Consider the following 56444-nt stretch of genomic DNA (forward strand, 5'->3'; position numbering starts at 1 on the left):
GATCGCGGTGGCGCCCAGCTCCTTGGCGATCAGGCCCTCCTGGAGACCGACCAGAGCGGTGGCATGCGTCAGGTTCGGGAAGTACCCGATACGCACCTCCGAGGCCGAGAGCTTCTTGGCGCCGTCCGCGGGGGCGGCGGACGTCTTCGCGTCGTCCTTCTCGGCCTCGGAACCGTAGCCGCAGGCGGTGAGCAGCAGGGGAAGCGCCGCTGTGACGGCGATGGCGCGCAGGGTGGTGAGCGGTCTTGCGGCAGACACGGAGGTGTCCTTTCACGGGATGGCGTTCAGGGAGATGCGGAGATGGGCGACGCGAAGCATCGGCACACACGGCACCCGCTCCCGGCCGTCGCCGGCGGGATCGCGGTCGCAGACCGAGGAGCGGAGAGGTGTGGTCGGACGGCCGCGCTGGAAGGCGGGCGGTCAGTGAGGTCGGCCGAGGGGCCTGCCCGGCCGACGGAGAACGAAGTGGGACAGCGTCCAGTGGTGCAGTACGCGCGGCGCCGGCCCGGCGAAGGGTCTCAGCAGGGCTGACAGATGGCGCTGGACGTACGGACCAGGTCGATGTGCCGGCGGGACGTCAGAGGCAGCATCCGGCTTGCGTGGTGCTCTGTTCGCACGGCCACCCCCCGATCCCTAGTTTTCCCACCTGGTTGGTAGGCATCTTGGCAGAGGCGGACACCCGCCCCAAGAGGCTGACCGCATGGTGGACGTCAAGATCTCGCGATGTGAGAAAGTGCAGGTGGGGGGAGGTCAGGGGTTGGTCCAGGCCCCGGGGGTATCGGTCAGCGCCGATACGTCAGAGGGCAGATCGGACGACGCGACGTCGGCGAGCGTCACGCCGTCGAGGATCTCGCGCACGTTGGCCCGCAGTGCGATCCACAGGGGGAGCAGCGACTCGGCGGGGCCGGTGTAGGACAGGTCCGGCGGGCGGACTCCGCGCACCGAGACGAGCGGTCCGTCCACGACGCGGATCACATCCGCGATGCTGATGGACTGGGCGGGCTTCGCCAGCCGGTAGCCACCGTTGCCGCCGCGCTGGCTGAGCACGAGTCCGCCTCGGCGCATGTCGTTCAGGATGCCCTCGAGGAACTTGTGCGGGATGTCCTGGGCATCGGCGATGGCTTCGGCTTTCACCGGCCCGTCATCCTGTGCCGCGGCAAGCTGCAGTGCGGCACGTACCGCGTAGTCCGCCCTGGCTGAGATCCGCATAGGGCCATTATCCGGCATGGATTCGGCCGCCGTCGGTCGCGGGTGGTCGCAGGCTGCCGGCCGGGCGGCCGCACCCGGCAGCCGGGGGAACAGGTCGCGGATCCGCGTCCTGGAACGGTGCCCTGCGGGTCAGTGGAAGGCCGCCGCCACCGCGCGGTGGGAGCCGTTGAGGTAGTGCTCGCCGATGGAGCGCAGGCGGTGAGCGACCGGGCGGTGGGCCGTCAGGACGCGGGCGTTGCGCCAGAACCGGTCCAGACCGGGGGCATCGGCGAGTTCCAGCACCCGGGCGGTGATGTGCAGGGTGGCCTTCGACATCACGGCCTCGGCCGTGGCGACCAGGGCGGCGACGCCCGCGGGTACCTCGGCATCGAGCTGCGCACCGGCGGCCAGGGCCTGCGCCATCACCTCCGTCGCCCGGTCGGCCACGGCGGTGGCCGTCTGGGCGGCAGAGGCGAGTTCCCCGTACGTCAGGAAGAGGTCCGGGTCCTCACCGGGCAGCCGGTGCGCGCGGCCGCCCCTGCTGAGGTCTCGTGCTTCCGTGAGGGCGCCCTCGGCGATGCCGAGGCCTACGTGGCACAGGGCGAGCCGGAGCGCCGGCTCCGCGAGCGCGGTGAAGGGCGCTGTCGACTCCTCGTCGTGCGGCCGGCGGCCCAGCACCTGCTCCGGTGTGATGGTGACCCTGTCCAGGACGACCTCGCCGGCGCCGGCGACCCGCTGTCCGAGGCGATCGTGGGCGGATTCGACGGTCACGCCCGGTGTGCCGGGTGGGATCCGTAGGACCAGGACGTCACCGGTCGTGGCGCAGACGGCGTCCACCACGATCTGGTCGGCTGCGGCCACCGCCGTGTCCACGGACCGGCGCCCGTTCAGCAGGTAGCCGGCGGCGCGCGGTCTCAGCGTGAGGTCCGGTCCCTCGGTGTCGCCGCCCGGTGCGGGAGTGCGGACCGCCCCGGTCCACAGCCACCGCTCGCGCACCGACTCCTCTTCGAGGGCGGTCGCGTGCGCGTGACTCGCGTAGAAGCGTCCGCTCCAGGTGTGTACGTAGTGGCGCGCGAGTACGTCGCCGACAGAGCTGTCCGCTGCGGCGACCTCCCGTATGACGGCGCATCCGGTACGCCAGTCCGCCCCGCGGCCGGGTCCGGGCGGGGTGAGGGCCGCCGGCAGGCCGGCCTCGCGCAGCCGGGCGGTCTCGTCGGTCGGCGGCTTGCCGGCCTGATCGCGGGCGATGGCGTCCGCGGCGAGGTCGTCCGCCACATCGCGGGCGGTACGCAGGAGCGCGTGGCGCCGCTCGTCGGTGGATCGGTGGCCGGTGGGGCTGGGTGTCCTCCGCATGGGCGTCACCGGCAGGCCCCGGTGCCGCTGTGTGGCGCGGGGGCTGGGCGGACAGTGGTGCCGCAGGGGCTGGCGGTGGTCATGTCGGCTGCTCCGGAACGTTGTTGGGTGGCATCGGCCGGTCGCCGAATCCCCACCTTTCCCATCGGATTGATAGGGATACTTGCCCGAAGCGGCCTTCCGGGCAAGGGTGTGACCGCATCGTGGACAATTCGATCTCGGGATGAAAGATGCTGCAGGTCAGGAGCCGGCTTGTGGGGTTGGGTGCAGCCGGATCCTCTGTCAGGGGGTGCGTGCACCCTGGGGGTTCGCCCGAGGCGATGCCTGTCGGCGAGCCTTCGCCGAGGCGGAGATCCGCTGTGCCGGCGGGGGTGGGCAGGCCCTTCACCGGAGGTTTCCTATGTAACCAGTAGGGAAGTATTGACGTGTGCCCGTCGCGCACTTCACGATGTGGCCATGTCCCCGTCGCAGCCGTTGCTCGTACGCCGCAGGCACGTTGACTTCCGTCTCGTCGCCAGCGCCATCTGCCGCCCCGTTTAGGGCTTTACGACAGGGCATTTCCTCGACGCGCGCCGGTGTGCCGGCTGCCGCTGCTCTCTGTGCTCCGCGCTTTTCGTGACCCCGGCCCTTGAGCCGTACGGGTCCGCCCGGCGCGCGACGCGCCGACCCTCCCGGTTGGCTCCGGCGCGGACCCCATGCCCTGACGTGCCCGAACATCCGGCATCCGTACCTCGATCCGCGCAGCCGAAGGGGCTCACCGTGACCACCGCAATTCCCGCATCCGCCCTCCGCCGTTCCCCGGCCCCGCGCCTCCAGCTGGTCGGCGACCGTCCGCTCGGTGTCCTCGCCGACGGGAGCCATGGCGGCCGCGTCGGATACCTCGTGTTCCTGCCGGCGGACGTCGACCCGGTGGCGCTGATGAAGGCGCACGGCATACGCCCGGAGATCCGTTCCCTCGAGCCCGGGACGCTTCCGGCTCCCGAGCCGGAACCGGCCCCGGACCCCGACGCCGTTCAGCTCGACGATGCCATCCGGGTCGACCGGGCGCGTCGGCTGGTCGAGGTCGACGGCCGCGAAGTGGAGCTCACCTACCTGGAGTTCGACCTCCTGGCCCACCTTGTGTCCCATCCGTACACGGTCCACACGCGTGACGCCCTCATCTCGGGCATCTGGGGTTATGGGCACATCGGCGACGGCCGTACGGTCGACGTCCACGTGGCCCGACTGCGCCGCAAGCTCGGCCCCGCCTACCGGGACCGCATCTCCACCGTGCGCCGCGTCGGCTACAAGTACGTTCCCGAGCACCCGTAGCCCCCGGGGCCGGCCAGGGGTGGAACCCCTGCCGCCACCGGCGGTGGGTTCCTCAGGCGTTCGCGATGACCAGCAGGGTGCGGGCGGCGGCCGGGCCCGCCAGGCGGCAGCGGTGGGGGACTTCACCCCGGTGGTGGGCGCTCTGGCCGGCGCGCAGGGCCAGCGGTTCCTCGCCCTCGACCTCGAGGACGATCTCGCCCTCCAGTACGTAGAGGAAGTCCTCGCCGGGGTGCTCGAACCAGCCGCGCTCGCCCTGGCCGGGCTCGAAATGGTGCTCGTAGGCCTCCATCAGCGCGCTGCGCCCGCCGGGGATGAGGACCCGGGCGATCTGCCCGGCGGCCTCGCTGACGCGGATCACCTGCGGGTCGCTCTCGTGGCTGACCGCACCCGGCCGGGCGGGCGGTCGCAGGAAGGTCCCCGGGGTGACGTCCAGCGCCTCCGCGATCCGGTAGATCGAGCTGAGACTGGGGGTGGCGAGGCCGCGTTCGAGCTGGCTGAGGAACGGCTGGGAGAGGCCGGAGAGCGTGGCGAGGACGGCCATGGAGACGCCGCGCTGTTTGCGGCAGCTCCGGATCACCCGTCCGACCTCGATCGCCTCGGGCGTGGGTTCAGGTCGAGACACGCACGTGAACGTACCTCATCACCGATCAAGTACCGGGGGCCCCGGCGAGGTTTCGTGCTGCCGCAACACTCCCGTCATAAGCGTGGTCAATTATTGACCTCACTTATCGACGAGGAACCGAACGAGGAGCCGCCCCGTGCACGCCACCCCCTCACCGCCCGGCCGCAGCATCGGCCGGCTCGGCCCGGCCCTGGGCGCGGCAGGCGCCGTACTCGCGCTGTGGAGCCTGATCGCCGGGTCCGGTTCGGTGGCCCCGGGGCTGATGCCCACGCCCGGTGAGACCGCGGCCGCGCTCGCGGACAGCGCCCGCAGCGGCATCCTGGCCGCTGATCTCGGCGCCAGCCTGGCCCGCGCAGGGCAGGGTTTCGTGCTCGGCGCCCTCGTGGGCAGCGCGCTGGGCTTCGCCACCGGCTATCTGCCGAGGCTGTCCGCCGCCGTCACCCCGGTGATCTCCTTCCTGCGCCCGATCCCGGCCATCGCGCTGGTGCCGCTCGCGACCGCCTGGTTCGGTATCGGGGAGACCGCCAAGCGCCTGCTCATCGCGTACGCCGTGCTGCTCGCCGTCTGGCTGTACGTACACGACGGGGTGTCCCGGGTCCCGGCGTCCCATCTGCGGGCGGCCCGGTCGCTGGGGGCGCCGCTGCACCGGCGGTTCACCGAGGTGCTGCTGCCCGCCGCCGCGCCCGCACTGCTCGCCGCGTTGCGGTACGGGGCCTCGGTGGCGCTGCTCGCCCTGGTGGCGGCGGAACTGGGCGGCGCGGACAGCGGGTTGGCATACCGGCTCCAGGTGGACGGCCAGTTCCTGCGCGTGGACCGGATGTTCGCGGGGCTGCTCGTGCTCGGGCTGCTCGGCGTGGCCGTCGATATCGTACTGGCCGCGGTCGGTCGCCGGTTCGTGCACTGGAGCGACTCATGAGCCTGGGGGTACGACTGGAGGGCCTGTCGGTCCACTACGGGGCTGCCCCGGTGCTGGAGCGCACGGATCTGGAGCTCCCGGCGGGCTCGTTCACGGCGCTGCTGGGGGCCAGCGGGTGCGGCAAGTCCACGGTTCTCAACCTGGTGGCCGGGTTCGTGCGGCCCACCCAAGGGCGAGTGACGGCGGGTTCCGCTCAGGTGGGCGGGCCGGGCCCGGAGCGGGGCGTGGTCTTCCAGCACTACGCGCTGTTCCCGTGGCGCACCGCCCGCGGCAACGTCGAATTCGCGCTCAAGCGGCTCGGCCTGCCGCGTCCGGAGCGCCGCCGGCGCGCCCTCGCGGCACTGGCCGAGGTAGGGCTGGCGGACGGTGCCGAGAAGTACCCGGCTCAGCTGTCCGGTGGCATGCAGCAGCGCGTGGCACTGGCCCGCGCCTTGGCCGCCGAGCCCGAAGTGCTGGTGATGGACGAGCCGTTCGGAGCCCTGGACGCGCTGACCCGGACCCGGATGCAGACCCTGCTGCGGGAGCTGTGGCAGCGCCGCGGAACCACCGTGCTGTTCGTCACGCACGACATCGACGAGGCACTGGCCCTCGCCGAACGGGTCGTCGTCCTCGGCGGGACACCCGGGCGTGTGCTGGCCGACCACACCGTGCCCGCCGGGCCACCCGACCCGGTCCTGCGCGCGCTGATCTCACGTCACCTCGGCTCCGACTGAAGCCTTCCCGATTCCCTCGCCCATCCCCACCCCACCCCCCCACCCCCACTGTCGTCCCCGGAAGGACTCCCACCCATGCTCAGAACCCGTGCAGTGGCCGCCCTGTTGACGGCGGCCCTGCTCTGCGCGCTCACCTCCGCATGCGCCGGCGCCTCCGGCCCTGCGGGCGGCGGACGCCCCGCCGTTTCCCTCGCCGGGAGCGATCACCTCGGCGGCGCGCCCGTCTACGTGGCCCAGGAGCGCGGGCTGTGGTCCGCCGAGGGCATCGACGCCACCGTGACCACCCGGCCCAGCGGGCGCGACGCGCTGAACGCCGTGCTCGGCGGTCAGGCTCAGCTCGGCGTCGTGGGCGACCTGCCCTCGGTGACGGCCGCGCTGAGCGGGCGCGAGCTGCGGATCGTCGCAGACCTGTCCCGGTTCTCCGACTGGCGCCTGCTGACCCGGACCGACCGCCAGATCACCGGCTTCGCCGCGCTGAAGGGCCGCAGGGTCGGAGTCCCGCAGGGTACGAACGTCGAGTACGCACTGTCACGGATGCTCGCCTCCGTGCAGCTGACGTCCGCTGATGTGACCGTGGTGAACCTCGCCCCGAACCAGGTCACGTCGGCGCTGGCCCGCGGCGACGTCGACGCCGGGGTCACCTTTCCCAGCTTCTACGCCGCCGCCCGCGTCACCCTCGGTGACCGCTACGCCGAGCTCCCCTTCACCGGCTACACGGCACGGACCCTGCTTGTCGCGGGTCCGGCGGCGACCGAGGAGACCACCACGGCCGTGCTCCGGGCGCTTCTGAAGGCCCAGCGCGAGATCGCCGCCGACCCGGCCGCTGCGCGAGAGGCCGTACTCGTCCAGTCGAAGGGCGCGCTCCAGGCCGATTACGTGGACGCCTTCCAGCCCCGCTACGGCTACGGCGCGACCCTCTCGCCCGAGCTGCTGGCCGAGTTGGAGCAGGAGGCCGGCTGGGCGAAGACGGCCCAGGGCCTGCCGGGCTCCGCCGACCGCGCCGTGCTGCTCCGGCACCTGCACACGGCGCCCCTGACGGCCGTCGACCCGGCCGCCGTCACCGTCCACTGACCACACCCACATCCTCACGGGAGATCCTCATGACCATCGACCAGAACACCCTGCGCCGCCGCGGCGTCGGCCTCATCGCCCATGACCCCGCGCGCAGTTACGGCGGCCTCACCCTCTACACGCCCATCACCAGCGCCGGCGAGATCCACCTCGTCGACATCGAGGGCCGTCCCGTCCACACCTGGAACTCCCCGCACCCGCCCGGCCGCCAGGCACAGCTCCTCCCGGGCGGCAACCTCTTCTACGCGGCCAAGGACACCGGCAGCCCCACCCTCTTCCCCATCTGGGACGTCTACCACGGCGGCATCTTCCAGGAACTCGCCCCCGACTCCACGGTCCTGCGCGAGGTCCGGCACCCCTTCCACCACCATGACGCCTCGATCCTGCGCAACGGCAACCTCATCGTCACCGTCGTCGAACCCCTGGACCCGGCCGACGCGGCCCGCATCCGGGGCGGCATCCCCGGCTCCGAAGCCCCGGGCGGGGTGATCTACGGGGACGTGGTGTACGAGCTGACCTGGGAGGGGGAGGAGGTGTGGCGCTGGGCTGCCATCGAGCACCTCGACCCCGAGGAGTTCCCGCTCAACCCCCACTTCGCCCGTGAGCACTGGCCCATGGCCAACACCGTCAACGAACGCGCCGACGGCTCGATCGTCCTGGGCTTCCGCAGCGCCTCCTCCACCGTGGCCGTCGACCGCGCCGACGGGTCCGTGCTGTGGCACATCGGCCCCGACGTCCTGGCGCAGCAGCACCACCCGCACGAGCTCGCGGGCGGGAACATCCTGGTCTTCGACAACGGCACCTATCGCGACACCACTTCCGTGCCGTACTCGCGGGTGCTGGAGCTGGACCCGAGCACGGGCGAGGAGGTGTGGTCGTACGAGGACAACCCGCCGCAGAACTTCTACAGCCCGTACATGTCCAGCGCGCAGCGGCTTCCCAACGGCAACACCTTCATCGCCGAGGGCTCCTTCGGACGGCTCTTCGAGGTGACCCCCGGCGGAGAGGTGGTCTGGGAGTTCGTGGTACCGCAGTTCCGGTCCTTCGGCGAGGGCGTGGGCCTGGAGTCCTCGGCCGGCGCCCAGAACTCCGTCTTCCGCGCCTACCGGTACTCCGCCGACGAGCTCCCCTGGCTGTGAACGACGGGCCGGTTCATTTCGCCGGAAGGCGCGCGCTGTGTGTACGGTGGATGAAATCGCCGCACGCTTTCGCGGATTCCGATATCAGGGCCGTTGACAGCCCTTCTCCGGGCTGCCTGGCTTACGCCGCAGATAACGACATCGGCGGCCTCTTCACTTCGGCATGACGGCTGCTTTCCGATTCTTCGATCCATCGAATGCTGCTGGAGTGTCCTTGACCGAACCACTCGTCCTCGCCGCGCCCCCGGGACCGCCGGCGGCGGAGAGGGTCCTCCCGTTCCGCCGGCCCGGGCGGTGGATCGCCACCGCCGTCGTGCTGGTCCTGGTCTCCCAGGCCGCCCACGGGCTGCTGACCAATCCCTTCTACCAGTGGTACCGGTTCGCCTACTGGCACGCCCGGCCGGTCATCCTGGAGGGCCTGCTCATCACCCTCCAGGCGGCTTTGTACAGTGCGGTCCTGGGCCTCGCGGGCGGCATCCTGCTCGCCCTCGACAGGCTCTCCGCGAACCCCGTGCTCCGGTCGGTGAGCTGGACGGAGGTCAACCCGCCGGGCCTGCCGGTGACCAACTCCTGAAACCCCGGGCCGCGCCACGGACGGAGAGAGCCCGCCCCATGAGCACGAACGCCGGCCCCAGCACGAGTACGAGTACGAGCCGGGGTGCCGTGGTGTTCCCACACCTCCTCGACAACCCCGCCTGGGCCTCGTTGTTTCGGTGCGCACGCCGCCTTCGCCGAGCGGGCGGCCCGGCCCGGGGCCGACCTCTCCCCCTCCCGCGCCGCCCGCTATCCGTCGGAGGTCTCTCCGTTCGCCGCCCTCGCGGACCCGGCGGACCCGGAGTCGTGGGCCGACCTGCGCAGGCTGGTCGGCGAGGGCGGGATCGCCGCGCTCGGCGGCGTACTGACCCCGCCCGACGGCTGGGAGACCGTCGGCTCGGTCCCCGGCGTCCAGCTGGTCGACACCTCGCCGCGCGCCGAACCCGCCCCCGCGGCGGTCCGGCTCGGCCCCCGTGACGTACCCGAGATCCTCGCTCTGATCGAACTCACGGAGCCCGGTCCGTTCCTGCCCCGCACCGTCGAGCTGGGCACGGACCTCGGCATCCGGCACCGGGGCAGGCTGATCGCGATGGCCGGAGAGCGGCTGCGGCCACCCGGCTGGACCGAGATCAGCGCGGTGTGCACGCATCCCGACCACCGGGGCGGGGGACTGGCGACGCCGCTGGTCCGTGCCGTCGCCGCGGGCATCCGGGAGCGCGGCGACGTCCCGTTCGGTCCGTGCGCCCGGCAACACCGCTGCCAACTTCTCTTAATATTCAGGTCATTGTACGCCACCGCTACCGGGCGTAGCGTCTCGAAGAGATATCGGTGACGGGCTTACTCATCGCCCTCTCATACGTCCCCATATTCGGCGAAGCGTATCGGCCGTCTTTTTCGCGCGGCCGATCAGGAAGGCGTTATTCGACGTGGCCTCATCCCCGCCCGCATCCGGTTTCACATCGGCATCCTCCGAATCGCTGCACCTCGCTGTCGCGCTCGACGGCGCGGGCTGGCACCCTGCCGCCTGGCGCGAGCCGGATGCACGGCCCGGTGAACTCTTCACGGCCCGCTACTGGGCCGAGGCCGTGGCCGAGGCCGAAGCCGGACTGCTCGACTTCGTCACCTTCGAAGACTCCCTCGCCCTCCAGTCGTCCTCGGCGGACGGGCCCGACGGGCGCACGGACCAGGTCCGCGGGCGCCTGGACGCGGTACTCACCGCCGCCCGCGTCGCACCGCTGACCCGGCACATCGGACTGGTCCCGGCCGTGACCGCCACCCACACCGAGCCCTTCCACATATCCAAGGCGATCGCCACCCTGGACCACGTCAGCCGCGGACGGGCGGGCCTGCGCATCCAGGTGTCACAAACCGCCTACGAAGCCCGGCACTTCGGACGCCGTGCGGTCCCGCTCCCCGAGGCGGAGTCCTACCAGGAGGCAGCCGACCACATCGAGGTGATCCGGCGGCTGTGGGACAGCTGGGACGACGACGCCGAGATCCGGGACGTGGCCACCGGCCGGTTCATCGACCGCGACAAGCTGCACTACATCGACTTCGAGGGCCGTCACTTCAGAGTCCGGGGGCCCTCGATCACCCCCCGCCCGCCCCAGGGGCAGCCTGTCGTCACCGCCACCACCGCGGCCGACGGCGGGGGAGCCGCGTACGGCCTCATCGCCCGCTCCACGGACGTCGGGTACATCGCCGTGCACGACGCCGACGGGGCCCGCGCCGCGGTCACCGAGATCCGGCAGGCCCGGGAATCCGCCGGACTCTCGGCGCAGCCGCTGCACCTCTTCGCAGACCTCACCGTGTTCCTGGACGGGGACGCCCCGGCGGCCGACGCGCGCCGCAGCCGCCTGGACGCGCTCGCGGGCGCCCCTTATAGCAGTGACACGGCGGTCTTCACCGGGACCGCGGCGCAACTCGCGGACCTGCTCCAGGACTGGCGGACCGCCGGCCTGTCGGGCTTCCGGCTGCGGCCGGGCGCACTCGCCCACGACCTGCCCGCGATCACCCGCGGGCTGGTGCCGGAGCTCCAGCGGCGCGGAGCCTTCCGCCGCGCGTACGAGGCGGTCACCCTGCGCGGACTGCTGGGCCTGGAGCGCCCGGCCAGCCGCTATGCCGCCCACCCCGCCGCCTGATCCCGACCCGTAAGGACCCGTCATGAGGAGCAAACCGCTCAAGCAGATCCATCTCGCGGCCCACTTCCCCGGCGTCAACAACACCACCGTGTGGAGCGACCCGGCGGCCGGCAGCCACATCGACTTCGACTCGTTCGTCCACTTCGCGCAGACCGCCGAACGCGCCAAGTTCGACTTCCTCTTCCTCGCCGAGGGGCTGCGCCTGCGCGAACAGGGCGGAAAAATATACGACTTGGATGTCGTAGGCCGTCCCGACACCTTCACGGTGCTCGCCGCCCTGGCAGCCGTCACCGAGCGCCTCGGGCTGACCGGAACGATCAACTCGACCTTCAACGAGCCCTACGAGGTGGCCCGCCAGTTCGCCTCGCTGGACCACCTGTCCGAGGGCCGGGCCGCCTGGAACGTGGTCACCTCCTGGGACGCCTTCACCGGCGAGAACTTCCGGCGCGGCGGATTCCTGCCGCGAGGGGAGCGCTACGCGCGGGCCAAGGAGTTCCTGGCCACCGCGACGGAGCTGTTCGATTCCTGGGACGGCGCCGAGATCCTCGCCGACCCCGGTTCGGGCGCCTTCCTGCGGGACGCGCGGGCCGGGGCCTTCGCCCACCAGGGGCAGCATTTCGACATCGAGGGCCACTTCAACGTGCCGCGCAGCCCGCAAGGACGGCCGGTGATCTTCCAGGCGGGCGACTCCGACGAGGGCCGCGAGTTCGCCGCCTCCTCCGCCGACGCGATTTTCGGCCGGTACGGGACGCTCGACGAGGGCCGGGCGTTCTACGCCGACGTCAAGGGCCGGCTGGCCGCGTACGGGCGCAGCCACGACGAGTTGAAGATCCTGCCCGCCGCCACCTTCGTCCTCGGCGGCACCGATGCCGAGGCACACGAGCTCGCTCACGAGGTGCGCCGCCTCCAGGTCAGCGGGCAGACCGCGATCAAGTACCTGGAGCACGTCTGGAACCGGGACCTGTCCGGTTACGACCCGGACGGCCCGCTGCCCGACCTCGATCCCCAGACCGGCGAGAACACCGTCGCCCTCGGGCGGGCCAGCGTCCGGCAGTTCCGCGACCCGCTCGAAACCGCCCGGCAGTGGCGCGCGCTCGCCGAGGCCAAGAACCTCTCGATCCGGGAGCTGGTCATCGCCACCACCTCCGGCCAGACCTTCGTGGGCTCCGCAGCCACCGTCGCCGAGCAGATCGACACGCTGGTGCAGGCGGACGCGGCCGACGGCTTCATCCTGGTCCCCCACCTCACCCCGGGCGGCCTGGACGTCTTCGCCGACACCGTTGTCCCGCTGCTGCAGGAGCGGGGGGTCTTCCGCACGGAGTACGCCGGCACCACCCTGCGCGACCACCTCGGGCTCGGGGTGCCGGAGGCCGCGGGCTCATGAAGTTCCTGGCCATCACCCTGATCACGGACTCCGCGGACCCGGTGACGAGCGCCCCCACACCCACCCGTGAGCGATTTCGCGAGGTGGTCGACGCCGCGCTGGTCGCGGAGGAGCTCGGCTTCGACGGCGTCGGGGTCGGCGAGCGCCACGAGCGGCCGTTCCTTTCGTCCTCGCCGCCCGTGGTGCTCAGCCACATCGCCGCGCTGACCGCCGGATCCGGCTGTTCACCGCCGTGACCACGCTGAGCCTGCTGGACCCGGTGCGGGCGTACGAGGACCACGCGACGCTCGACCGCCTCTCCGACGGCCGCCTGGAGCTGATGATCGGCAAGGGCAACGGCACGGCCCTCGCCTTCCACAAACAGCAGGGTGTGGATCCGGTCTTTGCGACGCTGGAGGACTTCGTCGAGCGGAGCTCGGCACTGGTCGGCAGTCCCCAGTCCCGGATCGCCCCGGTATTGCGCCGTGAGATCCCCGACCCTTCCTTCCCCGCCCCTTCCCTGCCCGACCTTTAAGGAGCCCGGCCATGTCCGGCATCCCCCTCGGTGTCCTCGACCTCGTCCCGGTCCCGTCCGGCTCCACAGCCGCCGAGGCCCTGCACCACAGCATCGATCTCGCCCGGCAGACGGAGGCGTTCGGCTACGCCCGCTACTGGTTCGCCGAGCACCACCTCAATCCGGGGGTCGCCGGGACCTCCCCGGCGGTCGTGCTCGCGCTGACCGCCTCCGCGACCTCGACCATCCGGCTGGGCTCCGGCGCCGTCCAGCTCGGGCACCGCACCGCGCTGTCCACGGTCGAGGAGTTCGGCCTGATCGACGCGCTGCACCCCGGTCGCCTGGACCTGGGTCTGGGCCGCTCGCCCGGCCGTCCGCCGCAACGGACGTCACAGGAACCCCCGTTCGAGGGGTACACCCCGAACGGGCTCCGCATCCCGGCCCGGTTCTCCTTCGCACACCTGCTGGGTCATCCGCGGGTCGCGCTCCAGCAGAGGCTGCTGAACCTGCCCGGTGCCCGGCCGCAGGACTACGCCGAGCAGGTGGACGACCTGCTCGCCCTGCTGCGGGGCGACTACCGCTCCCCGGAGGGAGTGGAGGCACATGCCGTCCCGGGCGAGGGGGCCGACGTACAGGTGTGGATCCTGGGCAGCAGCGGCGGGGTCAGTGCGGAGACCGCGGGCCGCAACGGGCTGCGGTTCGCGGCCAATTACCACGTCAGTCCCGCTTCCGTGCTGGAGGCTGCCGACGGCTACCGGGCCGCCTTCAAGCCGTCGGCCGACCTGGGCCGGCCGTACCTGACGGTGTCCGCCGATGTCGTCGTCGCCGAGGACGACGCGACCGCACGCGAACTGGCCACCGGGTACGCGCCCTGGGTGCGCAGCATCCGTACCGCCGAGGGCGCCATCCCCTTCCCCACGCCTGCCCAGGCGCGTGCCCTGCCCTGGACCGAGGCGGATCGCACGCTCGTCGCCGACCGGGTGGAGACCCAGTTCGTCGGCTCGGCACGGACCGTCGCCGACCACCTTGAGCGGCTCCAAGAGGCCACCGGCGCCGATGAGTTGCTGATCACCACCATCACGCACGACCACGCGGACCGGGTGCGCTCCTACCGTCTGCTGGCCGAGGAGTGGCAGCGTCGCTCCGGCGCCGACGGAGCCGTCACGCGTTTCTAATGCCCTGTGCATGGCCATCGGGCGGGTGCTCTCCGCGTGATCGAATCCCGTCCCGCGAGAGCCAAGGAGCCCCCGATGCCCACCCGCCGCCACTCCCTCGCCGGGTCCGCAGCCACTCTGCGGAACGGGTTTCCACGGTGCCGCCGGCGCCGGTCGCCGACACCTACCTGAGCGATCTCGAGTGGGCGTCGGCCGCCAACGGCTGGGGTCCGGTGGAACGAGACCGGTCCAACGGGCGACAGGCTGCCGTGGACGGCACGCCGATCTCGTTCGGCGGAGTGACCTACGCCAAGGGCCTCGGCGTCCATGCACCCTCCGAGATCGTCTACCACCTCGGCGGAACGGCGGACCGCTTCACGGCGCTCGTCGGCATCGACGACTTCTCGACGAACCCCCCACCGGCGCGACGAAGGCCTCGGTGCAGGGCGACGGGAAGGTGCTGTTCACCAGCGGCAAGCTGACCGCGCGGGCGGTCCCGTGCCGGTGGATCTCGACCAGCGCGGGGAAAGCTGCTGCACTTGGTCGTCGGGGACGCCAACGCCAACTCGGCGTTCGACACACCTCTTGGGCCCTCGCCCGGGTGACCGTGCGCTGAGCGGGAGGCCAGCTTCGGGGCTGCCTGCCATGATGCGTTCGACGATCTCCGCCGGGCCGTCACCGGAGGCCGATGCGGGCAATCGAAGGCGGCCATCAGGGGCGCAGGCCGGCTTGCCTGAGCGCCACCCGGGACAGGTCGCCGATGACCTGCTCGTCCGCCCGGCGCCAGGCAGCGGCGAGACCCTCCGGCGGAACGGCGACCGATGCGAGGTCCCGCACCGGCCCCGTCAGGGCACGCAGGGCAAGCAGATCAGCACCGCCGGGAGTGTCGAGAAGGCCTCGGATCCGAGCGCTACGCCGGATCCACCGCACGCGCGGGGGAAGCCAGAGTGCCAGCACGATCGCCACCGAGGTGGCGATCAGGACCAATGCGGTCAGGTCGGCCACCCGGCCCACCATGTCCTGCATCGACTGTCCGGCATCGGAGAGCCCGTTGCCGGCCTCGGCGGCAGACTGCAGCGGCTTCTTCAGGATGCCCCCGACCAGCGGCACGTTCGAGGCCGCATTCCCCGCATCGCCGAGACCGGAAGCAAGACTGCCGCCCGCGTCCTCCACCGTCCGCCCCGGCTCGGCCAGCAGCATGATCCCATCGTGGACAGCCAGCGCGAACCACACCGCGGCCGCCACCAGGACCGCGGCGATGAGGTCGGCGAGCACCTGCCGGCAGCGACGTGCTCGAGTCTGGGCGTAAAGACGCATCGGCGTGCTCCTGTTCCGGGCGCCATCAGCGGACGAGACCGGTCCCCAACCGGATGAAGGGCGACAGCCGTGACAGCGAGCCACGGCCCACCTCCGACCGTACGCGCCACCCGCCCCGTCCAGTCCTCTTCACATGCCGATTTCGCCGCCACGTTCACTACGCAGGGGCCGGCTCGCCCCAGGAATTCCGGCTGGGTATGCCCAGGGCGTCCTGTGCCACCGAACCTTGATCATTGCCATCGAGCTTTGATGATCATTAGGTTTATGCCGTCGAAGGCCCCGTCCGGCCGGCGACGCACGTGCCGCCGATGCCGCAGGACCTCAGAAAGTGAGTAGACAGATGCAACCGACACTCGTACTGGTTCACGGAGCCTTCTCCAACTCGTTCTCCTTCGCTCCGCTCCAGGCCGAACTCGGCCTTCTGGGACACCGTTCGGTCGCCGTCGACCTGCCCGGCCATGGTTTCGAGGCGACCTACACGCGCGCCTACCAGACGCCGCAAGACCCCGAAGGGCTCGCCACGGCGCCCGGCTCGATCAAGGGCGTCACGCTCGCCGACAACGCCGCGCACCTGATCGGGATCCTCGAACGGGCCAAGCAGAACGGGCCGGTGGTCCTCGTCTCCCACAGCCGCGGCGGCATGACGGCCACGGCTGCGGCCAACGCGCGGCCAGATCTGATCGACCGCATCGTCTACGTCTCGGCCTGGTGCCCCGTCGACCTCGACGTCAGTGACTACTACGCCGAGCCGGAGATGGCCACGGTCGACGCCGCTTCCCTGGGCCTGGCGCTGGCCGGGAACCCTGCCGAACTCGGCCTGCTCCGCGTCAACTTCCGCACCGCGAATCCGGACGCCCTCGCGGCCTTCAAGGCGTCATTCCTCGCCGACGGAACCGACGAGCAGTTCCTGACCTTCCTGAACACCTTCCAGCCGGACGAGAACCTGGACGTCGGTACCTCCGCCGACCGGGCGCAGGCCGAGACCTGGGGCCGCATCCCGAAGACCTACGTCCGCCTGGCCGACGACGCCAGCCTGCCGCTCGCCCTACAGGACCGGCTGATCCGCGAGGGCAACGCACTGACGCCGGACAACCCGTACGACGTCCGCACCCTTGGGGGCAGCCACCTGAAGTGGCTGATCGACCCGGCACCAGCGGCCCGAGTCCTGAGCGAAGTTGCAGCCCTGACGGCCTAGCCGGGGCAGGGAAGGGCGCGGCCCGAGGGCGGAGCCAAGGCCATGGTGAGCTGCTCCACGCCGCCGTGGCTGCAGGGCAACTCGACGCTCCCTGCAGAGCGGACGAACCGTTGACGGTGCACACCACGGCCATCCTGCCGGCCTTCGGCGCCGGTCGATGACGCACCCGCCCCGGAGGACCGCTGCTCCCTCAGCCATGCCGAAGGCAACGGCCCTGCGTCGAGCGGCCCATGTCCTCGCGGACGTGATCTACGAGGAAACAGTGGGACGACTGAGGGCCCGCCGACTGAGGTCGATGCTGATCGGACCCATCCGAGCAACGGTCGTCCGACCCGGCGGAGCGCGGTCGGTGTGATCAGACGGAGTCGGGCTTGGCCTGCCGTACGGCGTCGTGGGCGGCCAGTGCAGCGCGCAGCGTCAGCGCATCGGCACCGCGGGCAGCGTCCAGTCCGGTGAACTCGGTCGCCTTGCGCAGGCGGTAGTCGACCGTGTTCGGGTGGACCTGGAGCCGGGCGGCGGCCCGGCGCCGGTCGAGGCTGCACGCGAGGAAGACGCGTAACGTGACGAGGAGCTCCGGGCGCGCATCGAGCGGGTCGAGCAGCGCGGCGAGCCCGTCCCTGGCCGGGCTCGGGCGGCTCAGCTGGTACTCGAGCAGCACATCGTCGAGCAGGTACAGTCCGGGCGCTCGGCCGGACGCCTCCGCCACCTCCCGCACCTCGCCGGCCAGCCGCGCGGCTTCTGCAACGCCTTCCGGTGCTGCGGCCGCCGCCGCAGCCCACAGCTCGGCGCCGCACATCCGGCCGAGCTGGTCGACCAGCCGGCAGAGCCGGTCCCGGTCCGTACGGCCGAAATCGGCGGCCGGCGTCTCGTACGGGATCAGCACCAGCCCCCCGTCGCCGGACAGCACGGACAGCGGGACACCCCTCGTCTGGCGCTGCAGTTCGTTGCGCAGCCGCCGGAGTTTGCGGCGCGCGGCGACCGAATGGTTCATGCCGGGCACCAGCTCGTCCGGGTGCGGTCCCACGGTGAGGCTCAACACCAGGTAGCAGGGCGGCAGACGGATGCCCGCACGGTCGGCCGCGACCTGCGGGCTGCCGCCCTCCAGCAGCCGGGACAGCAGCGACTGCAGGGCGACCTGTTCGTCACTGAGCGCCGTCTGCCGCTCCTGTACGTACCCGGCTGCGACCTCGCAGCTCACCAGCCGCAGATACGCGAGCAGCTGGCGCTGGACCGACAGCACGTCGCCCAGGTCACCCGGTTCGGCGGCCGAGAAGACCTGGGAGGCGCACTCCTCCGCACCCAGGTGATAGGCACCGACCACGGCCTCCAGCGGCACGCCCTCATCCGCACGCCGGGCCGAGGACTCACGGATCACCGCCGCTTCGGCCAGCCCCGGCATTTCGCCGGTGCGCAGGACCGCGGCGAAGCTCCGGATGCCGCGGGTCACCTGCTTGGCGATGTCACCGCCGAGGTGTTCCGCTGACAGCGTTCCATAGACGGGCAGCCGCTCCACGAGCCGGACCATCACCGCACGTTCCAGCGCCCCGGCGGCGTCCTGAAGCCGCTTGTGGACCGGCACACCGCCGAACTGCGGCACCGAGTCCGGTCCCCCTGCGTTGGATCCGGTCACAATCCACCTCGCACATCTCTGTTCCCCACCCCGGAGACGCGGCCGCCTACCGGCCCCATGATGTTTCCGGGACATCACCTACTGGTTGGTAACACGACTGGCCGGTGGATGGCCAGATGTGGCGGACCCCGGCCGCATCCTTCACCGCAATCCCCCTGCCGGGGGCCGCCCGCCCCGGCCTGACGCGCCGATGCCAGCGACCTCGTGCCGGTGCGTCAGCCCCCACCCAGGAATCGAGGAACGCATGTCCAAGGCAGCCGTTCGCCTGATCTCCGTCGCTGTCGCCACCGCCGCGGTCATGGCCGCCGCGCCGGCGGCCACTGCCGCCCCGTTCACGCCTGCAGCAGCGACGGCGACGACGAGCGACCCGTTTTACGCCTATGGCGGCAGCGAGGCCCTGTCCGCGTTCGCGCCGGGCACCGTGCTGAAGACCCGGACGCTGCAGTACCACCTCGTCGGCATCTCCACGCCCCTGAAGGCAGTCCAACTGCTCTACCGCACCACCGACGCCCAGGGCCGCCCGGCAGCCAACGTGACCACGGTGGTGCGCAGCCCGACCGGTGACCGCAGCAAGGCGGTGTCCTACCAGTCGTTCTACGATTCCCTCAGCCCGGAGGACGGGCCGTCCCGTGCGATCGCCGGTGACGTCTCCCTGGGCGGACTCATCCCGAACGTCGAAGCCGTCTTCCTGGCGCCCTTGCTGGCGCAGGGCTACGACGTCGTCATCCCGGACACCGAAGGACAGCAGGCACACTTCGCTGCGGGACCGGAGTACGGGACGAACACATTGGATTCGATCCGTGCCGCAACCAAGTCGGCGCAGACCGGACTGAATTCCGCCACCGCGTTCGGCCTCATGGGTTACTCCGGCGGTTCCATCGCAACCAACTGGGCCGCTGCGCTCGCGCCGAGCTACGCACCGGACGTCCAGCGCAAGCTGGTCGGCTACGCCGAGGGCGGCCTGCTCGTGGACCCGGCACACAACCTGAAGTACGTGGACGGCTCACTGGCGTGGTCGGGCGTCATCCCCATGGCGGTCATCGGGGTCTCCCGCTCCTACGGCATCGACCTCAAGTCCTATCTCAACGGCTACGGCCTGGAGGTGTTCAAGGAGCTGGAGCACGGCTCCATCATCGACGCCCTCGGTCGCTACCCCGGACTGACCTGGAAGAAGATGGCGAAGTCACAGTACGCCGACCCCAACTCGATCCCCGCGTTCGTGGAGGCGATGAACAAGCTCAACCTCGGCTCGGCCGCCACCCCCACCATCCCCGGGTTCATCGCCCAGGGCAACGCGGGCGTCCTGGAGGGTACCTTCGGCAACCACCCGGGAATCGGTACGGGCGACGGCGTCATGGTCGCGGGGGACGTGCGGGCGCTCGCCCGGCAGTACTGCGCCACCGGCAACTCTGCCGTCAAGTACAGCCAGTACGAGCTGCTCAGTCACACGGGCGCGTCCGTGGTCTGGGCGTCTGCCGCGCTGGGCTGGCTGGGTGACCGCTTCGCGGGCAGGCCGGCCCCGTCCGACTGCGGTCGCATCCCCACGGGCAACTCACTGGCACCGGAGGAGCCGGCGCCACTGTCCTGACGTCCGTGAGGGGTCCAGCCGCGTCGAACCCGCGCGGCTGGACCCCTCACGCGCCACGCGTGCTGAACGCGCCGGACCGTCAGGTCATGAGCAGCAGCCGCGTGTTCGACACCAGCTTCCGGTTGACGCTGGTGCTCTGCACGAAGATCGTGAAGTCGTCATTGTGGTCCGGCTTGACGCGCACTTCCGCGTCGGGCAGGCCGAGCAGAGCTCGGGCCTCTGGTCCCGTGTACACGCGATCCGTCTTCTTCTCCAGCACCGCGATCTGCTTTCGCGCCTGGATCTTCTCCGACTTGCTCAGCTGGTAGAAGGCGCAACCCGTACGGTAAGTGTGCCCGCACTCGATGACCCAGTCCCGGATCGCCGCTTCGCGGGCCACGGGAATCAGCTGGTACTGCGACAGATCCACCGGGGTCAGACCGGCTTGCTTGATGCTGTCCTTGTTGACCGCTTCTGCGCCCGTGGAGAACACCGCCCGCGATCCCCGGATGCCTTTGGCGCGGCCCACCATGAATTTCTCGGTGGCCTCCCGGATGACCTGCCCGGCCTCTTCCAGACCCTGTGTGCTCGTGGCGTCCCAGATGGCGATGTTGTCCTTCGGGAAGCCGCACTGCATGGCCTCACGCTTGCCCATCTGGTCCGGTACAAGGACGGCCAGAGTCCAGTTGTCCTCCTGGGTCTCGATCATCGTGGCCACTGCTCGCACCAGTTCACGCGGGTCCCGAGCAGGGGCATCGGGGCAGCGGTGACTCGCGTTCTCCTGTCCGTCGGTCAGTACGAACGTCAGGAAGCTGTGGTCGCCGTAGAGCTGAGCCGTCTGGGCCAGCTCCCGCTGTGACTTCAGCGTGGCCGCCAGCAGAGCCGTCATTCCGCCGACGCGGTACAGCTGCTTCAGGGACGGCATTCGCAGCACGTCCTTGTCGTAGATGACGCACTCCGCCTTGTCCGAGAAGACGTACACCGTGACGCGGGTTTCCTGGTCCAGTTCCTGCGATCGGCGGGCCAGGTAGGCAATCTGCTGGTCGGCGACTTCGACGACCTTGCCACTCAGCTGCGACATGGACGAACTGGCATCCAGCACGAGAGCAACGTGATTGATGTAGTTCTGGATTCCGGACATGAGCGCTCCCCCTGTTTCCGACTTGATGCTCCGATCTTCCCACCCACCACTGACAATCGATCTTGCGCGCCGGGGGGCAGGCTCCGGTGTGGGCCCCCTGACCGGGGTGGCAGGCTCGGTCCGAGTCCCCGTGGCCGGATCGGCGCTCCGGCCATGGGCCCGAGGCAGTATGACCTCCTCGGGCCCGGCGCCCTCGCATCAGCCGTACGCGACCGTCACGTCGCGGAAGCCCAGGGAACGCAGCAGCCCCTCGGGGCATGGATGTTGGTGTTGGTGTTCTCCTCGGTGCGCCCGGCGAGGCCGCTGTCGCGGGCCGCTTCGTCGATGTGCTGCGCGGCGAGCTTCTGCACGGCCTGCTCACCGGCCGGGGTGTCGGGGAACAGGTCGCCGATCCGGTCCAGCAGGCCGCACTGCTTCGACACCGCGTACGAACGGTTCGGGTCGAGCGGGTTCCACGGACGGCATCCGGTAGGAACGCCGCATCTTTCTGCAAGTCGACGCCCCTTGGAAGTTGCCGACAGCCGCCTCGTAACGAGCCACGTCCTCGCGGGGCCGCCGCGTCCTGTTGGGCCTGCCTGCCGCAAGCCGCTGAGCGTACGCGGACGGTGGCTCCAGAACATCCGGCCTACGGCATCGATAAGGACGGCGTTCCAGGGTAGACGCCCGTTGAGGCACTGCGGCGGATTCAACTGCTCCGCCGAATTCCCAACACGAGAATGGGGCCACCATGGTTTTCGCCGGGCTTATCCTCCTGCTCATCGGCTTTCTGACCGGAATCTCCGTCCTGTGGACCATCGGGGTCATCCTGCTCGTGGTGGGTGCGGTGCTGTGGGTCCTGGGCTCGGTCGGGCACGCGGTTGGCGGCCGACGCCACTACTGGTAGCCGCCGGGCCGGTGGCGGTCGGCCGGACGGCGGGGCGCCGCCCGCTCTGCGGTGTGTCAGGAATGAGCTGTCGTGTCCGTCGTCCCCGTGGGGCCGGCCCCTCGATGGAGGGCCCGGCCCCACGGGGCTGGGCCGTAGGGAGGCTCTCCGGCTCCTGCACCGCGGAGGGTTTCGCGGGACGTGATCCCGCCAAAGTGCCAGGTATGGTGCGAATCCGGTACGCGGCTGCGCCAAGCCGGGCACCAGGTCCCCATGCACGCCAGCCACCGCGCGACCGGCCTGCCCGGCCAAGACCTCCTCCGCCACATCCTGGCGAGGACCGCGACCGTAGCGGCGACGACCTGCTGAGCGCCGCCCATGGCACCCTCCGTGGCACGTACTTCGACCGGCTCCCCGCCCTGCACGCCGCCGCCGACCTCCTTCGTACGCGGTCGTGGAGGGCAAGCTCGCGCCCGATCCGGTGCTCCGGGCCCTCGAGACGGCGCAGGTGCCGCCCAGGCGCGCGGTGTTCGTCGGTGACACCGTCTGGGACATGAGGGCCGCGGCCCGGGCCGGTGTGAGCGGTATCGGCCCGCTGTGCGGGGGGAATCCCGCGCGACGACCTGCAGGGGGCGGGAGCCGCCTCCGTCCACGGCGATCCGGCCGAGCTTCTGGCCTGCCTCGGCGGCAGCCGGTTCTCACGGGTTCTGCCGGCGTGAAGCTGCCCCGGGAAGCGTCGGGTGATGGTGCGTCGGGCCACCGGCCCACGGGGCCGGGAATCGGGATTCCAGCCCGGGGAATGAAGTCGCAGGGGTGGGGCACGCGGAGTGCAGGCGGAGAGCGAAAACCGCCCGGCACGACGAATGGAAAAGGGCAGGGCGGCACGGAATTTCCCTGCAGTCCGCTGTCCACCTGTTTACCGGAGGAGTTGTTTTCGGGTGACTGAGCATGTGTGGAGTTACAAGTCGACCTCGGGCCACCTGGCCGGTACCGACCTGACCGGCTACAAGGTCGAGGCGACCGACGGCAGCATCGGCAAGGTGGACAAGCACTCCGACGAGGTCGGTGACGCCTACCTGGTCGTGGACACCGGGGTCTGGATCTTCGGCAAGGAGGTCCTGATGCCGGCGAGCACCGTCGTCAGTATCGACCCGGAGGAGCGGAAGGTATTCGTCGACCGGACGAAGGGCCAGATCAAGGACGCCCCCGAGTTCCACCGGGACGAGCACCTCGGTGACGCCCGGTACCGAGAGGAACTGGGCACCTACTACGGCACCTGAGGCCCCTTCGGCACCCCGCCCGCCCACCGCCTGACCGCCTGGGGCCGGTGGGCCCGAACTCGAGGAGTTCGGGCCCACCGGCTCGTCCCGAGCCGGTCGTCTCCGATCACCGCCGCCCGGGCATGTTCCATCCTGCCGAGCCGAGAAGGCCGATCGGGGCCGGGCGGGCGCAGCGCGGCCGGTATCTCGCCCCGCACGCGTGGGGGGACGATGAAGCACTGGCCATCCGGGCCGACGTCCCCGCGCGGGCGAAGGACGCGACCGCTGCCGTCAGGGGGCAGCTCGCGCAGGTCACGGGCCGGCTGCGGGAAACGGCCGCGCGTCGGGCGCCTGGTGGCGGGCCGGACGCCCGATCCCGTGTTGATCGCCGCGGCCGGAGTACTGGCCGCCGTCTGCTCGTCCGGCGAACCCGGCGGGCGGGGTGAACACGGCGCCAGCGCTGAACGCCTCCGAGGCGGTGGTCCGGCCGAAGCCGGGCGTGACGCGCACGACGGCCCCGCGCCCGCCGGAGCATGAGGCGCCGGCCCCGGGGTAGGCGCGGGCGGAAAGGACGTTTCAGGGAGGCAGCAATGCCGGATGCTCGCGGGGCCGGACGGGACGAGACCGCGGAGGAACGCGCGGACCGGCAGTGGCAGGAGCTCATCCAGGAGATCCGCGTCGCTCAGACCGGCGTCCAGATCCTCTTCGGATTCCTGCTCACGGTCGTCTTCACCCCCACCTTCCACGGGCTTGCGCAGACCGACAAGATGATCTACGTCATGACCGTGGTGCTGGGCGCACTCGCGACAGGTGCACTCATAGGGCCGGTCGCCTTCCACCGCGTCGTCTCGGGCCGACGGATCAAGCCCGAGGCGGTCGCGTGGGCCGCGCGCCTCACTTTCACGGGCCTCGTCCTGTTGCTGGCCACCTGTACCGCAGCCCTCTTGCTGGTCTTGCGGGTCGCGACCCACAACGCGCTCGTGCCGTGGCTCGTGGGAGGCGTGCTGGCCTGGTACCTACTGTGCTGGTTCGCGCTGCCCCTGTGGGCGCGGATCCGCTACACCGCCGAGAACTGACCGCCGGGCGCGGAGCTCAGTGGGAGTCGACCCCCACCCACACGGACCTTTTCCGATCGCAGCCCGGCCCGGGCCGTCCCTCCGTCCGGGCCGTCCCTGCGTCCGGACCGTCCCCTTCGGCACGTGCGGCTCAGGTGTCGAGCAACCGGTTGACGAGCGAACGGTAGGCCCGCAGGGCCTGCCTCAAGTCCTCGGTCGCCACCTGTTCCCCGCGGTCCCAGCCGCTCGGCGGAGCGCATGTCGGCCCGCTCCTCGACGGTGCGGCCGTCCTACGGCCCGGTACGGGCGGGGCCGACCGCGGCAGCCGGGGTTTGAACTCACGGGCGCCGAGCAGGCGCCGAAGCGAAGACCGAGAGCAGGAGGTACGTGGCATGGCCGCGGACAAGAAGGAGAACCAGGACGTCGTCGCCCTGATCCTCAAGGACCACCGCACGATGGAGGACCTCTTTCGCCGGATGCGAAGTGTGGAGGAGGACCGGGCAGACGCCCTCGCGAAGTTCTCCGCCCTCCTCATCGCGCACGGAGAGGCCGAGGAGTCGGAGGTCTACGGCGCGCTGAAGAGGTTCAAGGACGTCGACAACGAGGAGGTCGAGCACGGTACCGAGGAACACGCCGAGGGCAACGAGGCGCTCCTGGCGCTGCTCGAGGTGTCCGAGGTGGGTTCCGACGAGTGGGACGCCCGCCTGGAGGACCTCGTCAAGGCGGTCTCCCACCACCTCGACGAGGAGGAGCGGACGATCCTCAACGGCGCCCGGGAGAACGTGCCCGACGAGCGGAGGGCCGAGCTCGGGGCGGCGTTCCTACGGGAGAGGCAGCGGCAGCTCGAGGCAGACTGCGGCAGCATCGCGAACGTGCGCGCCGTCGTAAGGGGATGACGATGACGGCAGCGTCGGGGCCCGGACAGGGCAAGGGCGAAGGCGTATTGCCCTATTCGAGGCCGGCCGCGGGGCCTGGTCACCGCGTTGCCGGCCACACGGGTCCCTGGCCCGGCTCGGTCATGGCGGCCGCGCGCATCGACCTGAGGCAGGGCTGCGACAGCCAGACGGCGGACGACGCGATGTCCGGATCCGGCGCGAGGTGGGCGGCCGTTGGCCCGAGCCGGACCAGCAGGGGACAGCACCACCCAAGGAGGACGAGATGACGGCTCACGACAAGTCCCGGGGCCACCCGCGCACCACCCCGTCGGAGGCAGTGGGGGAGAGCGGCGATCGCGAGGCCCGGAAACAGGCGGATGACGCCGTCGCCCGGAGTTCGGGCAGGGAGGACGCGGACGCCGGTGGTCATGTGGCCAAGCGGCAGCGCCCCGGCATCGGCCGCGAGGAGCAGGCGCGCCCGGACGGCCCGCGGCCGTCGGGCGGCGAGGAGAACTGAGAACGGCGCATCGTCCCACGTGATCTGCGGGGTCAGTCCGGCGGTGCGTACACGGTGAACAGGGCGCCCTCCAGATCGCTGAGGGCGACCCACCGGCCGGCGCCGGAGGTCTCGACCGAGGACATGATCCTCCCGCCGGCGCCGGTCGCCGCCTCCACGGCGGCTTCCAGGTCGGAGACCCGGAAGTGGACGTGCCAGCGCGGTCGGACCTGCGGGTCGGGATCCTCGTCCACCGCACCGCTGCTGATCTGCGCGACGACGTCGTTGCCGTGGCGCAGGACGACGTTGTCCTGCTCGTAGGCCACCACACAGCATCCGGGGGGTTGGCCGGCCCAGTCCAGGACTTCCCCGTAGAAGATGGCGGCTGCGAAGGCGTCGCGCGTACGGAGTTCCAGCCAGGCGGGGGCGGTGCCGCGGCCCACTCTCCAGTCCCGGATGACTTCGCCCTGCCAGAGTCCGAAGACCGCCCCGGCGGGGTCCGCGGCCAGGGCGGCCCGGCCCGTACCGAAGGACAGCGGGCCCACCGCCACGGTGGCTCCGCGTTCACGGATGCGTGCGGCGGTCACATCGGCGTCGTCGACGGCGAAGTACGGCGTCCAGGCGGCGGCCAAGGGCGGGCCCCCGGCGAGAGCCCCGATCCCGGCGACCGGAGCGCCGTCGCGGAACGCGAGGGAGAGCCCCTCGCCGAGCCGGCTCCGGTGGAAGGTCCAGCCCAGCACGGCACCGTAGAACCGTTGCGCGGAGTCGCGGTCCCGGGTCAGCAGGCTCACCCAGCAGGGTGCCCCAACGATCTCATGGCTTGACGTGGACACAGCTTCCAGCCTGCCTCATTCGCTACGTGCCTGGTGTGGGACACCATCACCGTAGTGCCGTCGGGAGGCTACGGCCCGCCAGGCGAGGCGCCCGCGCGCCGACCAACCGGATCCTTGCCCCGTCCGGGCAGGCTGCCCCGTAAACCTGCCGATCACGGGTGGGCGCCCGTCATGATCGCTACCGAGATCCTCGCGGTCGAAGGCCAGGCGCGCTCCTTCTCATCCTGGCCGGAGTCGGCGTGCTGACGCGGGCGGGCAGGGGGGCGCCGCGTCGTTGAGGCCCAGCGTGGAGCGGGGTGCGGCCCCGCCCCGGCCCTGGGGCCCGATACGAGCGGTGCCCATCGCTTCGTGGCGTAGGGGCGCCAGGGCCTGGCGACCGGGGCCGAGGAGAGCGAGGAGCTGGTGACGTCCGTGCCCAGTACCTCTGACAGCACCCCGTGCGGGCTTTCACGCGGCCGCCCGCACGCAGGGTGTCCGGGGACCCACAGAAGCCGGTCCTCGTCGAGGGGCCCCGGCGGGCGCACGACGCCGGCTACGCCGCCTCGCCGCGTTGTCGGAACGCCCGAATACGCCCAGTATGCGGACGCTCCTCCGCCTTGCGATGCACCGTATCCGACGCCGCGCGCTGATCCACCGGGGATTACGGGACAGCCCTTAGGCTGCCGGATGTGCTCCGACGGCCTGCCGATAGGCCACGTGCCCGCCCAGCGCACCGGAGACGGCGACTGCCGTCAGCCCGCCCCATGACCACAGCCTGCCCTTCGTCGAGCGACCGCGGAGCCGCGCCGTCAGGGACGCGGTGTAGCAGGCCACCGCAGCCACGTTGGAGACCGCGTGCGCCAGCCCGACCCGGGCCTGCTCGGGCGGCAGGTCCGCCCAGTCCACCCAGCCGGCGACCGCCGCCGGGGCGACCCCGGCCAGCCCGACGGCGGTGAGGGTCGTTGCCGCACGTTGTGCGCCCGGTACGACGTCCAGTACCGCGGCTGACAGCCAGCAGCCGATCGGTACCTGCACCAGCACGGGATGCACAGGATGGCCCAGCGGCCTGCCGCGCAACAGGTCACGCATCCCGCCCAGGGGGAGCGAGCGGATTCCGCGCTGGAGAACCCCGATCACAGGATCGGCCACCGTCGTGCGTTCGAGCCGGTCCAGGGCCGTCAGCCACCATGCGGATGCGGTATCGAGTGCCGCGGGGTGTCCGGCCGTCGTCGGGGTATCGAGGGTGTGTGCGTCCATACACGACGCCTACCCGGCATTCGGCCGCCATCCCGGCATGGCCTCGACTGCACCCGAACGGCCTGCCTGCCAACGGGGGAGTCGCCCGTGGGCCGACCCACTGCGACGGCACCCCTGGGCGCCGAGGACGCGGTACGGGTCGCGCCACCGCCCGAAGCGCGAGCGTCGGCGACGTCCCGGCCGCGCCGCCTGAAGACACCGCCCCGGGGACCGGCGATGTCAGCGGTGCGCGGCACGGTGCCCGAACCAGTGGCGGCGGCCGGACGGGGCATCGGCCACCCGCACACCGTCCTCGGAGGGGGCGCTGTCGCGTTGCTCGACCAGATCGTCGCGCTCGTGGTCGACGGCGGCGGCCTCACGGCGCGACGTGCCGAGTTCCTGTCGGGCCCGCGGCGAGCGGCGGGCCGAACGGCGGGCGCCGATCATGACCAGGGTCAGGCCCAGGAGGGCTATGGCTCCCACGATGATCCCGCTCAGGAAGAGAGACCCGGTCGACCCGGTGGCGTGGTAGCCGAAGATCGAGAAGTCACCGCCGGCGCCGAGATCGTGCCCTGCACCGCTGTTGCCGAACATTCCGGCCATACCGACGACGATGGCGGCGATCAGAATGACGAGTCCGAGGATGAGAATCATGACCGCTCCCTGGCTCCGAGCCCGGACATGCCGCCGGACGCGGCTGGCGCCTACCCGGGTTACGCACTGTCAAGCGAAACGGGGGACAGGATCCTGCGGGACCCGGGGGTCACTCTGCTCGTCGTCGGGGCCGTGCTCCGGATCCTGGGAGCGGCCGATGATTCAGTTGGCGGCCGCCGGCACCACTGGCTGCGCCGTTACGGAACGCGCAGTGCCAGCACGACCACGTCGTCTCCAGGACCCGGGTCCGCCGGCCGGCTGCTGATCAGGCGGAGGAGTTCGGCCGGCGGACTGTCACCGTGGCGGGTGAGCAGGGCGACGAGTTGTGCGATGGAGGCGTCGATGTCGTGACCGCGGCGCTCGACGAGCCCGTCGGTGTAGAGCAACAGCGTGGAGCCCGGGGGTAGGTTCCGCCGGTGCTCGGTGCGGGGGAACGGCCCCAGGGCCGAGTGGAGGAGGATGTCGTGCTCCACCAGGGGCGTCACGCGGCCGTCGGGAGTGCGGAGCAGTGGCGGCGGGTGGCCGGCGTTGGACCAGGTCAGCGTCCATCCGGCGCCGGCGCCTGCGAGTTCGAGGCGGGCGTGGACCAGGGTGCCGCCGGCGTCGATGGGCAGGACCGAGCACGCTGCATCGAGGGCGGCCAGAGCAGTGGCGGGGCTGTACGGGGGGTGGTCGAGGGTGGCCTGCCGCAGCATGCTGCGGATCTGGCCCATCACGGTTGCGGCCTGCACGTCGTGGCCGGTGATGTCGCCCACCGTGACCATGAGTGCTCCCGGCGCACCGCCGGGTGAGGCGGGCGGCAGGTGGTAGGCGTCGTACCAGTCCCCACCGATCATGTCGCCGTCCGCGGACGGCTGGTACATGGCGCTGATCTCTACGTCGTCGGCGACGGGAAGGTCGGTGAGCAGCGCCTCCTGGAGCTGGCGGGCGACGGAAATCCGCTCGTCGAGGTACAGGGCGCGTTCCACCGCCTGCGCGATGTAGCCGGAGGCGGCGGTGAGCGTGGCGCGCTCGGTGATGCCCACCTCGTGCTGCTTGGCCCAGCAGATCGCGAGGACGCCCAGCAGGGTGCGACTGCCCCAGAGCGGCAGGCAGAGCACCGTGGTGAAACCCATGCGTTCGGAGAAGCGGACCGCTTCGGGGCTGTAGTCGGCGACGAGCGCCTCGCGGTCGGGTACGAAGACCGCCCGCTCTTCCCGCATGGCCCGGGTGCTCGGGAACCCCGCGCTCATCGGCAGGGAGAGGACCTCGCGTTCCACCGAGTGCACGACGTCCGGGTCGGGAACCCGGTGGAGCTCGTCTTCGTCGGCGACGAGCAGGCCGACGTACGAGGGCTTCCCTGCGCCGACGAACAGGTCCCGCAGCCGTCGTCGGACGTCGTCCAGCCCGGAAGTCTGGGCCAGCTCCTCCGACACCCTCAGCAGCAGCTCGGCATGGTCCAGTCCGGCCTGGGCTTCTTGCCCCAGGCGCTGCGCGTCGCTCCGGGCGCGCTCGGCAGCGGCCCGTGCGGTCTCCAGCACGTTCTGTGCGGATCTGCCGTGCGCGGACAGGATGCGCAGGCGCAGCTCGGCGGAGCAGGCCGCGGCCAGATCCTCCAGGTCGGACAGCTCGCCGTCACCCCAGGCACGGGGCGCGTGGTCGATGGCACACAGGGAGCCCAGGACGAGCCCGTCGGCGTCGGTCAGCGGCGTTCCCGCAAACGCGATGAGCCCGAGATCCGCGATGGACGGGGTGGTACGGAACCGGTCGTCGGCGCGGGTGTCGGGCACGGCCAGCGGCTGCCCGGAGGCCATCACGTGGCGGCATAGCGAATGCGACGGCGGCAGCGTGCGGCTCTGCGCCCAGGGCTCCGGCAGACCGATCAGTCCGGGCAGGATCTGCCGGTCCTCCTCGACCAGGGAAACGAATGCGACCGGCACGCGGAGCAGCCGTGACACCAGCCGGGCGAACCGGTCCATCCCGGTATCCGCAGCTGCTGAGAGACCGGCCTGCCTCAAAGCCCGCCGCTGTGCACTGCCCGGGTCCGCTCCGGGCTCCCGGCCCTGCTTCGGCATCTGCCCTCCGGTCCCACCGTCCCGAAGTCCTCAACGGAATCGTAGAACAGGGGCATCGTACCGCCGGTCATCTGCCGCAAGGGCCGACCGGCACGGAGACGCTCCACACCGGCTGACGCAGCTCCGCCTCCGGACGGTCACCGGTTGACGGTGGGGGTGGGCCGCCGAAATCGCCCCGGCGGTCGATCGGCGGGGCAGCCCCTGCGGAAGGCGTCCCGCGCGCAGGGAGACCGTGTGCTCGCGGACCTGTTCGGGCGTCAGGTACGTATCGGTGTGTTCGAAGTCCCGCAGCGTCGGTGGCCTCCGGGCCTGGAAGCCCGTCCGTACGAAGTCGTCGCCCGCGACCGCGTTGAGGAGCCAGTTCGTCAGCACCCTCGTCCTGGCCACATGGGTGCGCAGCGCCGCATATGCCGGTAGAGCCGCAGTGGCCGGTGGCGCAGGGTCGCGATGAGGTTGTCGGCCGCCCTGCGTCCCTGCCGCTGGGCGTGCTGGGCGGTGGGCGGGCAGACCGCCCCGTCCCGGCCCGCGGCGAGATCGGGCACCGCGGCCGCGTCGCCGAGCCCTGGTCCTGTCACGCGCTCCTTCGACATCCCGGGCTCACCGAGCACGCGCGAACTTCTGTACGACGCACACCTTCGCCCGGGTGCCCACGCCGACGGCGCCGCCGGGAACGATGCGGGTACGGTGCCGGCGGCTCCGGCGCAGGGACACGGCGATCGACTGCGGGATGGACACCGGCGGCCACCGTGGCGGTAGCGGTGGATAGAGCTGGAAGGACGACGGGGCGATGAGGGCGATCTCCGCCTCGGTGGGGGAGAGCCGCCGTTCCGGGCACGGCCGGGCGCAGGGGCCGGGGCCAGGGAGTTGAGCGGGTTCGATGTCATACCGCGCGACTGCCGCGCCTGCCGCGCTCACGCGCCCGTACGGGGACGCAGGTGCGGGGCGGCCGGTCCGGACGACCGCCTTGAGGTACAGGACGGACCCGGCCGGGTCACCGACCGGTGGACCTGCCCGAGGTCAGCCGGGACGCCTCGATCTCCGCCCAGACGGCCTTGCCGTTCTCGTGGGTGACGGTGCCCCACCGATCGGAGAGACGCTCCACTATGTACAGGCCGTGGCCGCCCGGGAGGCCCCGTTGTGGGGACGGGTGACGGCGGGGGAGCGTCGTCGTGCCGTCGAAGACCTCGATCCGCAGGACCTCACCGGCCGTGAGCGCGAGTTCGATGCAACCACCCGCGTGCAGTGACGCGTTGGTCAGCAGTTCGGACACGAGGAGCAGGGCGTCCTCGGCGGTCGCGTTGCCGTCCCAGCCCCAGTCCTGCAAGGCCCGGCGTGTGAAATCGCGCCCCTTGGCGACATGGCCGCGGACGCCGGACAGGGCGAGCCGGCGGCGCTGCCCCGGACCGGAGAGCCCGGTACGCAGTGGATCGCCGGTTTCCGGTCCGATGGTTTCCACTGTGGACTCTCACCCCCGCGTTGACGCTGGTCTCTGTTTCGCGGGCACCCTTGTGGTCCCGCCGGCCTCTCCACGGTCGGTGTCCTGAACCTTCCGTACACCCCCGGAACCCGGGACAACGAGCGTGCCGGCGACAGTCTAGGGGAGCTCCGGCCTCAGGAGGTTGCCATGTGCAGTCTCAGAGCCAGGCCGCTGTCCGAGGCACGGATCTCGACCAGGTCGCACAGCTGATGGATCATCCACAGACCGCGGCCGCCGTTGACCGACGCCAGGGAGGGACGGCGGCGCCCCGCCAGCGGGTCGGCCAGGTGGCCGCCGTCGCGGATGTCGGCCACGATCCCGGCACTGGTGCTCCACAGCCGGAGCGAGCCCCGCCCGCCCCCGTGGGAGAGGGAATTGGCGGAGGCCTCGCTGATCGCGAGGATCAGATCGCCGCGCCGCGCCGCGCTCAGGGCCGTGCCGCGGGCCCAGGCCTCGACGTGGTCGCGCACAGTGCCCAGCTCCCCGTGGGCGTACTCGAGCCAGGGCGCACCGCCGTCCGGTTCGGGCAGGGGGTGATCGCAGTCGGCGCAGACCGAGGGGGCGTCGGCGTACTCGGGGCTGAGCAGGTCCTTGCCCTTCTCGATCAACGTGGGATGGGTGCGCCGGGCATCGGACACCACCGCGGCAGGCAGGCCCAGCACGTCGTACGGGCACAGGATGGTGGCCTGTCGTCCCGCGAAGGCGGTGTTGATGAGGGCCTCGTGGCGTGTGGCCTCGAGCACCTCGGCCTGCGAGCGGCCGGGCCAGATCGGTTCGCCCACGATCCGGGCCGGCCGGCCGGCGTGCCGGTCGGCGAATTCCTGCAGCGCGGCCAGGATGCGGCCGGGGTTGCGGCCCAGCTGCGTCATGTCCGTCCAGGTGACCTCGTCCGTGCCCGCGTCGAGGCTCTCGCGCAGAGCGTTCAGCTGCGGGCCGGGCACGGCGACGAGCACCGGCTCGTCGGCCGCGAGGGCGGCACGTACGAACCCTCCCACCCCTGCCAGGTACTCCTCCTGCCCCTGGTAGAAGAGGGCGGGGTGGACGAAGGCCCCGGGGGCGGCGGGCGCAGGAAGGTTGATCATGCTGCGACCTCCAGCGCGGCACATTCGTCCGGGAACAATTCCACTACCTTGCGGAGGGAGTACGGCGGGTGGTGGAGCAGTAGGCGGCGCCCCTGCCCGGTCACGGTGGCGGCGGCCTGCAACAGCGCGGCGACCGCTGCCGTGTCGAGGAAGCCCACGGCGGAGAGATCGAGATGGACGACCGGGCCGGGGATCCGTGTGACGACGCCGAGCGCCGCGCAGAGGATCGGCCGCGTGTCGAGGTCGCAGCTGCCGCTCAGGAGGGCACCGGGACGGTCACGCAACGGCCGGGCGGTCAGTGTCGCCGCCGTACCGGTCCCCGCGGTCGCACACCGCACGACCGCGTCCGCCCACACCACGTCGTCGTAGAGCGCCTGGGCACCGTCGGGCGGGACGGACGGGTCGTGTCGGCCGGGGGATGGCATGTCCGCTGCCTACACCGAGAGCATTCCGGCGCGCAGCCGGGTCAGCGTCCGGGACAGCAGGCGCGAGACCTGCATCTGCGAGATGCCCAGCTCGGCGCCGATCTCGGCCTGGGTCTTGTCCTGGCCGAAGCGCATCTGCAGGATCAGCCGGTCGCGTTCGTCCAGCTGCTCCAGCAGGGGGGCGAGGGTGTGGAACTCCTCGAAGAGTTCCATGGCGGGGTCGACGTCACCGAGCTGGTCCGCCAGCGGCCGGGTCGTCCGGCTCGACGTCGACGGCTCGTCGCCTTCGGCGCCGGCGGTGTCCAGAGAGCCGCTCGTGTAGCCGTTCGCGGCGACCAGGCCGTCGATGACCTGTTCCTCGGTCAGTTCGAGGTGCTGGGCGACCTCCTTGACCGTCGGGGCCCGGCCCAGGACGTCGGTGAGCGCCTCCTGGGCTTTGGCGAGCTCCGTACGCAGTTCCTGCAGGCGGCGCGGGACGTGCACGGCCCAGGTGGTGTCGCGGAAGTAGCGTTTGATCTCACCGGTGATGTAGGGGAGGGCGAGTGTCGAGAACTCGACCCCGCGCTCGGGGTCGTAGCGGTCGATGGCCTTGATGAGGCCGATGGTTCCCACCTGGATGATGTCGTCCATGTCCAGACTGCCGCCCAGCGCGCGGGCGCGGAAGCGCCGCGCGGCGAACTGCACCAGGGAGAGGTTCATCTCGATCAGGGTGTTGCGGGCGTACTGGTACTCGCGAGTGCCCTCTTCCAGGGAGCGGAGCCTCCCGAAGAAGATCTTCGAAAGTTCGCGTGCGTCGGCGGGCGCCATCTCACGTGCGTTCTCCACCTGGAACAGGTCCACGTCCTGCGTGGGGGCTCCCACGGTGCCGGTCGGAGCGGGCGTGATCTGCGCGTCTGTTGCAGGCATGGGGCTTACGGCGGTGGCCGAGCGAGACATGGTGGCCGTTCCCTCCCGATTGACTGACGGCTGCCTGGGCGCTCTTGCCCGGACTTCGCGGTCTTACACGGACCTCGCCGCATTCTTTGCGTCAGCTTCCCCCCGCCGGGGAGGCGGTCTCGGCCACCGGTGCGTGTGCCGCGGTCTCGCCGTCCCTCGTCCGGTCTGTGAGCAGGCATACTCCCTTGCGGAGGCCGTACAGGTGACGATCCGGGGAGGCGGACATGACCGGAGCACGGGACGCGTACCACGGAGGCGTGGTCGGGGAGAGCTACTTGGCCGGGCCGGGGTGGGTGGTGGCCGCACACGGGGAACTCGACCAGGACACACTGGGCCCGCTCGAGGAGGCGCTCGTCTCTGCAGCGGATCAGCAACACCGGATGGTGGTGCTGGACGCGGGCTCCATCACCTTCGGCGACTCCTCGTTCCTGAACCTGCTGCTGCGGCTGCACCATCTCACCGCCCTGCGGATCGCCGCACCCTGCGAGCAGCTTCGCCGTTTGTTCGCCCTGACCGGTGCCGATACGGTCCTCTCCCTGTACCCGACCGTCGAGGACGCCCTCGGCGAGTGAGGACCGGCGCGGCACGGCCCGGGTGGTCGGGCAGCGGGTTTGGGGGACGGGGTCGGTGCATTCGGTGCTGCTCAGCGTCTCGGGTGTCCGCAGCCCGGTCGTTCCACGGCGGTGACGCCAGGTGCACGGCGGGCCACTGCCGTGCTGCCCGCACCCCCCTCGAAACCGGGAACGAGCGTGCCCAGCCCAGTGCCTTGACCGCCCATGCCTTCCCCCACTTCGTCCGCTGTGTTGCTTGTCACGGATTCGTCTACCCGCCGCTTTCGCAAACACCCCCCCGGCTTGCGCACCACTGTGCGGAAGCGATGCTTCAGAGTGATCGCCGTGCCTTATGGTCGCTTCGGCGGCGTTAGCCTTTTATCGTCCGGCGGTGCGGCGAATGCAGAACCGCCGGCCGGGCCAGGGGACCCGCTGCGCTCTCGTGCCGGGTCCCTGTCCCGTGTGGCGGCACGGTCGTTTCCTAGAGTGAGGTTGGCGGATGGCTGAGCGGACGGTCACGGAGTCACTGAGCGGGTCGTCGGCGGTCAGGGGCGAGGGCGGGATCGGCGAATCGGAGCTGCGCCTGCTGCTGGCCGGACTGACAGCCGTGCGGGACGGGGATTTCCGTACCCGGCTGCCGGATACGGCCGACGGGTTGCTCGGGGAGATCGCCACCGTCTTCAACGGAATGGCCGATCAGCTGTCGCTGTTCACCTCCGAGGTGACGCGGGTGGCCCGTGAGGTGGGCACCGAGGGGACCCTGGGCGGCCAGGCCGACGTACCCGGAGTCGGGGGCGCCTGGCTGGACCTCACGGATTCGGTCAATTTCATGGCCGGAAATCTTACGGCCCAGGTGCGTTCCATCGCGCAGGTCGCCACTGCCGTGGCCAAGGGCGATCTCTCGCAGAAGATCACCGTCACCGCGCGGGGGGAGATCCTGGAGCTGAAGGAGACCATCAATACGATGGTCGACCAGCTTTCAGGGTTCGCCGGGGAGGTCACACGGGTGGCCCGCGAGGTCGGCACCGAGGGCAGGCTCGGCGGTCAGGCGGACGTCAAGGGCGTCTCCGGTACGTGGAAGGACCTGACGGAATCGGTCAACGTCATGGCCGACAACCTGACCGCGCAGGTGCGTTCGATCGCAGAGGTCACCACCGCCGTGGCCCAGGGCGATCTGACGCAGAAGATCCGGGTGGACGCGCGGGGGGAGATCCTGGAGCTGAAGGAGACCATCAACACGATGGTCGACCAGCTCTCCGCGTTCGCCGACGAGGTCACACGGGTGGCCCGCGAGGTGGGGACCGAGGGCAACCTGGGCGGACAGGCCACCGTACGGGGGGTCTCCGGCACGTGGAAGGACCTCACCGACAACGTCAACGTCATGGCCTCCAACCTGACCGGGCAGGTGCGGTCCATCGCCCAGGTGGCCACCGCCGTCGCCCGCGGGGACCTCTCGCAGAAGATCGTGGTGGAGGCGAAGGGCGAGGTCGCCGCGCTGGCCGGCGTCATCAACACGATGGTCGACACGCTGTCCGCGTTCGCCGACGAGGTGACGCGGGTGGCCCGTGAGGTCGGCACCGAAGGCCGGCTCGGCGGCCAGGCACAGGTGCCCAATGTCGCGGGCACCTGGAAGGACCTCACCGACAACGTCAACTCCATGGCGAACAACCTCACGGGCCAGGTCCGCAACATCGCCCTCGTCACGACGGCCGTCGCCAACGGCGACCTGTCGAAGAAGATCGACGTGGACGCCCGCGGGGAGATCCTGGAGCTGAAGACCACGATCAACACGATGGTCGACCAGCTCTCCGCCTTCGCCGCCGAGGTCACCCGGGTCGCCCGCGAGGTCGGCAGCGAGGGCCGGCTCGGCGGTCAGGCCGAGGTCGAGGGCGTCTCCGGCACCTGGAAGCGCCTGACGGAGAACGTCAACGAGCTGGCCGGCAACCTGACCCGCCAGGTCCGGGCCATCGCCGAGGTCGCCAGCGCGGTCGCCGAGGGCGACCTGACCCGCTCGATCACGGTCGATGCCTCGGGCGAGGTCGCCGAACTCAAGGACAACATCAACTCCATGGTCGGTTCGCTGCGGGAGAGCACCCGGGCCAACCAGGAGCAGGACTGGCTCAAGTCGAACCTGGCCCGCATCTCGGGCCTGATGCAGGGCCACCGGGATCTCGCCGCCGTCGCCGAACTCGTCATGGACGAACTGACGCCGCTCGTCGCCGCCCAGTACGGTGCGTTCTACCTCGCCGAGGACCGCCCCGGCGGCACCGTGCTCACCCTCGTCGGTTCCTACGGCCGTCCCGCGGATGCCGAGGTGGGCACCCGGTTCACCCTCGGCGAGTCCCTCGTCGGGCAGGCGGCCCGCAGCCATCGGATCATCGCAACCGACCAGGTCCCCGGCGACTACGTCATCTCCTCCGGGCTGGGCCACACCACCCCGGGCAGCCTGATCATCCTGCCGATCGTGGTGGACGACCAGGTCCTGGGGGTGATCGAACTCGCCTCCTTCAGCGCCTTCACCCCCGTACACCGGGACTTCCTCACCCAGTTGATGGAGACCATCGGCGCCAACGTCAACACGATCGTCGCCAACGCCCGCACCGACGAGCTCCTCGGCGAGTCCCAGCGGCTGACCGGCGAACTCCAGGCGCGTTCGGAGGAACTCCAGGTCCAGCAGGAGGAACTCCAGCGCTCCAACGCGGAGCTGGAGGAGAAGGCTGCCCTCCTGGCCAGCCAGAACAGCGACATCGAAGCCAAGAACCTGGAGATCGAGCAGGCCCGGCAGGAACTGGAGACCCGTGCGCAACAGCTGTCACTGGCTTCCACCTACAAGTCCGAGTTCCTGGCCAACATGAGCCATGAGCTGCGCACCCCGCTCAACAGCCTTCTCATCCTGGCCCAGTTGCTCGCGCAGAACCCGTCTCGCAACCTCACCCCCAAGCAGGTCGAGTACGCGGGCATCATCCACTCGGCCGGCTCGGACCTGCTCCAGCTGATCAACGACATCCTCGACCTGTCGAAGGTCGAGGCCGGAAAGATGGACATCAATCCCGAGCGGGTGGACCTGCCCCAGCTGCTCGAGTACGTCGATGCCACCTTCCGGCCGATGACCACGCAGAAGAGCCTCGGCTTCACCGTCACCACCGCCCCCGACGCCCCCGACGACTTGCTCACCGACGACGCGCGGCTGCGTCAGATCCTGCGCAACCTGCTGTCCAATGCCGTCAAATTCACCGAGCGCGGCGGCGTCGAGCTGCGCATCGAACCGGCGACGGCCCCCGAGATCCCCGCCGGGCTGTCCCGGCGCGGGCCCATGCTCGCCTTCCGAGTACGGGACACGGGCATCGGCATCCCCGAGCAGCAGTTGGAGTCCGTCTTCGGGGCCTTCCAGCAGGCCGACGGAACCACCAGCCGCAAGTACGGCGGGACCGGCCTCGGCCTTTCCATCAGCCGCGAGATCGCCCAGCTCCTCGGCGGGGCCGTGGTTGCGGAAAGCACACCCGGCCAGGGCAGTACCTTCACCCTCTACCTGCCGGTCAGCCGCTCGGACTACGAGGGCGCCCCCGCCACGGACGCTCCCGTGCCGTTCCCGCCCGGCGGCACGTCCGGGGCGGCCGGTCCGGGCCGTCCGGACGCGCCCGCGCTCCCGGCGCAGCGACGGCCCCGCCGCCTGCTGGTGATCGAGGAACGGCCGAACGGCCTGCTCTCCCTCGTCGCCGAGAGCGCCGCCCGGGACTTCGCCCCCCGCCATGAGGTGACGGGGGAGCGCGGCGGGATCCAGGTGGTCAACGCAACGAGCTCGCGCGAGGCCGCCGCAGCCCTGGCATCCGATCCCTTCCACTGCGTCGTCCTGGAACTGGACATGCCCGACGGCGAAGCGCTGGACTTCCTCGACGCGCTCGACGGGGACCCGGCCCTCTCCTCGCTCCCCGTCCTCGCCCACAACAACCCACGGGTCAGAACAGGCCAGGAGGAGGCCCTGCGGGAGCGGTCCGCATCACGCCACGTGGAACTGCTGTCGAGTCTGGACGAGTTGCGGGAACGCATCGCGCTCCACCTGTCCGCCGAGCAGCCGGGGGACGTGCTGCCCCCCGGACACGGCGTCGCGGAGCGGCAGCAGGCCGTCCACGTGCTCGACGGCGACCTGGCCGGACGCACGGTCCTGGTCGTCGACGACGACGCACGCAACCTCTTCGCCCTCAGCGGGATCCTGGAATTGCACGGCATGCACGTGCTCCACGCCGAGGACGGCCGCAAGGGCATCGACGCCCTCACCCACCACACGGGTGTCGACCTCATCCTGATGGACGTGATGATGCCCGAACTCGACGGCTACGCCGCCACCGCCGAGATCCGGCGGATGCCGGCGTACAAGGGCCTGCCCATCATCGCGGTCACCGCCAAGGCGATGCCCGGGGACCGGGAGAAGAGCCTCGCCGCGGGAGCCAGCGACTACGTGACCAAGCCGGTGGATGCCGACGACCTCATCGCCCGCGTCCGGCACTGGCTCACCCGATGACCGGGGACACGCAGCGGCACGATGATGCGCGCCCGCAGCGGGCGCCGGTCGGTGACCAGCCCGCCCGCGCCATCCCGCACCAGGCCCCGACGCCGTTGGGGCGGCTCGTCGCCACGGTCGAACGGCTGCGCCGGGAGGTGCTGGAGGCGCAGGCGGCCGCCGACGGCCGAGCCTTGGTCGAACTGGCCAAGGGCATCCTGATCGGGCAACTGCACTGCACCCCGGCAGCGGCGGCACGCCAGCTCGACGTGCTGTGCCGCGACAGCGGGATGTCCCCCCTCGAACTCGCCGCCGACATCGTCAACCAGGCGTCCCGTGACCACGTCAGCGAGATCGCCGCCGAGTTCGTCGAGCGCGCCGGTGCGGTCGGCGACCCGACCGAGCAGCACTCCGCGGTGTCGGTCCGGCTGCGCACCGCCGAGAGCGGCGTGCTGGCCGCCGCTGCCGACACCCAGGCGGTGGCCGAATCCCTCCTGACCAACGCCCTGGGCCCGCTGGGAGCGGTTGCCGTCGCCGTGTGGACCGCGGTGCCCGACGGCTCGCTTGCCCTCGCCGGCCACGCCGGGTTCCGCCCCGGGGAGGCCGCCCGCTGGCGCCACGTACCCCCAGGGGTCTCCACCGTCGCCCGCCTGGCCCTGCGGGAGCGCCGACTGGTCACGCTCGCCAGCCTCAAACGCGAAGGGCTGCCCTCGATCGGCCACCTCCAGTGGTCCGACGGCGGACGGATGGCCGTCCCCACGGGGACGGGCGGACGGATCCACGGCGTCCTCGAAATCTGCTGGCCGCAGCCCCTGGCGCCCCAGCCGCCGCAGATCGAGCGCCAAGTCGAGGCACTCGCCGAGCTGTGTGCCCGCACCATGGACGCCTCGCCCCCGCGCGACCTCTCGACCACCGAGACGGTGCTCCCGGACGTCGCGGAGCTGATCGACCTCGCCGAGGGTCTCCAGGACCCCGCCGTGGTGCTCACCCCGGTCCTCGATCCCGATGGCCGACTCAGCGACTTCCGGATCCGGCACGCCGGCAGCCGGTTCGTCGACCCGGTCGGGCGGCCGCGCGGTGACGTCAACGGTGCGCTGCTGCTGGAGGCCTATCCGACGGCCGCCGGCGAGAGCGGGCTGTTCGACATCATCGAGCGCGTGCACGCGACGGGCGAGCCCTTCAGGGCTGAACGCATGAGCCTGACCGCGCTCGTCGACCAGATCCCGCTCACCTCGGTCGCGGACATCAGCGTCAGCCGTCACGGCGCCGCCGTCCTGCTCATCTGGCGGATCGAGGACGAGACGGCCCGGCTGGCCAACCTCCTCCAGCACGCCCAGCGGCTGGGCCGGATCGGCGGTTTCGAGGAGAACCTCGCCACCGGCGAGACCACGTGGAACGCGCAGCTCTACGCGCTTCACGGGCTCCCTGCCACCGCGCCCCCGGTAAGGCTGCAGGAACTGCCCGGCTACACCCATCCGGACGACTCCGCCGCCCTCGGCCGCTTCCTGCGGGCGGTGCTCCGCCACCGCCGTCCCGCCTCGGTCGATCTCCGCCTCCAGCGGCCCGACGGAATCACCCGCCACATCCGGGTCGTTGCCGAGCCCGTCCTCGACGCCCACCGGCGCCTGTACGCCGTGCGCGGCGCCTACCAGGACATCTCCGCCCAGCACTGGACCGAGGTCGCGCTGGCCGCGACCAGGGACCAGCTCGCCCACACCGAGGCCGAGTCCGCCGAACGCAACCGGCTGGCCCTCCAGCTCCAGCACGCCATCATGCCCCCCACCCCGCCGGCCGTCGAAGCCCCGGGCCTGAGGGTCGCCGTCCGCTACCGGCCGGCGGAGACCGAGTCACTCGTCGGTGGTGACTGGTACGACACGGTGGTGCTGCCGTCCGGTCTGATCATGCTGTCCGTGGGCGACGTCGCCGGGCACGGCATCGAGGCGGCCACCGGCATGGTCGTGCTGCGCAATGCCCTGCGCGGCCTCGCCGTGACGGGTGCGGGCCCCGCCCAGCTGCTGTCCTGGCTGAACACGGTCACCCATCACCTGGCCAAGCACGTGACGGCCACCGCCGTCTGCGGCCTCTTCGACCCTCGTACCCGGGTGATGCGGTGGGCGCGCGCCGGGCATCTGCCGCCCGTACTCGTCCGCGGGGGCGAGGCCGACGCCTTCCCCCTGATCGAGGGCCTGCTCCTAGGAGCCCTGCCCGATGTCACGTACGTGGAGCGGGAGGTGCAGCTCGAACCGGACGACACCCTGCTGATGTTCACGGACGGGCTGGTGGAACGGCGGGACTCCTCGGTGCAGGACTCGCTCCGTCATCTCGTGAACGCGGCGGGCGCCGGAGCCGGGGGTCTGGACGGCCAGCTGGACCGCCTCCTCGCCGAGAGCCGGTCCGATACGGACGACGACACGTGTCTGATCGGCATCCAGGTCGGCTGATACCCCACCGCGGCACGGCCCTCGTCCTCACGTCCACTGGCGGCGTCCACGGCGGATACGACGATAGGCAGCGGTACCAGCGTCAGGAACAACGCGGGATGCGGGAGCGAGGTGAACGATCCGGTGTTTCCGGGCCGGCGCTCAGATGAGGGAGCCGCCGGTCGTGATGCGCGCGCAGTGGGTGACCACGGCGGCGAGGCTTCCCTGCGTGCGCAAGAGCTCGCGCTGGATGCGCGCCCCGTTGCCCCGTTCCAGCAGACCGGCGATCCCTGCCTGAACCCGTTCGTCGTCTCCGTGCTCACGCAGGGCTTCCCGGACATGGGCGTGCAGGAGCCGCACGGCTTCCGCCGCCGGTGTCTCCTTCATGGTTTCGGGATGGAGAAGGGGTCCGTCCAGACCTGACCGGCCGGCCCGCCATGCCGCCAACCTGAGCAGGTTCGTGCCGATGCGGGCGGGCGGCTCGCCGTCGCGCCAGGCCCGGGCAGCGGTCTCGACGAGGGCGCGGACCAGGGCGGCGAGGAGCACGGGCGTAGATGCTTCGAGGCATACGTCCGCCACCCTGACCTCCACGGTGGGGTAGGAGGCCGAAAGCCGGGCGTCGAAGTAGATCATTCCCTCGTCCTGCAGCACACCGGTGTCGAGCATGGCGCGGACCTGCTCGTGGTAGCGGTCGGCGGACCCGAAGACGTCCACGGGGCCGGCCGAGGGCAGGCGGTTCCACACCCGGCTGCGGTAACTCGCGTACTTGCTGTCCTCTCCCTGCCAGAAAGGGGAGTTCGCGCTCATCGCGGTCAGCACGGGAAGCCACGGACGGATCCTGTCCAGCACCGCGACGCCTTCCTCGTCCGACTCGACCGATACGTGGACGTGGCAGCCGCAGGTCAGCTGTTCCTGCGCGGTCAGGCCGAGCTGCCGGCCCAGCCACTCGTACCGCGTGCCCGCATTCAACGAGGGCCGGGCGGGCAGGGGCGAGGTGGCCATGGCCGCCACGAGCGCACCGGCGGATGCGGCGTGCCGGCGGGCCTCGTCGCGGCAGCGGCTGATCTCACTCTGGAGCTCACCCATTTCCGTCACCGGCTTGGTGGCGAACTCCACCTGCTCCTTTTGCAGTTCTTTCTCGAAGGAGTGCCCCGGCGCGCCACCACCCTGTGGTTGCTGCCCGGCTGACCGGTCCGCGGCGGCCAGAACCGCCCCGGACACGGCCAGGGGCTCACCACTACGGGCGTCCACCAGCAACAGCTCTTCTTCCACACCCACGCTTCGCATACCGCCGCCCATCGTTCCCACGCTCAGGTGTCCCCGCGCCTGCCCACGACGCCGCGCAGGGGGTGCGGAACGCGTGAGGCCCGACGGGGGTTGGCCTCCCCGGCGAGGCCCTGGGACCGGTTGCCTGCTCACTCACGTGCCGAAGGCGCGCCGACTCGCCTCACACACGCCGTGACGCCAGGCATCATCTCGTGCAAGACAGTGGCGAACGGGCCGTCGTTCGTGCGCCGTGGCCCCGCGCCGCGTGGGTCCGGGACCACGACGACACCGTTGGCGGGTCAGCCCTTGAAGATGTCCTTCATCTTCTCCTTGGCCTGGCGAGCATCGCCCTTGGCCTTCTCGGCGCCCCCTTCAGCGGTGAGGCTTTCGTTGCCCACCGCACGGCCGGCCGTCTCCTTGAGCTTGCCCTTGGCCTGCTCCGCCTTGGCCCGGCTCTTCTGGTTCTTCGACACAGCTGATCACTCCTGAAGGATGTGGACAAACCGTACGCCTTGCTTCTGACCGCGATTCCGGCTGCCAAACAAGCTGGACGTCGAGGCGTGGGGAGACGGACGGTGAGTCGTCGTTCGGACACGTACGAGCCCGCGACGACTCCTGTGGGCCACAGGCGGATACCCGTACGTGCCGCCCGAACGCCGCCACAGCCCGGTGCCCGGCGTTGGGCCGGGCGCTGCCGAGCGTGCGCCGGCCCAGGTGAGTGTGCGCCCAGTAGGTGCGCCGGGCTGCTGCCGCGGGGGTCCGTTGCCCGGGGGCGGCGGTAGGAGCGCCGTCGTCGGGGGTTGCCCGGGCGGGCCCGGGTTCCCGGCCGGGGAGGGGACCGGGCACCCGGGGCGTCCGGGTTCCGTACGGATCCGGGCGGCAGCCCGTCGTGCGGGCGGGCCGGCCGCTGACACCGGGGAGGGTCGCCGCGCGGCTGAGGCCCGCTCCGGAAGATCCCCACCCCGCAGGTGGCGGCTTCCGGTATCCACGCGTGTATCCCGGCCGCCTTCCCCCAAACACTCTCACGGCAGGAGTTCTGAGGAGACGTCACGAGCCACGGAACCCTCGAGACGCGCGATCGGAGCCACGGCATCGGTGTTCGGCAGGCAGGGGTGAACCCCGGAGGCCGTACTGGCCGGCCCGCGGCACTCTGGTCGTATGACGGACCAGACGGAGATCGTTGTTCACCCCGTGTCGCCGCAAGGCGGGCGCAAGGTCACCGTGCACGCGCTCGGCGTTGACGCGGACCTCGGCCGGGCCTTCACGCCCGCAGACGTGTCGGAGTTCCTGCGCCGGGTCGGCCTGGAGGATGTGGACCTGTCCGAGGACGGGCCGATCCGGTGGGAGGGAGGCGGCCCCGAGGTGTGGACCGGTGGCATCTGACGCCTTCGGGCACCCGGTCACGAGCGGAGCTGCAGGGCCGCGCTGCAGGATCGAGATCATCCCAATGGCGGCGGCCGAGGTGGAAGCCAACCGCGCAGGTCCGGTGTCGGGAGTCGCCGGGCATCAGTGGCTGTGTTGCCCGGGGCGCCGACGGGCTCGGCAGCGGGAACCTCCGCTTCGTCACCCGCATGACGTACTCGGGGCCCGCTCCCCGAGCGCCTGCCGTAATCCGGATGGATGATCGACGCAGGACGCAGTCGGTACCCGGCGGCCGCTGTGGGCGCCGTGAAGGGGTGACATCGCCGTGTCGGACAGGGCAGGCAGCCGGGGCGCTGACGGCCCGGCAGGGGATGGCACGGCAAAGCCTCCGGCCCGGCGGCGGAGGCGCCGGCTGCTGCGCTGGATCGGGCTCGGCATGGCGTTGCTGTTGCTGGTCGGGGCCGGGGTGGGCTGGTGGACCTACCGCACGCTCGACAGCAACATCACAGCCGACGTTCCCGCGGCCTCCGAGCTGGGGCGGCACGAGGCGGAGCGCCCGGCACCGGTCGTGCGCAGGGCGCTGAACGTGCTGATCATCGGATCGGACTCGCGCGCGGGCCAGGGCAACGGCAGGTACGGACGGCGCCGGGGTACGGGGCGTTCGGACACCGCGATCCTGCTGCACGTGGCGGCGGACCGGAAGAGCGCGACGGCCGTCTCACTCCCCAGGGACCTGATGGTCGAGATCCCCTCCTGCCTGACGGCTGACGGGAGCCGCACCGAGGAACGGTTCGCGCAGTTCAACTGGGCCTTCCAGTTCGGCGGCGCGGCCTGCTCGATCCGTACGGTCGAGAAGATGACCGGGATCCGGATCGACCACCACGTGGTGGTGGACTTCCAGGGCTTCAAGAAGGTGGTCGACGCGGTCGGCGGGGTGGAGGTTTGCCTCGATGAGCCGGTGAACGATGCCAGGGCGAAACTTCGGCTGCGGGCCGGACGCCAGACCCTCAGCGGTGAGCAGGCGCTGGGTTATGTGAGGGCCCGCTACAGCCTGGGCAACGGCAGCGATACCGAACGGATGACCCGCCAGCAGCAGTTCCTCGCCTCACTGGTGAAGAAGGTGCAGAGCAACAGAGTGCTGTTCAACCCCGCCCGCCTGTACGCGGTACTGAATGCGGCCACGTCCGCAGTGACGACCGACCCACAGCTCGCTTCCCTGCGCAGTCTGTACGAACTGGTCTTCAGCATGCGGGACATCCCGGTGGCCCGGGTCCAGTTTCTGACCGTGCCCCGGGAGCCCTACCACGCCAACGCGAACCGGGACGAACTGATCGCCGTGGATGCTGCCCGGCTCTTCCAGCGGCTGCGCGTGGACCAGCCGGTGGAAGTGGTCCACGCTGAGCCGGACCGCGCGCGGCCGTCCGCAAAGCCGACCGGGTCTCCCACACCGGCTCCCGCTTTCACGGGCACCACGGCGGCCGCGGCGACCTGCGGGTAGACGCCAGGCGGCCGCACCTGGGGTGGGCCGATTGCCGTACGGGGTGTTGCAGCCGCCGCCCTTGCTCCGCACGGCTCAATCGATCGCTCGGCGAAGCGCCTTTCGGGAAGAAGAGCACCATGGACAGCAATCGCGAGATGGACCCGGAGCACCAGGTGCCCGACGGCGTCGACGACAAGACACTGCGCGCCCTGGGCGCGCTCTCCAAGGCGCTAGAGACCACGGAGCGGGCCCGCGGACACCTCTACGGATTCCACCAGCTGACCGGGACCGCGGACTTCGAGCTCGGTGACGCCGTCCGGCTCCTGCGCGAGGCGGGCCACGAGGAGCAGGCCGCACGGGTCGAGCGCGACATCGTGGGCCGCAACGTCATCCCGGACCACTGGACGTTCCAGATCATCGAGGCCTACAACTCCACCTACCACCAGCCCTTCGCCGCGATGGAACGCGACATCGTCGACGAGCTGGCCGGCGGGCGCGAACACCTCCTGGAGGCCCGCCTCAAGACGATCCGCCGCACCCGCCACCATCCGGACCACACCGCGACGCCGCCCGCCTCCTGAAACGAAGGCCGGCAGGGCGCGCCCGTGTTGCTAGGTGTGCTCTGACGGCCTGTCGATGGGCCACCTGTCCGCGCCGCGCCGGTGACGGCAGCATCTCAGTCTCGGCCGTTCAGGGCGTGGTGGACCAGGCGGTGTCCGAGCATGACGCACAGGGTATGGCCGGCGTCTTCGAACGGCAGGGCGCGGTGGGGGGCCGGTCGCCATGAGCTCCGATCTTCGGCCTCGGGAATCCGGCCCCGCCCAGCGGAGGGAGCGGGTTCGGGTTCGGCGCGGGTCAGAGGGCTGCGGGGAACCGGTCCCAGGCCCGGTGCTCGCCCAGCGCCGTCGTGAGGGCTGCCAGGACCCCGGTTGCGGTGTCGGCGACGGCGATGCCGGGTTCGGCTGCCGTGATGCCGGCGGTTTCGAGGAGTCGCTCCGCGCCGTTCCAACCGCCGATGGCTTTGCCGTGCCGGTACGCCTCGGTGAGGAGCAGCAGTACGCGCGGGTCGGGAGCCTCGGGGGGCTGGGCCGTGCCGGCCTTGGCGTCGCGGGCACCGTACGCGTCCGCGCCTGCCCGGGGCACTCCGGCCAGCAGGATGGCGTCGAATTCGACGGATCGGGCGGTGGCGAAGGTTCGCTGAATGGTGATCGGGGGGCCGTCGCCGTCGAGGGTGCCGCCGGTCGGGGCGATGACGAGGGGCACCATGCCGGCGTCCAGGACGGCCTGCCGCGCGGTCCTCACGCCGTCCAGGTCGGCTGAGGCGTCGGCGACGATGCCGATCACGCGGCCGTCGGTCGGCCAGGTCCCGCCCATCTGGGAGAGGGCGGGGCTGGAGTCGGCCGAGTCGAGCGGCACGGTGCCGGCGGGGGCTGGCAGTCCGAGGCCCGCGGCGACCTGTTCGCACAGCTGCGGATCGATGTTCGCCAGCACCTTCAGGGTGCGTTCTTTGATCGCCTGCTCGTAGCACTTGTTCAGTTCGAAGGTGTAGGCGGCGATGATGTGCTCGCGCTCGGGCGGGGTCATGCTCAGCCAGAAGAGGCGCGGCTGGGTGAAGTGGTCCGAGAACGAGGCCGGTGCCTCACGCACCTTGCTCGCCGCGGGGACCTTCACGGGCGTCTCGATGAAGGCGGCCGTATCGGCTCCGGCGAGGAAGGGGCAGCCGCCGTCGAGGCTGTTGGGCCGGTAGGGGGCGACGCCCGTGTGGACGGCGCTCTGGTGCATCCCGTCGCGGAGCATGTCGTTGACGGGGGCGTGCGGCCGGTTGATCGGGATCTGGCCGAAGTTCGGGCCGCCGAGTCGGCTGATCTGCGTGTCGAGGTAGGAGAAGAGGCGGCCGGCGAGCAGCGGGTCGTCGGTGACGTCGATGCCGGGGACCAGGTGGCCGGGGTGGAAGGCGACCTGCTCGGTCTCGGCGAAATAGTTCTTGGTGTTGGCGTTCAGGGTCATCAGCCCGATGGGCTGAACGGGTGAGAGCTCCTCCGGCACGATCTTGGTGGGGTCGAGGAGGTCGATGCCTTCGAAGGTCTGCTCCGGGGTGTCGGGGAAGACCTGGATGCCGAGTTCCCACTGCGGGAAGGCGCCGGCCTCGATGGCGTCGAAGAGGTCGCGGCGGTGGAAGTCGGGGTCCATGCCGCTGATCATCTGTGCTTCCTCCCAGACCAGGGAGTGCACGCCGAGCTTCGGCTTCCAGTGGAACTTCACGAGCACGCTCTCGTCGGCCGCGTTGACCAGCCGGAAGGTGTGTACTCCGAAGCCCTCCATCATCCGGAACGATCTGGGGATGCCCCGGTCGGACATGTTCCACAGGGTGTGGTGGGTGGCTTCGGTGTGCAGGGACACGAAGTCCCAGAACGTGTCGTGCGCGCTCTGCGCCTGCGGGATCTCGCGGTCCGGGTGCGGCTTTCCGGCGTGGATGACGTCGGGGAACTTGACGGCGTCCTGGATGAAGAACACGGGGATGTTGTTGCCTACCAGGTCGAACGTACCTTCGTCGGTGTAGAACTTCGTCGCGAAGCCGCGTGTGTCGCGCACGGTGTCTGCCGAGCCGCGTGAGCCGAGGACGGTGGAGAACCGGACGAACACGGGCGTCTCCACGTCCTTGGCGAGAAACGCGGCCTTCGACACCTCGCCGGCGGTTCCGTAGCCCTGGAAGACGCCGTGGGCGGCGGCACCACGCGCGTGGACGACCCGCTCCGGGATCCGCTCGTGGTCGAAATGCGTGATCTTCTCGCGCAGGTGGTGGTCCTGCAGCAGCACCGGGCCGCGTGCTCCGGCCTTCAAGGAGTGATCGGTGTCGGGCAGACGCGTGCCTTGGGCCGTGGTCAGGTAGGCACCGCTCTGCGCCATGCGTGCCTGGTCCGCCCCCGTCGCCTGCCCGGTTGGACCCGCCGTTTCGGGACCGTCCTGGTCGGGCTTCGGGGGAAGGGGTTGCGCGGGCTCCGTCGGCTCGAGCAGAGGCGGTGACGTCGGCCCGGGCTTGCCGGGCAGCTCGTTCTTGGCGGTGTCGGGTGAGGACTGCTGCTTCGTCATGATCGTTCTCCTTGTCTCCGGTCCGGGACGCGCTGTGCGGAGGGACGGAGCCGTGGCTCAGCTCGCCGGGTACGGAGCGGCCTTGAGGCGGCGGGCGAGGTGGGCGGTGTTCGCTGCGAGGGTGGCGGTCGTGCCGGCCGTCTTCTCGGGGGTCTTGTCGAGGTCCTGGTAGTCGGTGCCCTGCATGGCCTCGCCGACCCAGTAGGTGACGGCGTTCGGAGCGAGGGAGAACCCGACGTCGTTCAGGCCCTGGAAGAGGTCGGCGCTGACCTTGTGCGCGCCGTCCTCATTGCCCACGACACAGACTGCGGCGACCTTGCCGTAGGTGAGCATGCGGCCCTCGTCGTCGGTCTCGGAGATCTCCGCGTCCAGCCGCTCCAGGACCCGCTGGGCGATGCTGGACGGGTGCCCGAGCCAGATCGGCGTCGAGAGGATCAGGATGTCGCAGCCCAGGATCGTGTCCCGGATCTCCGGCCAGGCGTCGCCATCGCCCATGGCGGTCTTCACACCGGGCTTCACATCGTGGTCGGCGATCCGGATGGTCTTACCGGTGACGCCGTGCTCGGCGAGGGCGGCCATGGTCTGCTCGGCCAGCAATTGGGAGCTCGACGGAGTGGGGGAGGGGGACAGGGTGCAGACGAGCGCGACAGCGCGAAGAGGGGTGTGATTGTTGGGGTCCATGGTGTCCGGCTACCCGCACACCTCGCTTTGATGTCGCACGCTATGCGATTCATCCCCTTTGGGTCAGTCCGCGAAGATGCGGAAGCCGCGGCAGTGTGCCCCTGCATCCTGGTGGTGGACCGATGCGCATGGGATCGGGGTTCTGAAGCATGCGCGGCGTATGGAATGCGTGGTGTACGAGGAGCGGTCGGGCCGGTCGGAGACGGTCGAGTGCGGCCTTGACGACGAGGCCTGCCGACTGGTGCTGAAGCGGTTGCGCGGGCTGGGCGACGGCGAGTTCGGCTGGGTCCGTCTGGTCGACCCGGCCGAGGACGAGCTCGTGCAGTTGGCCGAGGAGCTGGGTCTGCACCCCCTGGCCGTCGAGGATGCGGTTCAGGCGCGCCAGCTGCCGAAGCGAGAGCGCATCGGCGACGTGCTGGCAGTTGCGCTGAAGACCCTCTGGTACGTCGAGGAGGAAGCGGCGGTGGAGACCGGCGAGTTGATGCTTTTCGTCGGCCCCCGCTACGTGCTCACCGTCCGGCACGGCGAGGTGGATCCGGCAGCCGACGCAGCCCGCAGGCTGGAAGCAGACGCGTCCACGCTGCGCTTCGGCCCCCTGTCGGTTCTGCACGCCGTTCTGGACGTCGTCGTCGATGCCTACGGCGAAGCCGCCGAGACCGTGCGTGCCGCGCTCGACCGGTTGGAGGACCGCGTCTTCTCGTCCTCCCGCGTCGACCACACCGAGGACATCTACTCCCTGAAACGAGAGGTACGCGAGTTCCGGGACGCCGTACAGCCGCTGGTCCCCGTCCTGACCGGCCTTCTGAGCGGCCTGGCCGAGGAAGGGCGTCCGTCGAAGGTCCTGCCCTACTTCCGCGACGTGTCGGATCACCTCCACCGCACCGACACGGAGGTGCGGACGCTCGACGAACTGCTCAATTCGGTTCTCGCTGCCCAGCAAGCCAGGGTGGGCACCTGGCAGAACGACGACATGCGGCGCATTTCCGCCTGGGCCGCGATCTTCGCGATCCCCACCATGGTGGCCGGCGTCTACGGAATGAACTTCGAGCACATGCCGGAGCTCGGCTGGAGCTACGGCTACCCGCTCGCCGTCGCCCTCATGGCGTTGGCGTCAGGCCTCCTCTTCCGCTCGTTCCGCCGCAACGGCTGGCTCTAGGAATCGGGTCCGGGAGCCGCGCCCGCGGACGGGAGGTCGAGGAGCGGGCCCGGACCAGCCCTCGCAGCTGCCCGCACGCTCCTGGAGGGCGGTCCTGCGCGGCACGGCCAAAGGGTTCCAGAACGAGGAGCTCGCCGACCGCGCTGCGGCCCTGCCCTAGGATCCCCTCCTCGGTCTCGTCGTGGCGATGTGGACCGCCTCCGGGTACGCGGCCGCGTTCATCCGTGCCGCGAACGCCGTCTACTACATGCCCGAGGGGCACCCGGTGTGGACTCGTCACGATCATGATCGCGCTCCTGTACCGGGCGGCGCCGTACGCCGAGGGCCGCGGATTCGAGCGACCAGGAGCGCCACCGCATGGAGGAGTGAGGGGCCGCACGGACCGCTGGGCCGGCCACGAGTTGCAGCATCACGGCTTTGCCCGTTGCGCGACAGTGACCACCGGCAGAGAAGGCGCATCGGGGGATGCCACCGGTAAGCGCCGGGCCCGGCATGGGTGCTCGGCCGTTTACCGGGTAGGCGCGCCACGACAACGGCGTGCGCATCGCAACAGGGGAGACTCCTCATGAGCACGATGGAGCGGCAGACCCACAGCACCGATGAATCCGTGAGCGTGCTGGTTTCTCGCGCTTCCCGGCAGATTTCGGAGCTGGTCCGCGAGGAGATGCAGCTGGCTCGAGCAGAGATGACGCAGAAGGGGAAGCGCTTCGAAAAGGGCGGCGGCCTTGTGGGCGCGGCTGGACTGATCGGAATCCTGGCAGCTCAGGCCCTGGTGGCAGCCTGCATCGCAGCCCTCGCACTGATACTCCCGGTGTGGGCATCGGCCCTGATCGTCGCGGCGGTGCTGGCAGCGGTTGCCGCAGTGACAGCCGTGGCGGGGAAGAAGCAGATCACTGAGGCCGGAGCCCCCGTTCCGGGGAAGGCCATCGACAGCGTCAAGGCCGACCTGGCCGAGATCAAGGAGAAGGTGCAGCGATGACCGACGAACCCCGAACCGACATCGGCACACCCACCCCCGACGAGCTGCGCGAGCAGATCGAGCGCACCCGTGACGAACTCGGGCAGACCGTCGAGGCGCTGGCGGGCAAGGCCGACGTCAGGGCCCAGGTGAAGGAGAAGGCGGCCGGTGTCAGAGAGCAGGCCGCCGAGAAGACCGCGCTGGTCGCCGACCAGATCCGCGGGAAGACCCAGCATGCCGCGCAAGTGGTGAAGGACACGACACCCGAGCCGGTTCTCGACAAGGCCGGCCACGTCGCGAGGACGGCACGCGCCAACCGTACGCCACTGCTCGTGGCCGGCACCGCTCTGGTCGTCGTCTATCTGCTGGTGCGGCGCAGCCGGGCACGACGATGAAGGCGTCCGAGATGGCCCACAAGCCGGTCGGGCCGGCCTTGGGCGCCGTCAGCGGCTTGATCGCGGAGGCGGTGTTCCAGCAGGCCGGGAAGGTCGTCGCTGGGCCCTGAGCGCCTGGCAGACCACCTGGTGAAGACCGGCGCCCTGCTGGACCGCCGGATGATCTACTGGTACCCGCGTCCCTCCGAGCACGTCCGACACTGCCCGGCCCTTGCTGCGCCCGGGCCGGCAGCCGCGGCAGACCTCGAGTTCGAGCAGCAGCTTTTCCACCGGGTGGGGCGCTCCGGGCCGGGGCGGCCCGTCAGCGCGCCGGGTACGTCTACATGGGGTCCATGGTCCCGCTGCCCCTGCCGTTCTCACGCTCTGTCTTCTCCCGGATGCGCAGGGCCTCGTCCATGAGCCGCTGCCGCTCTGCCGGATCGGTGGCGTGCTGCGCCGCCTGCTCCAGCTCCTGAGCCCTGTCGCGCCTCTGCTGGGCTCGCTTGCTCGGCTGGCTGTCGCCGCTCATGATCGCTCCTCTTCGGGTCGGGGTGCGGGTCCCCCCAGGCAAACAGCGGCAGGGCCGACGCGCCACCGGAGCCTTCGGGCCGGCCCTTCTGCCGAATCCGCCGGAAGGCCGTGCCCCGACCCGAGAAGCGCGCTGGCCCCCGGAGCCGACGCGACCACTTGGGCGAACAGTGGGAGGGCGGCAGGACCGGCCGGTAGCGGAGCCGGATGTGGACGAGACCCGCGAGCAGGACAACCCGAGCGCCCACCGTTCCTTTCACCCGGACAGGTACGCACCCGCCAAGGGGCCCGAACCGACGGTTTCCAAGGAAGAGGCGGGCAACCCCCACGGCGACGCTTCCGCCTCGAAAGGGTGGCCCCCCAGGACCCGCCAGGCACGCGCAGCCGGGCCGACCGAATCCCTCGCGGGCGACCGGGACGCGGCCCCAGCCCGTCTGCTCGTGCGGTGGGAGCTACCTGCAATGGCACCGACCGGATCCGGGTCCTGGGCACCCCATGGACCGGACTCGCGCAGGGGGAGCCAGCGCGCCGACGCGTTGGTCGGCAAAGGGCCTCTTAGGCTGGCCGGATGCGTCACCACGATCTTGTCGTCATCGGTGCGGGCTCCGGCAACGCCGTCGTCGACGACTCGTGCGCCGACCTGGACGTGGCCATCGTCGAGGAGCGCTGGTTCGGCGGAACCTGCCTGAACGCCGGATGCATCCCGAGCAAGATGCTCGCCTACACCGCACATGTCGCCCGGACCGTCCGGGAAGCCGGGGCGTACGACGTGGACGCCGAGTTGCGAGCGGTGCGGTGGCGCGGGGTGCGCGACCGGATCTTCGCGCGGCTGGACGCCGAACGGGACGAAGGCCGTACGGACCGTGAGCAGCAGGATTCGGTCACCGTGTACGAGGGCAGGGCACGGTTCACCGGCCCCAGGACGCTTCGGATCGACGGGGTGGACGGGGCCTTCGACGTCAGCGCCGGGCAGATCGTCGTCGCGGCGGGCGGGCGGCCCGTGGTCCCCGGGCCCGTTGCGGAGGCCGGCCTGCCGTACGAGACGTCCGACACCGTCATGCGCATCGACGCGCCGCCCCGGCGCTTGGTGGTCCTCGGCGGCGGTTACATCGCCGCGGAGCTGGCCGATGTGTTTGCCGAGACGGGGAGCTCCGTCACCATCGTGGAGAAGGAGGAGCAGCTGCTCGGCCCGCAGGACGAGACGGTCCGGGAGCGGTTCACCGAACTGGTCCGCTCCCGTTACGACCTCAGGCTCGGCCGGGAGGTCACGGCGGTCGGTGGCCGGCCGGGCGCGCTGCGGCTGACCCTGGACGACGGATCGACGGTCGAGGCGGACGTGCTGCTCGTCGCGGTGGGCCGTGTCCCGAACAGCGACGGGCTGGACCTCGAGGCGGCCGGCATCGCCACCCACGACGACGGCCGTGTGATCGTCGACCGACATCAGCGCACCACGGCTGAAGGCGTCTTCGCGCTCGGGGACATCTGCTCGCCGGTGCCCCTCAAGCACGTGGCCAACCGCGAGGCGGAGGTCGTCGCCCACAACCTCCGCCACCCGGACGACCTGATCGCGGCCGACCACGAACTGGTGCCGGCGGCCGTCTTCACCAGGCCCCAGATCGCGTCGGTCGGCGCCACCGAGCAGGACTGCCGCGACAGAGGGCTGGACTACCTGGTGGGCATGGCCAGTTACGGTGATTGCGCCTACGGCTGGGCGATGGAGGACACCGCCGGATTCTGCAAAGTGCTCGCAGACCCCGGCACCGGGCGCCTTCTCGGCGCCCACCTGATGGGCCCTGAGGCCCCCACCCTCATCCAGCCCCTCGTCCTGGCGGCGATCCTGGGCATCGACGCCCTCACCCTCGCCAAGTCCCCGTACTGGATCCATCCCGCGCTCACCGAGGTCGTGGAGAACGCCCTCCTCGACCTCGGCCTGTGAGCCCTCCCGCCGAGGGCGGCGAGCGGTCGACCGAGCCCGGCCCTGCCCGCCCGGCCCGGCGTGGATCGAGGGTCAGAGGCCGGGGGCCATGTCGTACGTGACCCACATGGTCCGGGTGGCCACCTGGTCGTACCTCGACCGCGCGCGGTGGTTGTCGTCCGCGGTGATCCAGCGGACCACGCTCCAGCCGTGCGCGGCCGCGAGCTCGCGCAGAGCGCCCAGCAGCCGGTCGCCGGCGCCGGAGCCGCGGTGTTCGGGCGCCACGAACAGGTCGTCGAGGAAGCAGCCGACCGTCGCGGAGAGCGGTCGGGAGAACGGGCGGTAGTGTGCCAGGCCGACGAGCCGGCCGGCGGCGTTCTCGGCGACCAGGCCGCTGACCTCGTGGCCGGGCTCGAGCAGCCAGGACCACACGGTGGCGGCCGCTTCCTCGGTCTGCTCCACCTCGTAGAAATCGGCGTAGCCGCGGTAGAGGGCGCGCCACTGGGCGAAGTCCTCGGCCCGTACGGCGCGCACGATGATGTCGGACATGTGACGGGGCTCCCGTGATCGAAGGAATGGGGTGGGAGCAGCGTGGACGCTCCTCCTCCGCTCCAATGAATCGATCATGCTCGAACCGGGCGGGGGGCGGCAGGTGCCGGGGCGGAGCAAAGCGGACTGCCGGAGCGCCATGGTGGACGGGTGGCCCGGTGGCCCGGGGCTGCTAGAGCTGTGACCCGGAGGCACCGAGGGCGGGCTCGTGCTTGCGCAGGGCCGGCGGCCGGGCGCGGGTGCTCGGCGCGGTCCGCGCCCCGGCGATGACCACGTCCAGCAGGGCCAGCAGGGCGTCGCGGGCGTCCGTACGGGAGCGGGCGTCGAGCAGCAGGACGGGCGTGGCCGGGTCGCGCAGGTGCAGTGCGGCGGCGATCTCCTCGGCGGTGTACGGCTGCTCGCCGTGGAAGCAGTTCGCGCCGACGACGAACGGCAGTCCCCGGCTCTCGAAGAAGTCGATGGCGGGAAAGCCGCGGTCCAGGCGCCGCGTGTCGACGAGTACGAGTGCCCCGAGGGCCCCGTTCAGCAGGTCGTCCCACATGAACCAGAACCGCTCCTGGCCGGGTGTGCCGAACAGGTAGAGGACGACTCCGGCGTCCGCGAGGGTGATCCGGCCGAAGTCCATCGCGACGGTGGTCAGTGTCTTGGACTCGATGCCGTCGAGGTCGTCGACACCGACTCCCGCACTCGTGAGGCGCTCCTCCGTACGCAGCGGCTCGATCTCGGAGACCGCCTCGACCAGGGTCGTCTTGCCGACTCCGAATCCACCGGCAATGAGGATCTTGACGGGGGACGCTTCCTGGACGGGAGCATCGGAGGTGTCATATCCGGGCAAGGTTGTCCCTGATTTTCATGAGCAGGTGGACATTGGTGGTCTCGGCCCCCTCCAGAGGCGGCCGATGGCTGATGAGCCCGCGGTCCGCGAGTTCGCCGAGGAGAAGCGTCATGGGGGTGAGGCGCATGTGCATCCGCGCGGCGATCTCGGCGACCGCCAGTCCGCCCGACGGCGCGCACATGGCCAGGATGGCGCGCCATTCGGTGGGCAGGCCGCTGAGGGCGTCGTCCTCGGTGACCGCCGCCACGATCGTGGTGTCCATCGTGAGGGCGGTCTGGGGAGCCGCGGCTGTACGTCCGTCGGTCAACGCGTACAGCCGGGTCCGGCGGAGGCTCCGGCGACGCTGCGGCTCGTCCGGCATTACGACGTCGACGCCGGTGTCGATGTCGGCAGCGGCGTGCGCTCGGGGGTTCCCAGCCACTCGCCGAGCGCCTGGGCCGTTCGTACTGCCTCGCCTCCCAGCTCCCCGAGCCGTGCCTTGCGGGACGTCACCACGATGAGGGTGCTGCCCTCACCGCACCCGACGATGCAGAGGTACCGGTCGTTCATCTCCACCAGCTGGCGGATGACCCCGCCGCCGCCCACCTCCCTCGATATCGCCTTCATGGTGGCGGCGATACCGGAGGACGCGGCCGCGATGCGCTCCGCCTGGTCCCGCTCGAGCAGGTAGGCGCTGAGCTTGATCCCGT

At 71.0% G+C, this 56444-nt stretch carries 51 protein-coding genes and 9 pseudogenes (1 of these 60 running past the window's edge); 31 read left to right on the plus strand and 29 right to left on the minus strand.

All coding sequences use genetic code 11. The features are described from left to right. The 4 genes and pseudogenes from IF09_RS0136155 to IF09_RS0136165 all read right to left on the minus strand — a co-directional run. Positions 1-258: pseudogene (locus tag IF09_RS0136155) on the minus strand (sulfate ABC transporter substrate-binding protein); the annotation flags it as partial. 260 nt (positions 259-518) lie between these two features. Beyond that, on the minus strand, positions 519-590 hold the full coding sequence (locus IF09_RS48685; protein ID WP_353962829.1) for a putative leader peptide: 72 nt from the start codon (positions 588-590) through the stop codon (positions 519-521). A gap of 160 nt (positions 591-750) precedes the next feature. Then, complete coding sequence (locus IF09_RS0136160; protein ID WP_030303265.1) at positions 751-1209, minus strand: RrF2 family transcriptional regulator; 459 nt, start codon at positions 1207-1209, stop codon at positions 751-753. A gap of 129 nt (positions 1210-1338) precedes the next feature. After that, entirely contained in the window at positions 1339-2541 is a 1203-nt protein-coding gene (locus IF09_RS0136165) for a hypothetical protein (RefSeq protein ID WP_037636996.1), read from the minus strand. 759 nt (positions 2542-3300) lie between these two features. Here IF09_RS0136165 and IF09_RS0136170 point away from each other — a divergent pair. Continuing rightward, positions 3301-3852: a winged helix-turn-helix domain-containing protein gene (locus IF09_RS0136170; protein ID WP_030303269.1), complete on the plus strand. Its 552-nt coding sequence runs from the start codon at positions 3301-3303 to the stop codon at positions 3850-3852. A gap of 52 nt (positions 3853-3904) precedes the next feature. On the opposite strand, the gene IF09_RS0136175 is transcribed toward IF09_RS0136170, so the two are convergent. After that, the gene (locus IF09_RS0136175; RefSeq protein ID WP_030303271.1) at positions 3905-4474 is read right to left on the minus strand and encodes a helix-turn-helix domain-containing protein; all 570 of its coding nucleotides are present in this window, start codon (positions 4472-4474) and stop codon (positions 3905-3907) included. Positions 4475-4610: 136 nt separating this feature from the next. Between IF09_RS0136175 and IF09_RS0136180 the strand changes: the two genes are divergently transcribed. From IF09_RS0136180 to IF09_RS44010, 11 genes and pseudogenes are all read left to right on the plus strand, one after another. Next, the gene (locus tag IF09_RS0136180) at positions 4611-5390 is read left to right on the plus strand and encodes an ABC transporter permease (protein WP_030303273.1); all 780 of its coding nucleotides are present in this window, start codon (positions 4611-4613) and stop codon (positions 5388-5390) included. After that, positions 5387-6103 (plus strand): ABC transporter ATP-binding protein, encoded by a 717-nt coding sequence (locus IF09_RS0136185; protein WP_030303276.1) that lies wholly within the window; start codon positions 5387-5389, stop codon positions 6101-6103. The genes IF09_RS0136180 and IF09_RS0136185 overlap by 4 nt, the downstream gene beginning before the upstream one ends. 75 nt (positions 6104-6178) lie before the next feature. Next, positions 6179-7174 carry an ABC transporter substrate-binding protein gene (locus tag IF09_RS0136190; protein ID WP_030303277.1) on the plus strand — a complete coding sequence of 332 codons (996 nt, stop codon included), beginning with the start codon at positions 6179-6181 and terminating at the stop codon, positions 7172-7174. A gap of 29 nt (positions 7175-7203) precedes the next feature. Further along, positions 7204-8313 carry an aryl-sulfate sulfotransferase gene (locus IF09_RS0136195; protein WP_030303278.1) on the plus strand — a complete coding sequence of 370 codons (1110 nt, stop codon included), beginning with the start codon at positions 7204-7206 and terminating at the stop codon, positions 8311-8313. A 163-nt stretch (positions 8314-8476) separates the two neighbouring features. Continuing rightward, positions 8477-8854, plus strand: a pseudogene (locus IF09_RS0136200) (amino acid ABC transporter permease); the annotation flags it as partial. Positions 8855-8925: 71 nt separating this feature from the next. Continuing rightward, positions 8926-9679, plus strand: a pseudogene (locus tag IF09_RS41165) (GNAT family N-acetyltransferase). Between the two features lie 94 nt (positions 9680-9773). Next, positions 9774-10988 carry an LLM class flavin-dependent oxidoreductase gene (locus IF09_RS0136210; RefSeq protein ID WP_030303280.1) on the plus strand — a complete coding sequence of 405 codons (1215 nt, stop codon included), beginning with the start codon at positions 9774-9776 and terminating at the stop codon, positions 10986-10988. A 22-nt stretch (positions 10989-11010) separates the two neighbouring features. After that, a complete protein-coding gene (locus IF09_RS0136215; protein WP_030303281.1) occupies positions 11011-12372 on the plus strand; it encodes an NtaA/DmoA family FMN-dependent monooxygenase in 1362 nt (453 codons plus the stop codon). Continuing rightward, positions 12369-12718, plus strand: a pseudogene (locus IF09_RS0136220) (LLM class flavin-dependent oxidoreductase); the annotation flags it as partial. The gene IF09_RS0136215 and the pseudogene IF09_RS0136220, both read left to right, overlap by 4 nt. A 179-nt stretch (positions 12719-12897) precedes the next feature. Next, positions 12898-14040, plus strand: coding sequence for an LLM class flavin-dependent oxidoreductase (locus IF09_RS0136230; RefSeq protein WP_037636998.1), 1143 nt, complete (start codon positions 12898-12900; stop codon positions 14038-14040). Further along, a complete protein-coding gene (locus IF09_RS44010; RefSeq protein WP_234321285.1) occupies positions 14040-14501 on the plus strand; it encodes an NPCBM/NEW2 domain-containing protein in 462 nt (153 codons plus the stop codon). Before IF09_RS0136230 ends, IF09_RS44010 begins: the two co-directional genes overlap by 1 nt. 229 nt (positions 14502-14730) lie before the next feature. Here the strand turns inward: IF09_RS44010 and IF09_RS0136235 are convergent, their stop codons facing one another. Next, the gene (locus tag IF09_RS0136235; protein ID WP_030303289.1) at positions 14731-15336 is read right to left on the minus strand and encodes a hypothetical protein; all 606 of its coding nucleotides are present in this window, start codon (positions 15334-15336) and stop codon (positions 14731-14733) included. 340 nt (positions 15337-15676) lie between these two features. Here IF09_RS0136235 and IF09_RS0136240 point away from each other — a divergent pair, with 340 nt between their 5' ends. Continuing rightward, positions 15677-16531 (plus strand): alpha/beta hydrolase, encoded by an 855-nt coding sequence (locus tag IF09_RS0136240; protein ID WP_030303290.1) that lies wholly within the window; start codon positions 15677-15679, stop codon positions 16529-16531. A 355-nt stretch (positions 16532-16886) separates the two neighbouring features. On the opposite strand, the gene IF09_RS0136245 is transcribed toward IF09_RS0136240, so the two are convergent. Continuing rightward, a complete protein-coding gene (locus IF09_RS0136245; protein WP_051833516.1) occupies positions 16887-18161 on the minus strand; it encodes a PucR family transcriptional regulator in 1275 nt (424 codons plus the stop codon). 244 nt (positions 18162-18405) lie between these two features. Between IF09_RS0136245 and IF09_RS0136250 the strand changes: the two genes are divergently transcribed. Next, positions 18406-19749, plus strand: coding sequence for a lipase family protein (locus IF09_RS0136250; protein WP_030303293.1), 1344 nt, complete (start codon positions 18406-18408; stop codon positions 19747-19749). A gap of 79 nt (positions 19750-19828) precedes the next feature. Here the strand turns inward: IF09_RS0136250 and IF09_RS0136255 are convergent, their stop codons facing one another. Both IF09_RS0136255 and IF09_RS47675 read right to left on the minus strand, forming a co-directional pair. Next, positions 19829-20869 carry a vWA domain-containing protein gene (locus IF09_RS0136255; RefSeq protein WP_030303295.1) on the minus strand — a complete coding sequence of 347 codons (1041 nt, stop codon included), beginning with the start codon at positions 20867-20869 and terminating at the stop codon, positions 19829-19831. A 198-nt stretch (positions 20870-21067) separates the two neighbouring features. Then, positions 21068-21415 (minus strand): annotated as a pseudogene (locus IF09_RS47675) (DUF4230 domain-containing protein); the annotation flags it as partial. A gap of 181 nt (positions 21416-21596) precedes the next feature. Between IF09_RS47675 and IF09_RS46585 the strand changes: the two are divergent. The 6 genes and pseudogenes from IF09_RS46585 to IF09_RS0136290 all read left to right on the plus strand — a co-directional run bounded on the left by IF09_RS46585 (position 21597) and on the right by IF09_RS0136290 (position 25437). Further along, the gene (locus IF09_RS46585; protein ID WP_199920534.1) at positions 21597-21752 is read left to right on the plus strand and encodes a DUF6131 family protein; all 156 of its coding nucleotides are present in this window, start codon (positions 21597-21599) and stop codon (positions 21750-21752) included. A gap of 180 nt (positions 21753-21932) precedes the next feature. Next, positions 21933-22450 (plus strand): annotated as a pseudogene (locus IF09_RS44020) (HAD family hydrolase). A gap of 219 nt (positions 22451-22669) precedes the next feature. Next, positions 22670-23011 carry a PRC-barrel domain-containing protein gene (locus IF09_RS0136270; RefSeq protein ID WP_030303303.1) on the plus strand — a complete coding sequence of 114 codons (342 nt, stop codon included), beginning with the start codon at positions 22670-22672 and terminating at the stop codon, positions 23009-23011. A 569-nt stretch (positions 23012-23580) separates the two neighbouring features. Continuing rightward, complete coding sequence (locus IF09_RS0136280; protein WP_030303305.1) at positions 23581-24066, plus strand: DUF6328 family protein; 486 nt, start codon at positions 23581-23583, stop codon at positions 24064-24066. Positions 24067-24437: 371 nt separating this feature from the next. Continuing rightward, complete coding sequence (locus IF09_RS0136285; RefSeq protein ID WP_030303306.1) at positions 24438-24941, plus strand: hemerythrin domain-containing protein; 504 nt, start codon at positions 24438-24440, stop codon at positions 24939-24941. A 262-nt stretch (positions 24942-25203) separates the two neighbouring features. Next, entirely contained in the window at positions 25204-25437 is a 234-nt protein-coding gene (locus IF09_RS0136290; RefSeq protein WP_030303307.1) for a hypothetical protein, read from the plus strand. Positions 25438-25469: 32 nt separating this feature from the next. Here IF09_RS0136290 and IF09_RS0136295 read toward each other — a convergent pair whose 3' ends face one another. From IF09_RS0136295 to IF09_RS0136335, 10 genes and pseudogenes are all read right to left on the minus strand, one after another. Further along, a complete protein-coding gene (locus tag IF09_RS0136295; protein WP_030303308.1) occupies positions 25470-26198 on the minus strand; it encodes a VOC family protein in 729 nt (242 codons plus the stop codon). A gap of 705 nt (positions 26199-26903) precedes the next feature. Beyond that, positions 26904-27485: a DUF2231 domain-containing protein gene (locus IF09_RS0136300; protein ID WP_051833518.1), complete on the minus strand. Its 582-nt coding sequence runs from the start codon at positions 27483-27485 to the stop codon at positions 26904-26906. 219 nt (positions 27486-27704) lie between these two features. Continuing rightward, complete coding sequence (locus tag IF09_RS0136305; RefSeq protein ID WP_030303315.1) at positions 27705-28118, minus strand: hypothetical protein; 414 nt, start codon at positions 28116-28118, stop codon at positions 27705-27707. A 197-nt stretch (positions 28119-28315) separates the two neighbouring features. Then, positions 28316-30076 carry a SpoIIE family protein phosphatase gene (locus tag IF09_RS0136310; protein ID WP_234321286.1) on the minus strand — a complete coding sequence of 587 codons (1761 nt, stop codon included), beginning with the start codon at positions 30074-30076 and terminating at the stop codon, positions 28316-28318. A gap of 321 nt (positions 30077-30397) precedes the next feature. Then, a pseudogene (locus IF09_RS48690) lies at positions 30398-30732 on the minus strand (NAD(P)/FAD-dependent oxidoreductase); the annotation flags it as partial. 37 nt (positions 30733-30769) lie between these two features. After that, entirely contained in the window at positions 30770-30907 is a 138-nt protein-coding gene (locus tag IF09_RS48695) for a hypothetical protein (RefSeq protein WP_418953099.1), read from the minus strand. Positions 30908-31163: 256 nt separating this feature from the next. Beyond that, positions 31164-31628 carry an ATP-binding protein gene (locus IF09_RS0136320; protein ID WP_078613682.1) on the minus strand — a complete coding sequence of 155 codons (465 nt, stop codon included), beginning with the start codon at positions 31626-31628 and terminating at the stop codon, positions 31164-31166. Positions 31629-31783: 155 nt separating this feature from the next. Further along, entirely contained in the window at positions 31784-32731 is a 948-nt protein-coding gene (locus IF09_RS0136325) for a sensor histidine kinase (RefSeq protein ID WP_030303320.1), read from the minus strand. Then, the gene (locus IF09_RS41170; RefSeq protein WP_051833521.1) at positions 32728-33156 is read right to left on the minus strand and encodes an STAS domain-containing protein; all 429 of its coding nucleotides are present in this window, start codon (positions 33154-33156) and stop codon (positions 32728-32730) included. Before IF09_RS41170 ends, IF09_RS0136325 begins: the two co-directional genes overlap by 4 nt. Before the next feature lie 9 nt (positions 33157-33165). Further along, positions 33166-34092 (minus strand): SigB/SigF/SigG family RNA polymerase sigma factor, encoded by a 927-nt coding sequence (locus IF09_RS0136335; RefSeq protein WP_030303325.1) that lies wholly within the window; start codon positions 34090-34092, stop codon positions 33166-33168. 224 nt (positions 34093-34316) lie between these two features. Between IF09_RS0136335 and IF09_RS0136340 the strand changes: the two genes are divergently transcribed. The 3 genes from IF09_RS0136340 (at position 34317) to IF09_RS0136350 (ending at position 41582) form a co-directional block, all read left to right on the plus strand. Beyond that, positions 34317-34664 carry an STAS domain-containing protein gene (locus IF09_RS0136340; protein WP_030303327.1) on the plus strand — a complete coding sequence of 116 codons (348 nt, stop codon included), beginning with the start codon at positions 34317-34319 and terminating at the stop codon, positions 34662-34664. A 478-nt stretch (positions 34665-35142) separates the two neighbouring features. After that, positions 35143-39162: a HAMP domain-containing protein gene (locus IF09_RS0136345; protein ID WP_030303329.1), complete on the plus strand. Its 4020-nt coding sequence runs from the start codon at positions 35143-35145 to the stop codon at positions 39160-39162. Then, a complete protein-coding gene (locus IF09_RS0136350; protein ID WP_030303330.1) occupies positions 39159-41582 on the plus strand; it encodes a SpoIIE family protein phosphatase in 2424 nt (807 codons plus the stop codon). Before IF09_RS0136345 ends, IF09_RS0136350 begins: the two co-directional genes overlap by 4 nt. A gap of 141 nt (positions 41583-41723) precedes the next feature. Here IF09_RS0136350 and IF09_RS0136355 read toward each other — a convergent pair whose 3' ends face one another. From IF09_RS0136355 to IF09_RS47680, 3 genes and pseudogenes are all read right to left on the minus strand, one after another. After that, positions 41724-42848 (minus strand): glutamate--cysteine ligase, encoded by a 1125-nt coding sequence (locus IF09_RS0136355; RefSeq protein WP_030303332.1) that lies wholly within the window; start codon positions 42846-42848, stop codon positions 41724-41726. 278 nt (positions 42849-43126) lie between these two features. Further along, positions 43127-43300 carry a CsbD family protein gene (locus IF09_RS44030; RefSeq protein WP_078613683.1) on the minus strand — a complete coding sequence of 58 codons (174 nt, stop codon included), beginning with the start codon at positions 43298-43300 and terminating at the stop codon, positions 43127-43129. A gap of 169 nt (positions 43301-43469) precedes the next feature. Then, positions 43470-43586: pseudogene (locus IF09_RS47680) on the minus strand (NAD-dependent protein deacetylase 1); the annotation flags it as partial. A gap of 399 nt (positions 43587-43985) precedes the next feature. On the opposite strand from IF09_RS47680, the gene IF09_RS0136365 reads away from it, so the two are divergent. The 3 genes from IF09_RS0136365 to IF09_RS0136375 all read left to right on the plus strand — a co-directional run bounded on the left by IF09_RS0136365 (position 43986) and on the right by IF09_RS0136375 (position 46250). Beyond that, positions 43986-44210: a hypothetical protein gene (locus tag IF09_RS0136365; protein ID WP_030303334.1), complete on the plus strand. Its 225-nt coding sequence runs from the start codon at positions 43986-43988 to the stop codon at positions 44208-44210. A gap of 415 nt (positions 44211-44625) precedes the next feature. After that, the gene (locus IF09_RS0136370; RefSeq protein WP_078613685.1) at positions 44626-45687 is read left to right on the plus strand and encodes an LCP family protein; all 1062 of its coding nucleotides are present in this window, start codon (positions 44626-44628) and stop codon (positions 45685-45687) included. A gap of 119 nt (positions 45688-45806) precedes the next feature. Next, on the plus strand, positions 45807-46250 hold the full coding sequence (locus tag IF09_RS0136375) for a hypothetical protein (RefSeq protein WP_030303342.1): 444 nt from the start codon (positions 45807-45809) through the stop codon (positions 46248-46250). A gap of 274 nt (positions 46251-46524) precedes the next feature. On the opposite strand, the gene IF09_RS0136380 is transcribed toward IF09_RS0136375, so the two are convergent. After that, positions 46525-48759 (minus strand): catalase, encoded by a 2235-nt coding sequence (locus IF09_RS0136380; RefSeq protein ID WP_030303344.1) that lies wholly within the window; start codon positions 48757-48759, stop codon positions 46525-46527. Positions 48760-48816: 57 nt separating this feature from the next. Then, on the minus strand, positions 48817-49440 hold the full coding sequence (locus IF09_RS0136385; RefSeq protein ID WP_030303346.1) for a flavodoxin family protein: 624 nt from the start codon (positions 49438-49440) through the stop codon (positions 48817-48819). Positions 49441-49600: 160 nt separating this feature from the next. Here IF09_RS0136385 and IF09_RS0136390 point away from each other — a divergent pair, with 160 nt between their 5' ends. From IF09_RS0136390 to IF09_RS0136400, 4 genes and pseudogenes are all read left to right on the plus strand, one after another. Further along, positions 49601-50596: a magnesium and cobalt transport protein CorA gene (locus IF09_RS0136390; protein WP_030303349.1), complete on the plus strand. Its 996-nt coding sequence runs from the start codon at positions 49601-49603 to the stop codon at positions 50594-50596. 43 nt (positions 50597-50639) lie between these two features. Beyond that, a pseudogene (locus IF09_RS47685) lies at positions 50640-50867 on the plus strand (hypothetical protein); the annotation flags it as partial. Between the two features lie 294 nt (positions 50868-51161). After that, positions 51162-51575: a phage holin family protein gene (locus IF09_RS0136395; protein ID WP_030303351.1), complete on the plus strand. Its 414-nt coding sequence runs from the start codon at positions 51162-51164 to the stop codon at positions 51573-51575. Next, on the plus strand, positions 51572-51949 hold the full coding sequence (locus tag IF09_RS0136400; protein WP_030303353.1) for a DUF3618 domain-containing protein: 378 nt from the start codon (positions 51572-51574) through the stop codon (positions 51947-51949). Before IF09_RS0136395 ends, IF09_RS0136400 begins: the two co-directional genes overlap by 4 nt. 319 nt (positions 51950-52268) lie before the next feature. On the opposite strand, the gene IF09_RS0136410 is transcribed toward IF09_RS0136400, so the two are convergent. Further along, the gene (locus IF09_RS0136410; protein ID WP_030303354.1) at positions 52269-52457 is read right to left on the minus strand and encodes a DUF6381 family protein; all 189 of its coding nucleotides are present in this window, start codon (positions 52455-52457) and stop codon (positions 52269-52271) included. 567 nt (positions 52458-53024) lie between these two features. Between IF09_RS0136410 and IF09_RS0136415 the strand changes: the two genes are divergently transcribed. Next, positions 53025-54392, plus strand: coding sequence for a mycothione reductase (locus tag IF09_RS0136415; protein ID WP_030303356.1), 1368 nt, complete (start codon positions 53025-53027; stop codon positions 54390-54392). Between the two features lie 72 nt (positions 54393-54464). On the opposite strand, the gene IF09_RS0136420 is transcribed toward IF09_RS0136415, so the two are convergent. From IF09_RS0136420 to IF09_RS0136435, 4 genes are all read right to left on the minus strand, one after another. Next, positions 54465-54920: a GNAT family N-acetyltransferase gene (locus IF09_RS0136420; RefSeq protein ID WP_030303358.1), complete on the minus strand. Its 456-nt coding sequence runs from the start codon at positions 54918-54920 to the stop codon at positions 54465-54467. Positions 54921-55092: 172 nt separating this feature from the next. Then, entirely contained in the window at positions 55093-55755 is a 663-nt protein-coding gene (locus IF09_RS0136425) for a GTP-binding protein (protein ID WP_051833523.1), read from the minus strand. Further along, complete coding sequence (locus tag IF09_RS0136430) at positions 55742-56116, minus strand: DUF742 domain-containing protein (RefSeq protein WP_030303362.1); 375 nt, start codon at positions 56114-56116, stop codon at positions 55742-55744. Before IF09_RS0136430 ends, IF09_RS0136425 begins: the two co-directional genes overlap by 14 nt. Further along, positions 56116-56444, minus strand: the 3' portion of a protein-coding gene (locus IF09_RS0136435) for a roadblock/LC7 domain-containing protein (protein WP_030303364.1). Its footprint extends 94 nt past the window's final position; the window shows 329 of its 423 coding nt (coding positions 95-423); its start codon lies beyond the right edge, outside the window — the gene reads right to left on this strand; it ends in the stop codon at positions 56116-56118. Before IF09_RS0136435 ends, IF09_RS0136430 begins: the two co-directional genes overlap by 1 nt.

Origin of the sequence: Streptomyces katrae, from assembly GCF_000717655.1 — a bacterium.
Taxonomy (GTDB): domain Bacteria; phylum Actinomycetota; class Actinomycetes; order Streptomycetales; family Streptomycetaceae; genus Streptomyces; species Streptomyces katrae_B.

Coding starts and splice junctions, on each gene's coding strand:
- IF09_RS44010 (WP_234321285.1), top strand. CDS start 14,040: ATGCCCTGTGCATGGCCATCGGGCGGGTGCTCTCCGCGTGATCGAATC.
- IF09_RS0136350 (WP_030303330.1), top strand. CDS start 39,159: ATGACCGGGGACACGCAGCGGCACGATGATGCGCGCCCGCAGCGGGCG.
- IF09_RS0136235 (WP_030303289.1), bottom strand. CDS start 15,336: ATGCGTCTTTACGCCCAGACTCGAGCACGTCGCTGCCGGCAGGTGCTC.
- IF09_RS0136390 (WP_030303349.1), top strand. CDS start 49,601: ATGGAATGCGTGGTGTACGAGGAGCGGTCGGGCCGGTCGGAGACGGTC.
- IF09_RS0136420 (WP_030303358.1), bottom strand. CDS start 54,920: ATGTCCGACATCATCGTGCGCGCCGTACGGGCCGAGGACTTCGCCCAG.
- IF09_RS0136410 (WP_030303354.1), bottom strand. CDS start 52,457: ATGAGCGGCGACAGCCAGCCGAGCAAGCGAGCCCAGCAGAGGCGCGAC.
- IF09_RS0136415 (WP_030303356.1), top strand. CDS start 53,025: ATGCGTCACCACGATCTTGTCGTCATCGGTGCGGGCTCCGGCAACGCC.
- IF09_RS0136240 (WP_030303290.1), top strand. CDS start 15,677: ATGCAACCGACACTCGTACTGGTTCACGGAGCCTTCTCCAACTCGTTC.
- IF09_RS0136300 (WP_051833518.1), bottom strand. CDS start 27,485: ATGGACGCACACACCCTCGATACCCCGACGACGGCCGGACACCCCGCG.
- IF09_RS0136375 (WP_030303342.1), top strand. CDS start 45,807: ATGGACAGCAATCGCGAGATGGACCCGGAGCACCAGGTGCCCGACGGC.
- IF09_RS0136395 (WP_030303351.1), top strand. CDS start 51,162: ATGAGCACGATGGAGCGGCAGACCCACAGCACCGATGAATCCGTGAGC.
- IF09_RS0136325 (WP_030303320.1), bottom strand. CDS start 32,731: ATGATCAACCTTCCTGCGCCCGCCGCCCCCGGGGCCTTCGTCCACCCC.
- IF09_RS0136335 (WP_030303325.1), bottom strand. CDS start 34,092: ATGTCTCGCTCGGCCACCGCCGTAAGCCCCATGCCTGCAACAGACGCG.
- IF09_RS0136285 (WP_030303306.1), top strand. CDS start 24,438: ATGGCCGCGGACAAGAAGGAGAACCAGGACGTCGTCGCCCTGATCCTC.
- IF09_RS0136190 (WP_030303277.1), top strand. CDS start 6,179: ATGCTCAGAACCCGTGCAGTGGCCGCCCTGTTGACGGCGGCCCTGCTC.
- IF09_RS0136385 (WP_030303346.1), bottom strand. CDS start 49,440: ATGGACCCCAACAATCACACCCCTCTTCGCGCTGTCGCGCTCGTCTGC.
- IF09_RS0136305 (WP_030303315.1), bottom strand. CDS start 28,118: ATGATTCTCATCCTCGGACTCGTCATTCTGATCGCCGCCATCGTCGTC.
- IF09_RS0136255 (WP_030303295.1), bottom strand. CDS start 20,869: ATGTCCGGAATCCAGAACTACATCAATCACGTTGCTCTCGTGCTGGAT.
- IF09_RS0136290 (WP_030303307.1), top strand. CDS start 25,204: ATGACGGCTCACGACAAGTCCCGGGGCCACCCGCGCACCACCCCGTCG.
- IF09_RS0136230 (WP_037636998.1), top strand. CDS start 12,898: ATGTCCGGCATCCCCCTCGGTGTCCTCGACCTCGTCCCGGTCCCGTCC.
- IF09_RS0136310 (WP_234321286.1), bottom strand. CDS start 30,076: ATGGACCGGTTCGCCCGGCTGGTGTCACGGCTGCTCCGCGTGCCGGTC.
- IF09_RS0136215 (WP_030303281.1), top strand. CDS start 11,011: ATGAGGAGCAAACCGCTCAAGCAGATCCATCTCGCGGCCCACTTCCCC.
- IF09_RS0136430 (WP_030303362.1), bottom strand. CDS start 56,116: ATGCCGGACGAGCCGCAGCGTCGCCGGAGCCTCCGCCGGACCCGGCTG.
- IF09_RS0136185 (WP_030303276.1), top strand. CDS start 5,387: ATGAGCCTGGGGGTACGACTGGAGGGCCTGTCGGTCCACTACGGGGCT.
- IF09_RS0136400 (WP_030303353.1), top strand. CDS start 51,572: ATGACCGACGAACCCCGAACCGACATCGGCACACCCACCCCCGACGAG.
- IF09_RS41170 (WP_051833521.1), bottom strand. CDS start 33,156: ATGCCATCCCCCGGCCGACACGACCCGTCCGTCCCGCCCGACGGTGCC.
- IF09_RS0136365 (WP_030303334.1), top strand. CDS start 43,986: ATGACGGACCAGACGGAGATCGTTGTTCACCCCGTGTCGCCGCAAGGC.
- IF09_RS0136250 (WP_030303293.1), top strand. CDS start 18,406: ATGTCCAAGGCAGCCGTTCGCCTGATCTCCGTCGCTGTCGCCACCGCC.
- IF09_RS0136165 (WP_037636996.1), bottom strand. CDS start 2,541: ATGCGGAGGACACCCAGCCCCACCGGCCACCGATCCACCGACGAGCGG.
- IF09_RS46585 (WP_199920534.1), top strand. CDS start 21,597: ATGGTTTTCGCCGGGCTTATCCTCCTGCTCATCGGCTTTCTGACCGGA.
- IF09_RS0136380 (WP_030303344.1), bottom strand. CDS start 48,759: ATGACGAAGCAGCAGTCCTCACCCGACACCGCCAAGAACGAGCTGCCC.
- IF09_RS0136340 (WP_030303327.1), top strand. CDS start 34,317: ATGACCGGAGCACGGGACGCGTACCACGGAGGCGTGGTCGGGGAGAGC.
- IF09_RS0136355 (WP_030303332.1), bottom strand. CDS start 42,848: ATGCGAAGCGTGGGTGTGGAAGAAGAGCTGTTGCTGGTGGACGCCCGT.
- IF09_RS0136345 (WP_030303329.1), top strand. CDS start 35,143: ATGGCTGAGCGGACGGTCACGGAGTCACTGAGCGGGTCGTCGGCGGTC.
- IF09_RS0136195 (WP_030303278.1), top strand. CDS start 7,204: ATGACCATCGACCAGAACACCCTGCGCCGCCGCGGCGTCGGCCTCATC.
- IF09_RS0136370 (WP_078613685.1), top strand. CDS start 44,626: ATGGCGTTGCTGTTGCTGGTCGGGGCCGGGGTGGGCTGGTGGACCTAC.
- IF09_RS0136160 (WP_030303265.1), bottom strand. CDS start 1,209: ATGCGGATCTCAGCCAGGGCGGACTACGCGGTACGTGCCGCACTGCAG.
- IF09_RS0136280 (WP_030303305.1), top strand. CDS start 23,581: ATGCCGGATGCTCGCGGGGCCGGACGGGACGAGACCGCGGAGGAACGC.